The organism is Streptomyces sp. NPDC018029, assembly GCF_044327655.1.
Classification (GTDB): Bacteria; Actinomycetota; Actinomycetes; order Streptomycetales; family Streptomycetaceae; genus Streptomyces.
Window position 1 is genome coordinate 1 of record NZ_JBIRFV010000011.1, and the last position, 57671, is coordinate 57671.

At 70.2% G+C, this 57671-nt stretch carries 42 protein-coding genes (1 of these 42 running past the window's edge); 18 read left to right on the forward strand and 24 right to left on the reverse strand.

The genetic code is table 11. The features are described 5' to 3' along the window. Positions 1–263: 263 nt before the first annotated feature. Complete coding sequence (locus ACH4D5_RS30130) at positions 264–1949, reverse strand: ribonuclease J (protein ID WP_398308491.1); 1686 nt, start codon at positions 1947–1949, stop codon at positions 264–266. A gap of 150 nt (positions 1950–2099) precedes the next feature. Beyond that, complete coding sequence (gene dapA / locus ACH4D5_RS30135; RefSeq protein ID WP_362994031.1) at positions 2100–2999, reverse strand: 4-hydroxy-tetrahydrodipicolinate synthase; 900 nt, start codon at positions 2997–2999, stop codon at positions 2100–2102. 355 nt (positions 3000–3354) lie between these two features. Here dapA and ACH4D5_RS30140 point away from each other — a divergent pair, with 355 nt between their 5' ends. Next, positions 3355–3594, forward strand: a complete 240-nt coding sequence (locus ACH4D5_RS30140; RefSeq protein WP_398308493.1) for a hypothetical protein — start codon at positions 3355–3357, stop codon at positions 3592–3594. Positions 3595–3717: 123 nt separating this feature from the next. Continuing rightward, complete coding sequence (locus tag ACH4D5_RS30145; protein WP_398308495.1) at positions 3718–4299, forward strand: hypothetical protein; 582 nt, start codon at positions 3718–3720, stop codon at positions 4297–4299. Between the two features lie 12 nt (positions 4300–4311). Here the strand turns inward: ACH4D5_RS30145 and ACH4D5_RS30150 are convergent, their stop codons facing one another. The 7 genes from ACH4D5_RS30150 to eccD all read right to left on the reverse strand — a co-directional run bounded on the left by ACH4D5_RS30150 (position 4312) and on the right by eccD (position 13186). After that, positions 4312–4764 carry a hypothetical protein gene (locus tag ACH4D5_RS30150; protein ID WP_398308497.1) on the reverse strand — a complete coding sequence of 151 codons (453 nt, stop codon included), beginning with the start codon at positions 4762–4764 and terminating at the stop codon, positions 4312–4314. Between the two features lie 17 nt (positions 4765–4781). Beyond that, a complete protein-coding gene (dapB, locus tag ACH4D5_RS30155) occupies positions 4782–5534 on the reverse strand; it encodes a 4-hydroxy-tetrahydrodipicolinate reductase (protein ID WP_398308499.1) in 753 nt (250 codons plus the stop codon). Positions 5535–5577: 43 nt separating this feature from the next. Next, the gene (locus ACH4D5_RS30160; RefSeq protein WP_398308501.1) at positions 5578–6957 is read right to left on the reverse strand and encodes a M16 family metallopeptidase; all 1380 of its coding nucleotides are present in this window, start codon (positions 6955–6957) and stop codon (positions 5578–5580) included. Next, a complete protein-coding gene (locus tag ACH4D5_RS30165) occupies positions 6954–9170 on the reverse strand; it encodes a polyribonucleotide nucleotidyltransferase (RefSeq protein WP_398308503.1) in 2217 nt (738 codons plus the stop codon). Before ACH4D5_RS30165 ends, ACH4D5_RS30160 begins: the two co-directional genes overlap by 4 nt. A 395-nt stretch (positions 9171–9565) precedes the next feature. Then, positions 9566–9853, reverse strand: a complete 288-nt coding sequence (rpsO, locus tag ACH4D5_RS30170) for a 30S ribosomal protein S15 (RefSeq protein ID WP_362994044.1) — start codon at positions 9851–9853, stop codon at positions 9566–9568. Between the two features lie 282 nt (positions 9854–10135). Then, complete coding sequence (locus ACH4D5_RS30175) at positions 10136–11572, reverse strand: PQQ-binding-like beta-propeller repeat protein (RefSeq protein WP_398308505.1); 1437 nt, start codon at positions 11570–11572, stop codon at positions 10136–10138. 87 nt (positions 11573–11659) lie between these two features. Continuing rightward, the gene (gene eccD, locus ACH4D5_RS30180) at positions 11660–13186 is read right to left on the reverse strand and encodes a type VII secretion integral membrane protein EccD (RefSeq protein ID WP_398308507.1); all 1527 of its coding nucleotides are present in this window, start codon (positions 13184–13186) and stop codon (positions 11660–11662) included. A gap of 328 nt (positions 13187–13514) precedes the next feature. On the opposite strand from eccD, the gene eccCa reads away from it, so the two are divergent. After that, positions 13515–17489 carry a type VII secretion protein EccCa gene (eccCa, locus tag ACH4D5_RS30185; protein WP_398308509.1) on the forward strand — a complete coding sequence of 1325 codons (3975 nt, stop codon included), beginning with the start codon at positions 13515–13517 and terminating at the stop codon, positions 17487–17489. A gap of 83 nt (positions 17490–17572) precedes the next feature. Next, positions 17573–17878 carry a DUF397 domain-containing protein gene (locus tag ACH4D5_RS30190; RefSeq protein WP_398308511.1) on the forward strand — a complete coding sequence of 102 codons (306 nt, stop codon included), beginning with the start codon at positions 17573–17575 and terminating at the stop codon, positions 17876–17878. Positions 17879–17970: 92 nt separating this feature from the next. Here ACH4D5_RS30190 and ACH4D5_RS30195 read toward each other — a convergent pair whose 3' ends face one another. The 4 genes from ACH4D5_RS30195 to ACH4D5_RS30210 form a co-directional block, all read right to left on the reverse strand. Then, complete coding sequence (locus tag ACH4D5_RS30195) at positions 17971–18273, reverse strand: WXG100 family type VII secretion target (RefSeq protein WP_398308513.1); 303 nt, start codon at positions 18271–18273, stop codon at positions 17971–17973. 57 nt (positions 18274–18330) lie between these two features. Continuing rightward, positions 18331–18669, reverse strand: coding sequence for a WXG100 family type VII secretion target (locus ACH4D5_RS30200; protein WP_398308515.1), 339 nt, complete (start codon positions 18667–18669; stop codon positions 18331–18333). A 66-nt stretch (positions 18670–18735) separates the two neighbouring features. Then, the gene (locus tag ACH4D5_RS30205) at positions 18736–20007 is read right to left on the reverse strand and encodes a S8 family serine peptidase (RefSeq protein WP_398308517.1); all 1272 of its coding nucleotides are present in this window, start codon (positions 20005–20007) and stop codon (positions 18736–18738) included. Positions 20008–21586: 1579 nt separating this feature from the next. Continuing rightward, entirely contained in the window at positions 21587–21988 is a 402-nt protein-coding gene (locus ACH4D5_RS30210) for a hypothetical protein (protein WP_398308519.1), read from the reverse strand. Positions 21989–22337: 349 nt separating this feature from the next. Between ACH4D5_RS30210 and ACH4D5_RS30215 the strand changes: the two genes are divergently transcribed. Both ACH4D5_RS30215 and ACH4D5_RS30220 read left to right on the forward strand, forming a co-directional pair. After that, the gene (locus ACH4D5_RS30215; RefSeq protein WP_398308521.1) at positions 22338–22850 is read left to right on the forward strand and encodes a hypothetical protein; all 513 of its coding nucleotides are present in this window, start codon (positions 22338–22340) and stop codon (positions 22848–22850) included. Then, positions 22850–25111 carry a hypothetical protein gene (locus tag ACH4D5_RS30220; protein ID WP_398308523.1) on the forward strand — a complete coding sequence of 754 codons (2262 nt, stop codon included), beginning with the start codon at positions 22850–22852 and terminating at the stop codon, positions 25109–25111. The genes ACH4D5_RS30215 and ACH4D5_RS30220 overlap by 1 nt, the downstream gene beginning before the upstream one ends. Before the next feature lie 604 nt (positions 25112–25715). On the opposite strand, the gene mycP is transcribed toward ACH4D5_RS30220, so the two are convergent. Both mycP and eccB read right to left on the reverse strand, forming a co-directional pair. Beyond that, positions 25716–26975: a type VII secretion-associated serine protease mycosin gene (gene mycP, locus ACH4D5_RS30225; RefSeq protein ID WP_398308525.1), complete on the reverse strand. Its 1260-nt coding sequence runs from the start codon at positions 26973–26975 to the stop codon at positions 25716–25718. An 18-nt stretch (positions 26976–26993) separates the two neighbouring features. After that, positions 26994–28526, reverse strand: a complete 1533-nt coding sequence (gene eccB, locus ACH4D5_RS30230) for a type VII secretion protein EccB (protein WP_398308527.1) — start codon at positions 28524–28526, stop codon at positions 26994–26996. A gap of 205 nt (positions 28527–28731) precedes the next feature. On the opposite strand from eccB, the gene eccE reads away from it, so the two are divergent. The 10 genes from eccE (at position 28732) to ACH4D5_RS30280 (ending at position 44879) form a co-directional block, all read left to right on the forward strand. Continuing rightward, the gene (eccE, locus tag ACH4D5_RS30235) at positions 28732–30063 is read left to right on the forward strand and encodes a type VII secretion protein EccE (RefSeq protein ID WP_398308529.1); all 1332 of its coding nucleotides are present in this window, start codon (positions 28732–28734) and stop codon (positions 30061–30063) included. After that, complete coding sequence (locus ACH4D5_RS30240) at positions 30063–30830, forward strand: hypothetical protein (RefSeq protein ID WP_398308531.1); 768 nt, start codon at positions 30063–30065, stop codon at positions 30828–30830. Before eccE ends, ACH4D5_RS30240 begins: the two co-directional genes overlap by 1 nt. A gap of 296 nt (positions 30831–31126) precedes the next feature. After that, the gene (locus ACH4D5_RS30245) at positions 31127–34345 is read left to right on the forward strand and encodes an SCO5717 family growth-regulating ATPase (protein ID WP_398308532.1); all 3219 of its coding nucleotides are present in this window, start codon (positions 31127–31129) and stop codon (positions 34343–34345) included. 547 nt (positions 34346–34892) lie between these two features. Further along, positions 34893–36818 (forward strand): ABC transporter substrate-binding protein, encoded by a 1926-nt coding sequence (locus tag ACH4D5_RS30250; protein WP_398308534.1) that lies wholly within the window; start codon positions 34893–34895, stop codon positions 36816–36818. Positions 36819–36821: 3 nt separating this feature from the next. Beyond that, entirely contained in the window at positions 36822–37916 is a 1095-nt protein-coding gene (locus ACH4D5_RS30255) for an ABC transporter permease (RefSeq protein ID WP_398308536.1), read from the forward strand. Further along, complete coding sequence (locus tag ACH4D5_RS30260) at positions 37913–38845, forward strand: ABC transporter permease (protein ID WP_398308538.1); 933 nt, start codon at positions 37913–37915, stop codon at positions 38843–38845. Before ACH4D5_RS30255 ends, ACH4D5_RS30260 begins: the two co-directional genes overlap by 4 nt. Then, positions 38842–39870, forward strand: coding sequence for an ABC transporter ATP-binding protein (locus tag ACH4D5_RS30265; RefSeq protein ID WP_398308539.1), 1029 nt, complete (start codon positions 38842–38844; stop codon positions 39868–39870). The genes ACH4D5_RS30260 and ACH4D5_RS30265 overlap by 4 nt, the downstream gene beginning before the upstream one ends. Positions 39871–39931: 61 nt before the next feature. After that, positions 39932–40918 (forward strand): ABC transporter ATP-binding protein, encoded by a 987-nt coding sequence (locus ACH4D5_RS30270; RefSeq protein WP_398308541.1) that lies wholly within the window; start codon positions 39932–39934, stop codon positions 40916–40918. A 207-nt stretch (positions 40919–41125) separates the two neighbouring features. Next, complete coding sequence (locus tag ACH4D5_RS30275) at positions 41126–41464, forward strand: trypco2 family protein (RefSeq protein ID WP_398308543.1); 339 nt, start codon at positions 41126–41128, stop codon at positions 41462–41464. Between the two features lie 16 nt (positions 41465–41480). Next, positions 41481–44879 (forward strand): tetratricopeptide repeat protein, encoded by a 3399-nt coding sequence (locus ACH4D5_RS30280; protein WP_398308545.1) that lies wholly within the window; start codon positions 41481–41483, stop codon positions 44877–44879. Here ACH4D5_RS30280 and ACH4D5_RS30285 read toward each other — a convergent pair. From ACH4D5_RS30285 to rimP, 9 genes are all read right to left on the reverse strand, one after another. Beyond that, positions 44876–45829, reverse strand: coding sequence for a bifunctional riboflavin kinase/FAD synthetase (locus tag ACH4D5_RS30285; protein ID WP_398308547.1), 954 nt, complete (start codon positions 45827–45829; stop codon positions 44876–44878). The two genes, ACH4D5_RS30280 and ACH4D5_RS30285, sit on opposite strands and share 4 nt — an antisense overlap. 141 nt (positions 45830–45970) lie before the next feature. Further along, positions 45971–49492 (reverse strand): trypsin-like peptidase domain-containing protein, encoded by a 3522-nt coding sequence (locus ACH4D5_RS30290; RefSeq protein ID WP_398308549.1) that lies wholly within the window; start codon positions 49490–49492, stop codon positions 45971–45973. Positions 49493–49766: 274 nt separating this feature from the next. Further along, positions 49767–50675 (reverse strand): tRNA pseudouridine(55) synthase TruB, encoded by a 909-nt coding sequence (gene truB / locus ACH4D5_RS30295; RefSeq protein WP_398308551.1) that lies wholly within the window; start codon positions 50673–50675, stop codon positions 49767–49769. Beyond that, complete coding sequence (rbfA, locus tag ACH4D5_RS30300) at positions 50672–51148, reverse strand: 30S ribosome-binding factor RbfA (protein ID WP_398308553.1); 477 nt, start codon at positions 51146–51148, stop codon at positions 50672–50674. The genes truB and rbfA overlap by 4 nt, the downstream gene beginning before the upstream one ends. 50 nt (positions 51149–51198) lie before the next feature. Then, the gene (locus ACH4D5_RS30305; protein WP_398308555.1) at positions 51199–51492 is read right to left on the reverse strand and encodes a DUF503 domain-containing protein; all 294 of its coding nucleotides are present in this window, start codon (positions 51490–51492) and stop codon (positions 51199–51201) included. Between the two features lie 140 nt (positions 51493–51632). After that, entirely contained in the window at positions 51633–54776 is a 3144-nt protein-coding gene (gene infB / locus ACH4D5_RS30310) for a translation initiation factor IF-2 (protein ID WP_398308557.1), read from the reverse strand. 146 nt (positions 54777–54922) lie between these two features. Then, positions 54923–55213 (reverse strand): YlxR family protein, encoded by a 291-nt coding sequence (locus ACH4D5_RS30315; protein WP_398308559.1) that lies wholly within the window; start codon positions 55211–55213, stop codon positions 54923–54925. 133 nt (positions 55214–55346) lie between these two features. After that, on the reverse strand, positions 55347–56345 hold the full coding sequence (nusA, locus tag ACH4D5_RS30320; RefSeq protein ID WP_398308561.1) for a transcription termination factor NusA: 999 nt from the start codon (positions 56343–56345) through the stop codon (positions 55347–55349). Positions 56346–56347: 2 nt separating this feature from the next. Then, the gene (gene rimP / locus ACH4D5_RS30325; RefSeq protein WP_398308563.1) at positions 56348–56845 is read right to left on the reverse strand and encodes a ribosome maturation factor RimP; all 498 of its coding nucleotides are present in this window, start codon (positions 56843–56845) and stop codon (positions 56348–56350) included. 267 nt (positions 56846–57112) lie between these two features. Between rimP and ACH4D5_RS30330 the strand changes: the two genes are divergently transcribed. Both ACH4D5_RS30330 and ACH4D5_RS30335 read left to right on the forward strand, forming a co-directional pair. Next, entirely contained in the window at positions 57113–57667 is a 555-nt protein-coding gene (locus ACH4D5_RS30330; RefSeq protein WP_398308565.1) for a hypothetical protein, read from the forward strand. Then, a protein-coding gene (locus ACH4D5_RS30335; protein ID WP_398308567.1) for a ferritin-like domain-containing protein crosses the window boundary here: on the forward strand, positions 57664–57671 show its 5' portion. 475 nt of this gene lie beyond the right edge of the window; only the first 8 of its 483 coding nucleotides appear in the window; its start codon is at positions 57664–57666; the stop codon falls past the right edge of the window. The genes ACH4D5_RS30330 and ACH4D5_RS30335 overlap by 4 nt, the downstream gene beginning before the upstream one ends.

Genomic DNA, 57671 nt, shown 5'->3' on the forward strand with positions numbered 1-57671 from the left:
TTCCGACTCTATCAGACTCTTTCGTGTCCGATTTCCTCGGTGCCTTTCCGGTTCCCGCTCCGGCCTTTCGGCTTTCGCGTTTCCCTTTCCGGCGGCTCCGACTTTATCAGAGATTCTGAGTCGGATTCCCCGCCCCGCTCGGGTGGTCCCAAGGCACCTGAGTGCTCCGGGTTCCCTCGCTGGCGGAGCCGTAAACCTAACGGAGCGGGGCGCCCCGATGCAAATCGAGGTGCCCCGCTCCGGAGAAGGCGCGGTCAGGAGGGTCAGACCTCCACGACCACCGGCAGGATCATCGGGCGCCGGCGGTAGTTGTCCGAGACCCACTTGCCCAGCGTGCGGCGGATGAGCTGCTGCAGCTGGTGGGGCTCGACGACGCCGTCCTGGGCCGACTTCTCCAGGACTTCCTGGACCTTCGGGACGACGCTGGTGAACACCGAGTCGTCGATGCCGGAGCCGCGCGCCTGGATGTGCGGGCCACCGGTGATCTTCCCGGTGCTGGAGTCCACCACCACGAAGACCGAGATGATGCCCTCGTCGCCCAGGATCTTGCGGTCCTTGAGGGCGGGCTCGCCGACATCGCCCACGGAGAGACCGTCCACGTAGACGTATCCCGCCTGGACCTTGCCGACGATCTTCGCCTTGCCCTCGACGAGGTCGACGACGACGCCGTCCTCGGCGATCACGATGCGGTCGTGCGGGACGCCGGTGAGGGCGCCGAGCTCGGCGTTGGCGCGCAGGTGGCGCCATTCGCCGTGGACCGGCATCAGGTTCTTGGGCTTGCAGATGTTGTAGAAGTACAGGAGCTCGCCGGCCGAGGCGTGGCCGGAGACGTGCACCTTGGCGTTGCCCTTGTGGACGACGTTCGCGCCCCAGCGGGTCAGGCCGTTGATCACGCGGTAGACCGCGTTCTCGTTGCCGGGGATCAGCGACGACGCCAGGATCACCGTGTCGCCCTGGACGATGCGGATCTGGTGGTCGCGGTTGGCCATGCGGGAGAGCGCGGCCATGGGCTCGCCCTGCGAACCCGTGCAGACCAGGACGACCTCGCTGTCCGGCAGGTCGTCGAGGGTCTTGACATCGACGACTAGGCCCGGCGGCACCCGGAGGTACCCGAGGTCGCGGGCGATGCCCATGTTGCGGACCATCGAGCGGCCGACGAAGGCGACCCTGCGGCCGTACTCGTGCGCGGCGTCCAGGATCTGCTGGATGCGGTGCACATGGCTGGCGAAGCTCGCGACGATGATGCGCTTCTGGGCGCCGGCGAAGACACCGCGGATCACGTTCGAGATGTCGCGCTCGGGCGGGACGAAGCCCGGGACCTCGGCGTTCGTCGAGTCGGAGAGGAGGAGGTCGATGCCTTCCTCGCTCAGCCGCGCGAACGCGTGCAGGTCGGTCAGGCGGCCGTCCATCGGCAGCTGGTCCATCTTGAAGTCACCGGTGGCGACGACCATGCCCGCGGGGGTGCGGATGGCGACGGCCAGGGCGTCCGGGATGGAGTGGTTGACGGCGATGAACTCGCAGTCGAACGGGCCGAGGTGCTCGCGGTCGCCCTCGACGACCTCCAGCGTGTACGGCCGGATGCGGTGCTCCTGGAGCTTCGCCTCGATCAGCGCGAGGGTCAGCTTGGAGCCGATCAGCGGGATGTCCGGCTTCTCGCGCAGGAGGTAGGGGACACCGCCGATGTGGTCCTCGTGGCCGTGCGTGAGCACGATGCCCTCGATGTCGTCGAGGCGGTCCCTGATGGACGTGAAGTCCGGCAGGATCAGGTCGATTCCGGGCTGCTCCTCCTCGGGGAAGAGCACTCCGCAGTCGACGATCAGCAGGCGACCGTTGTACTCGAAGACGGTCATGTTGCGGCCGATCTCACCGAGGCCGCCGAGCGGGGTGACCCGCAGGCCGCCCTTCGGGAGCTTCGGCGGGGCGCCGAGTTCAGGATGCGGATGACTCAAAAGACTCTCCTCACCACGCGCGCCACGTACCTCCGAGGCACGTGGCGCGTATGACGTTCGTGCATTAGCAGTTGTTGTGTGGGGTGCGGGCGGCCGTCGGCTGCTGCCGCGCGCCCGCGTGTTCCGCGTATTCAGTTGTGAAGTCTGTGGTTACAGCTGTACCCCGCCGGCGGCGAGATCGATCTTGAGCTGGGCCGTCTCGTCGGGTGACAGCTCCACCAGGGGGAGGCGGAGCGGTCCCGCGGGACGGCCCTGGAGGGCCAGCGCCGCCTTGGTCGTGATCACGCCCTGCGTGCGGAACATGCCGGTGAAGACCGGGAGCAGCTTCTGGTGGATCTCCGTGGCCTTCTGTACGTCACCCGTGAGGTGCGCCTCCAGCATGGCGCGCAGCTCCGGGGTGACGACGTGGCCGACGACGGAGACGAAGCCGCACGCGCCGACGGACAGCAGCGGCAGGTTCAGCATGTCGTCGCCGGAGTACCAGGCGAGGTCCGAGCGGGCGATGGCCCAGCTGGCACGGCCGAGGTCGCCCTTGGCGTCCTTGTTGGCGACGATGCGGGGGTGCTCGGCGAGGCGGACCATCGTCTCGGTGTTGATCGGTACGCCGCTGCGGCCCGGGATGTCGTAGAGCATGACCGGCAGCTCGGTGCTGTCGGCGATGGCCGTGAAGTGCCGGAACAGGCCCTCCTGAGGGGGCTTGTTGTAGTACGGCGTCACGGTCAGGAGGCCGTGGGCGCCCGCCTGCTCGGCGGCGCGGGCCAGCTCGATGCTGTGGCGGGTGTCGTTCGTGCCGACGCCGGCGACGATGTGGGCGCGGTCTCCGACGGCGTCCAGGACGGCTCGTACGAGATCGTTTTTCTCCGCGTCACTGACGGTCGGGGACTCACCGGTGGTGCCGTTGATGACGAGGCCGTCATTGCCTGCGTCCACCAGATGAGTGGCGAGCTGCTGCGCGCCGTCGAGGTCAAGTGCGCCATCCGCCGTGAACGGCGTGACCATGGCGGTGAGGACCCTCCCGAAGGGGGTCTGCGGAGTGGAGGTCGGAGCCATGGGTAACACGCTACTCGCTGCTCAGCGCGGGGTCGCCCCTCGGGGGATGTGTGCGGACCTGACAAGTGTGGAGCCCGGCACTGCCTGCTCGGGGGTTCAAGCAGTGCCGGGTCCGTTTGATCAGGCTAGATGAACTTCACGAAGTGCCGCAATCCGGACACTTCGCTCGGTCCACCCGCACATCAGTGCCTCGCCCGCTCGCGGGTCGGCCCCGACAATCGGCCGTTCGGTGAATCGCCAGCACATTCTTCGACTAATTTGCTGAAACAGGGCACCTTTTGGGCGTTTCACGCGTCTGTCTATACAACAGAGTCCACAGAGCTCCGTTCGAGACCCGTGAGGAGAAGCGCGCCCCATGTTCCGTCGGCGAGAGCCCGTTCCGTTCGCCTTCATCGCCGAAGCCGACAAGTTCCGCAGTAACGTCACTCCCCCACCCCGTGAGCGCGCGTCGGCCAGCCAGATCGTGGGCCGCACGCTCATCGGCCTGACCGTGGTGGCCGGTCTTGTGGGATCCCTGCTCTTCGGGATGCCCGCCATGTCGCCCGACCAGTCACCGGCGCAGACGCAGCAGTCCGAAGCTGCCGACGGCCGCTGACCGGCGCCGACCGCCGTCCGGACCGACTCATACCCGTCCGGACCCCCAAGGGTGGTAGCAGGGGGCACGGCTCGATAGCCTCACCGGGCACAGCCCATGTGTGGATCGAGTGAGGATCAGCCCGTGCCCCTGCCCTTCCTGACCGCGGACCGCACTTTCGACGACGTGGCGGGCGACGCCGCACTGCCCTTCGAGAACCGCGATCACTGGCGCCGGCCCTACCGGCCCGGTCCCTGGCGCGTGGGCACCGCGGCACTTCTGCTGCTGCTCGCCTCGTTCGTTCTCTTCGCCGCCGTGGTCATCGCGTTCGCGGACTCCCTCGCGGGCGCCGCGATCTGCGCCGGGCTCGCCGCCCTCGTCATCGTGAGTGCCCTGCGGATGCTGCGCATGGGCATCTGGGTGAGCGCCCACGGACTGCGCAAGGTCCGCTTCCTGAGGACGCAGACGCTCCCCTGGGGCCGGATCTCCGCGGTGCGGACCGCCCAGCAGCCGGTGCGCTGGCTGGGTCTGCCCCGCACGGTGCAGGGGCAGGCCCTCGTCCTCGTACGGCGTGATCAGCAGGCTGCCGAGGCGCGGCAGCTGCTGCTCACCGACCGGAACGCCGACTTCCTGGCACGGCACGAGGCGTTCAACCGCGCGGCCGACTCCATCGAGGTGTGGGCCGACGAGTACCGGCCCGCCACGGAGTACAGCCCCACCGCCTAGCCACCGCCCGGCTCAGACGTTCACCGGCCTGCCCGCATGCAGGGCGATGGCGCGCTGCATGGCCTTCCGCGCGCGGGGGGTGTCTCTGGCGTCGTGGTAGGCGACGGCCAGCCGGAACCAGCAGCGCCAGTCGTCCGGTGAGTCCTCGGTCTCCGCCTTGCGGCGGGCGAAGACCTCGTCGGCCGAGTCGCGGTCGATGCGGCCGCCCGGCGTGCGCTTCAACTCGTCGACGGGCAGGCCGCCTTCGGCCTCGAGCTCGGCGGCGAGGCGGTTGGCTCGCTGGACGAACTGGGTGTTCTTCCAGAGGAACCAGACGCCGATGACCGGCAGGATCAGCACCGCGACACCGAAGGTGACGGTGAGCGCGGTGCCGTGCTTTATCAGGAGCACGCCGCGGCTGCCGACCAGGACGAAGTAGACGACCAGGACGGCGGCCGTGACGGCGTAGGTGATCTTGGCGCGCATGAGGTCCGCTCCCCGGATCAGCCGAGGTCCAGGAAGTGTTCCAGGCCGAACGTGAGCCCCGGGGTGCCGACCACGCGGCGCGCGCCGAGCAGGATGCCCGGCATGAAGCTGCTGTGGTGCAGCGAGTCGTGGCGCACGGTCAGGGTCTCGCCCTCACCGCCGAGCAGGACCTCCTGGTGGGCGAGGAGGCCGCGCAGGCGCACGGAGTGCACCGGCACGCCGTCCACGTCCGCGCCGCGGGCGCCGTCCAGGGCCGTCGTCGTGGCGTCGGGCTGCGGGGCGCTGCCCGCCGCCCTGCGCGCCTCGGCGATGAGCTGGGCGGTGCGCGTGGCGGTGCCGCTGGGGGCGTCGGCCTTGTTCGGGTGGTGCAGCTCGACGACCTCGACGGACTCGAAGTACGGCGCCGCGAGCTGCGCGAACTTCATCGTGAGCACCGCGCCGATGGAGAAGTTCGGGGCGATGAGCACGCCCGTCTCCGCGGACGCGGCCAGCCACGTCCGCAGCTGCGCGAGGCGCTCGTCGGTCCAGCCCGTCGTACCGACGACGGCGTGGATGCCGTGTCGTACGCAGAAGTCGAGGTTCTCCATCACCGAGTCGGGGTGGGTCAGCTCGACCGCGACCTGGGCGCCGGCCTCCGTCAGCGAGTCCAGCTTGTCGCCCCGGCCGAGGGCGGCGACCAGTTCCATGTCGTCGGCGGCCTCGACGGCCTTGACGGCCTCGGAGCCGATGCGGCCCTTCGCGCCGATGACCGCCACGCGCAGCTTGCTCATGTCCTTCATTCCTTACGTCGATCCCTTGCGGGGACTGCGCTACCTACGCGACCGCTTCGTGAAGGCGGGCCGCCTGCTTGTCCTTGAGCGGGCCGATGGCCGACAGGGACGGGCGGTGGCCGAGCACGTCGCGGGCCACTTCGCGCACCTCGTCGGGGGTGACCGCGGAGATCTTGGCCAGCATGTCGTCGACCGACATGTGCTCGCCCCAGCAGAGCTCGCTCTTGCCGATGCGGTTCATCAGGGCGCCGGTGTCCTCGAGGCCGAGGACGGTGGAGCCCGCGAGCTGGCCGATCGCGCGGGTGATCTCGTCGTCCGTCAGTCCGTGCTCCGCGACCTGGTCGAGCTCGTCGCGGCAGATCTTCAGGACGTCGTGGACCTGGCTGGGGCGGCAGCCCGCGTAGACACCGAAGAGGCCGGTGTCGGCGAAGCCCGACGTGTACGAGTACACGCTGTAGGCCAGGCCGCGCTTCTCCCGGACCTCCTGGAAGAGGCGCGAGGACATGCCGCCGCCCAGGGCGGTGTTCAGGACGCCGAGGGCCCAGCGGCGCTCGTCGGTGCGGGCGAGGCCCGGCATGCCGAGGATGACGTGGGCCTGCTCGGTCTTGCGGTTGATGACCTCGACGCGGCCCGCCGTGCGCAGGGCGCGGGAGCCCTGGCGGGGGCCCATCGGGACCGCGTCGGTGCGCTGGAGCGCGCCGGCCTTCTCGAAGGCGGCACGGACCTGGCGTACGACCTTGTTGTGATCCACGTTGCCCGCGGCGGCGACCACGAGGTGGGTCGGGTCGTAGTGCTTCTTGTAGAAGCGGCGGATGCGGTCCGCGGTGAGGGCGTTGATCGTGTCCTCGGTGCCGAGGACCGGGCGGCCGAGGGGGGTGTCGCCGAGCATCGTGTGCGCGAACAGGTCGTGCACGCAGTCGCCCGGGTCGTCCTCGGTCATCGCGATCTCTTCGAGGATGACGCCGCGCTCGGCGTCGACGTCCTCCTGGCGGATGAGGGAGCCGGTCAGCATGTCGCAGACGACGTCGATGGCGAGCGGCAGGTCGGTGTCGAGCACGCGTGCGTAGTAGCACGTGTACTCCTTGGCCGTGAAGGCGTTCATCTCGCCGCCGACCGCGTCGAGCGCGGCCGAGATGTCCAGGGCGCTGCGCTTCTTGGTGCCCTTGAAGAGGAGGTGCTCGAGGTAGTGCGTGGCGCCGTTCAGCGAGGGGGTCTCGTCGCGTGATCCGACGTTGGCCCAGATTCCGAAGGTGGCCGAGCGCACGGAGGGCAGGGTCTCCGTGACGACGCGCAGGCCGCCGGGGAGGGTCGTCCTGCGGACGGTGCCGATGCCGTGCTCGCCCTTGATGAGGGTTTGGGTACGGGCGACGGCCCGCCCCTCCGAAGAGGGGCGGGCCGTCGTCGTGGTGCTACGCGACGTCACTTGTCGGTGTCGTCCTTCTGGTCTTCGCCCTCTTCGCCGTCGATGACGGGGATGAGGGAGAGCTTGCCGCGGGAGTCGATCTCGGCGATCTCGACCTGGACCTTCTGACCCACGCCGACGACGTCCTCGACGTTCTCCACGCGCTTGCCGCCGGCGAGCTTGCGGATCTGCGAGATGTGCAGCAGACCGTCCTTGCCCGGCATGAGCGAGACGAACGCGCCGAAGGTCGTCGTCTTCACGACGGTGCCCAGGTAGCGCTCGCCGACCTCCGGCATGGTCGGGTTGGCGATGCCGTTGATCGTGGCGCGGGCGGCCTCGGCGGCCGGGCCGTCGGCGGCACCGATGTAGATGGTGCCGTCGTCCTCGATCGTGATGTCGGCGCCGGTGTCCTCCTGGATCTGGTTGATCATCTTGCCCTTGGGGCCGATGACCTCACCGATCTTGTCCACCGGGATCTTGACGGTGATGATGCGCGGCGCGTTCGGGGACATCTCGTCCGGAACGTCGATCGCCTCGTTCATCACGTCGAGGATGTGCAGACGCGCGTCACGGGCCTGCTTCAGCGCGGCGGCCAGGACCGAGGCGGGGATGCCGTCGAGCTTGGTGTCGAGCTGCAGCGCGGTCACGAACTGCTTCGTACCGGCGACCTTGAAGTCCATGTCGCCGAAGGCGTCCTCCGCACCGAGGATGTCGGTGAGGGCGACGTAGTGCGTCTGGCCGTCGATCTCCTCGGAGATCAGACCCATGGCGATGCCGGCGACGGCGGCCTTCAGCGGCACACCGGCGTTCAGCAGCGACATCGTGGAGGCGCAGACCGAGCCCATGGAGGTCGAGCCGTTCGAACCGAGGGCCTCGGAGACCTGACGGATCGCGTACGGGAAGTCCTCGCGGGACGGGAGCACCGGCACGATGGCGCGCTCGGCGAGCGCGCCGTGGCCGATCTCGCGGCGCTTCGGCGAACCGACGCGGCCGGTCTCGCCGACCGAGTACGGCGGGAAGTTGTAGTTGTGCATGTAGCGCTTGCGCGTCACCGGGGAGAGGGTGTCGAGCTGCTGCTCCATGCGGAGCATGTTGAGGGTGGTGACGCCCAGGATCTGGGTCTCGCCACGCTCGAACAGCGCCGAGCCGTGCACGCGCGGGATGGCCTCGACCTCGGCGGCGAGCGTACGGATGTCCGTGAGGCCGCGGCCGTCGATGCGGACCTTGTCCTTGATGATGCGCTCGCGGACCAGCTTCTTGGTCAGCGCGCGGTACGCACCGGAGATCTCCTTCTCGCGGCCCTCGAACTGCGGGAGCAGCTTCTCGCCGGCGAGCTCCTTGACGCGGTCCAGCTCGGCCTCGCGCTCCTGCTTGCCGGCGATGGTGAGCGCCTGGGCGAGCTCGGTCTTGACCGCGGCGGTGAGGGCCTCGAGGACGTCGTCCTCGTAGTCCAGGAAGACCGGGAACTCGCCGGTCGGCTTGGCGGCCTTCGCGGCGAGGTCCGACTGGGCCTTGCAGAGCGCCTTGATGAAGGGCTTCGCGGCCTCGAGACCGGCGGCGACGACCTCCTCCGTGGGGGCCTCCGCGCCGTCCTTGACGAGCTGGATGGTCTTCTCGGTGGCCTCGGCCTCGACCATCATGATCGCGACGTCGCCGTCCTCGAGAACGCGACCGGCGACGACCATGTCGAAGACGGCGTCCTCGAGCTCGGTGTGCGTCGGGAAGGCGACCCACTGGCCCTTGATGAGCGCCACGCGCGTGCCGCCGATCGGGCCCGAGAAGGGCAGGCCGGCCAGCTGCGTGGAGCAGGAGGCGGCGTTGATCGCGACGACGTCGTACAGGTGGTCGGGGTTGAGCGCCATGATCGTCTCGACGATCTGGATCTCGTTGCGCAGGCCCTTCTTGAAGGAAGGACGCAGCGGGCGGTCGATCAGGCGGCAGGTCAGGACCGCGTCCTCGGAGGGGCGGCCCTCACGACGGAAGAACGAACCGGGGATCTTGCCGGCGGCGTACTGCCGCTCCTCGACGTCCACCGTCAGGGGGAAGAAGTCGAGCTGGTCCTTGGGCCGCTTGGAAGCGGAGGTGGCCGACAGCACCATGGTGTCGTCGTCCAGGTACGCCACGGCGGAGCCTGCGGCCTGCTTGGCCAGGCGCCCCGTCTCGAAGCGGATGGTGCGGGTGCCGAACGTGCCGTTGTCGATGACGGCCTCGGCGTAGTGGGTCTCGTTCTCCACTGTTCTCCTACGTGTCTACGTTTCGTCTTCTCGCCCCTGAATCCGTGTGACCCGGGGGCGGCGTCCCATGCGTCCTCTCGCGGACGGGGACTGTGTGGAGAAGCGCGCCGTGGATGCGGGCCGGTCTTCGATCGAAGCACCCGGGATGCTCCCGGGGGCCACTACCGAGGACCGGCGGCGGCTGCGTGCGCCTCTCCCTCGTGGGGGGTTTTCGTTCTTGCGCCCCGGGGCTTTCCTGCCCGCGGGGACGTGCTTGTCTTCGTGCTTGTCTTCGTGGTGCTTGTCTTCGTGCCTGTGTCACCAGACTACAAAGCGTCGGTGACACCGCGCACGTACAGCAAAGGGAGCGGCCCCCTTCGAGTGCTTCGAGTGGGAACCGCTCCCTCCACGGCGTCTTACTTGGCGCCCGCCGCACCGCGGCGGATGCCGAGGCGCTCGACCAGGGCGCGGAAGCGCTGGATGTCCTTCTTGGCCAGGTACTGCAGCAGGCGGCGACGCTGGCCGACCAGGATCAGCAGACCACGACGCGAGTGGTGGTCGTGCTTGTGGGTCTTGAGGTGCTCGGTCAGGTCCGAGATGCGGCGGGAGAGCAGCGCCACCTGAACCTCGGGGGAGCCGGTGTCGCCCTCCTTCTGGGCGAACTCGGTCATGATCTGCTTCTTCGTAGCGGCGTCGAGCGACACGCGTACTCCTCGTGATGTCTTCGAGTGCCTCCGAGTGCCCCTGGTCTACATCTCAGGGGAGCTTCCGTGACTCGGGAGGCCGGAATGGGCCGCCGGGCGCGGTCCTGGGCCCGGAGTCCTTGACGGATCCTGGGGCCGGGCCGGGTCTGTGCAGGCCGGGGTCGGATCCGTGGGGATTCGCGGGTGCGCAGACAGGCGGTTGTTTCACAGGGTACCAGTCGGCTTGTGGGGGGTTTGGACGGGGGCGCGGCCCGGGAGCACCCGGCCCGCCGGCGCCGTCGGTCAGCCGCTGCTCTCGAATCCTCTCATCACCCACTGGTTGGGGCCGTCGCCCTCACTCCGCGTGACGCTTGTGGTGGCGAGGAAGATGCGGCCGCGTTCGTACACGACAAGCGGCGGCTCCAGACCGTCCATCGCGGGCGCCTCATCCTCCCCGAAGAGCAACAGGAGGGTCTCCTTCCCGGTGTCCGGGTCCAGGCTGACGGCGGCGGAGGGCGCGCTCGCCGCTTCCCGGTAGGCGATCACCTTGTCGCCGCTCATCCGCAGCGGGAACATCGGGCGGCCGGGCCTCGCGTCGAATTTACGCACGGTGTTCCCGGTCGCGAGGTCGAAGGAGACGACTTCGTTGGCCACCCGTCCGCGTGCCGTCTCCGGGGAGAAGTCTCGCGGCTTTGTCGCCATGTAGAGCTGTCGCTTGCCGACGACCACCCCGGTGCAGCGCTCCACCTCGGCGCTGAAGACCTCGTCGCAGCCGTGGACGTAGCGGTCACCCTCCAGCGGGATCGTGCCGCGCTGTCTGCCCTTGTCACCGCTGAGGGCGATCAGATGGGTGGACCCCATGTCCCCGGACGCGACGGCGATGACGGGCGGTGACGAAGAGGCCAGGTGGACTCCATCGATCCCCTCGGCGACGGTGTACGTCCACAGGGACTTGCCCGTACGCGGGGCGATCTTCTGGATCCGGAACTCGGGCTCCGCCGAATCGCCGCACTGGACGAGGGCGATCAGGCCCTTGCCCCCGGCGTACCCCATGTCCGTGCACTTCGAGGCGTCGGTGTCCGTCCAGAGCCGGCTGCCACTGGTCATGTCGTACGCCACCGATGCCTGCCCGGTGGCGGCAAGGACGGTCCCCCGTGTCATCGTCACGTTGACGCTCATCGCGAGGGCGCTCTCGCCGGGGAGTTTCTTGTCCCAGAGCTTTCTGCCCGTGTCGACGTCGAACACCGCGACCCGGTCGCACGGGGCGGTGACGTCCTCGCCGTCGCTGCCCTTCTCGGGCCGTTCCCCCGAGAAGGCGACCGCTGTCCGGCCGTCCACGCTGACGTGCCGGGTCACCGCACAGATGGGACCGGGGAAGTCGAGCTGCCAGACCTTCTCGGAGTCACCGATCCTGAAGCCTTTGACGACGTTCGCGATGCCCTTCGCGACGATCTTCTCCGTCGCCCAGGCGCCCTTCGCCGGGGCGGTCTCGCCATCCTTGAGGGTCTTGTGTATGTATTCGGCGACGGTGCCGCCCTCGGGGGTCCTGGGAGGCGTCTCCACGGTCTCCCTGATGGCGTCGGGGGGCAGCGGTGCCGAGGCCGTGCGCTGCTTCGACGCGCTGTCGCCGTCCGGGCCCCAGAGGACCCAGCCACCTGCGCACAGCGCGGCGGTGAGCGTGAGCAGCACGCCGATGACCATCGCTGTGCGGCGCTTCTTTCCCTCGGGAGCCGTCGGCACGGGCCGGGTCAAGGGCGGGGGCGGGCCGAAGCTCACGCTGGTCGAGCCTTTCTACGCGGGTACGAATGAGTCGGGGCGCCGCGGGGCTCAGCTGGTCATGGCCCTGGCCTTGGCGTACACGTCGAAGACCGCGAGGGTCAGCGGCACCAGGGTCAGCAGGACGAAGGTCTCGGCGATCTCCAGGAACCGGCCCCAGAAAGGCGTCACACCGGTACGTGAGGCGACCAGGCCGATGCCGGTCACCAGGGTCGCCACCACCGCGATCACTGCGGCGAGCCAGATGGTCCGCAGCTCCAGCGCCCCGCTGTCACCGGCCGAGCCGGAGGGCAGGTCGAGGCAGAGGCCGATGCCGAGCAGGACGAGGGCCACCAGGCCGGCGAACAGCACGGCGGCGACCTGCGCGGTGTAGCGGAAGAGGTGCGCTCGCATCAGCATCGCGACACCCGTGGCCAGGGCCAGCACCTGTCCCCACGTCTCCTCGGAGAAGCCGAGTACCGCGGTGGAGCCGATCGCCACCAGGGCGCAACCGCCGACGAGCCCTACGAGGAGTTCCTGGCCCCGGCGGGCCTGGGCGGTGATGCGATCGGCGTCGACGGGCTCTTGCGGCGCGGGGTCCGTCCCGTAACTGCCGCGCGTGCCGTGCGGAGGTTCGAAGCCGATGGGCAGCCGGGCGAACCGCATGGACAGTCCAGGCAGGAAGGCGAGCGCCCCCACAGCCAGCGGGGCACACAGGGCGGCTGTCTCAACAGGTTCAAGTTGCCACAGCGCCGCAAGGAACGTGGCGAGCAGACCGACCGCGGAGGCGAAGACGAAGGCGACGAACGGGCCGTCGCCGCGGGGCGAGATCATGCCGAGGATCACGGATGCCGTCAGGACGGCGGCGCAGGCCAGCAGGAGCTGGAGCCTGCCCACGCCCTGCCCGTCGGCCACGGGGAGCAGCCCGGAGCCCGCCACCGCCACGTTCGGCAGCGCGCCGAGGCCGAGGGCGAGGGCCGATGCCCGGTCGTCGTACACCCGCGCGCGGACCGCCGCGAGGGTGAGCAGCAGAACTCCCGCGACGGCGGCGAGGATGCCCGACAGTCCGTGCATGTCATGGCGTGGGGCAGCCGCCCAGGTCACGTAGGCGAGGAGGGCCGACAGCACGGTCCCGCCGACGAGCCCGGCGCCTCGTGTCAGGTCGCCGGTCCACAGCACGCGGTCGCGGGTCACCGCTGACGCCACGACCTCGGACACATCGTCGAAGACCGCGGGTGGCAGAGACTCGGAGAAGGGACGCAGCGTGAGGAGTTCGCCGTCGAGGATGCGCTGGGCGGCGAAGGTGCGGCCGCTGTCCAGGACGGTGCCGTCGCGTCGTACGAGGTGATAGCCGACCGGTGCGCCTTCGGCCGGACTCTGCCGGGAGAGCCGCAGGATCTCGGGGTAGATGTCGGCGACAGGGACGTCGTCGGGCAGTGCCACGTCGATGCGGCTGTCGGGCGCGACGATGGTGACTCGGCAGAAGCCGAAGGCCGTGCCGGGGCCGGCGCCCGAGCTGCGTCCGGATGCGCTCTCAGGGGGCATTCCGCTGCCCTGCCGCCCGAATCCGGTGGCCCTCGTGGAGGCCGTCGTGCTCACCTGCTGCTCCCCCCTCTACTGATGCTGGTGTCACTGGTACTGATGTCACTGGTGCTGACGTCGCTGGTCTCGGCGTCCCCACCGGTCGCGGTCAGTACCGGTGCCGGTGTTGCTGCTGTGGCGCCCACGTCATGCACCACAAAACGCCACGCCATGCAGCCAGTTGACCCTCCTGGTCCCGGTCCGGATCAACCGCCACTCGCATGCACATCTGGCACCCTATCCCCGAGTGGTGACTACCGGTGTCAGTAGGATCACACGGCGATCGCATCGCCCGGTGACCGGGCGGCGGACGGAACGCCCGCCCCGACAAGGGAATTGGTGCACAGTGAGCCACATCATCGTGAAGCGCCCTCCTCGAACGCTGCCCTCCGCGGTCCCCACCGACGAGGTCGTGCTGCAGCCCCCGCCCGAGCTGCCGCGCGGGCAGCAGGAGGGGGCGATGATGCAGCTGTTGCCCATGCTCGGCATGGGCGGCTCCGTCGTGTTCTTCTTCATGCCGAGCGCCCATCCGTTCATGAAGGTCATGGGCATGGTGATGGTGGCGTCGACAGTGGCCATGTCCGTGGCCATGCTGATCCGCTACCGCCGCGGAAACCAGGGGCAGTTGGCCGACATGCGGCGCGACTACCTCAGCTATCTGAAGCAGACCCGACGTGCCGCCGTCGACACGGCACGGGCACAGCGCGACGCGCAGTACTACCTCCACCCCTCCCCCGAGCAGTTGTGGGCCCTGGTCGCCGAGGGCAGCCGGGTATGGGAGCGTCGCGCGGGCGACGCGGACTTCGGACAGGTGCGCATCGGTCTGGGCCCGCAGGCGCTCGCCACTCCCCTCGTGCCACCGCAGACCGGGCCGGTGGACGAGCTGGAGCCGCTCACCGCGGGCGCGATGCAGCGCTTCCTCGCCGCACACAGCACGCTGGAAGACCTGCCCATGGCCATCTCACTGCGCGCCTTCTATCACGTGACGGTCAGCGGGGACCCCGAGACGGTGCGGGGCACGGCGCGTGCGCTCACCGCCTCCCTCGCCTCGCTGCACTCCCCGCAGGACCTGGTGATCGCTGTCGGGGCGGGCACGGCCGCCGCACCCGCCTGGGAGTGGACCAAGTGGCTGCCGCACAGCCAGGTCCCGGGTGCCGCGGACGGAGCAGGCAGCCGTCGGCTCATCACCGGTGACGCGGTCGAACTTGAGGCCATGCTCACCGCCCGGCTGCAGGGGCGGCCGCGATTCCACCCGGAGGGGTCCCCGCTGCCGGACGAGCCGCACATCGTCGTCGTACTCGATGGCCTGTCGCTGCCTCCGACGGCGGCGCTCGCCTCACCCGAAGGGCTGCAGGGGGTGACGGTCGTGGAAGTCGTGCCGGGCGAACTCGCGCACGGGCGTGGCGGTTTGTCGCTCTCGGTGCGTCCCGGGGCGTTGCGGATCGAGTCGGACCACGGCCTGGTGTACGAGGGAACTCCGGATGTCCTTTCGTACGAGGGGGCCGAGGCGTTGGCCCGGCAGCTCGCCCCGCTGCGCGTGCCGTCCGGAGGCGATGACGACCAGCCGCTGCTGGCCAATCTGGAGTTCACCGACCTGCTCAACCTCGGTGACGCCGATTCGGTCGACACGAGGCGGACGTGGCGCGCCCGCTCGCTCGCGGAACGGCTGCGCGTCCCCATCGGCGTCGGCGAGGACGGCCGCCCCGTGATGCTCGACCTGAAGGAGGCGGCCCAGGAGGGCATGGGCCCGCACGGGCTGTGCGTGGGAGCCACCGGCTCCGGCAAGTCGGAGCTGCTGCGCACGCTGGTGCTCGGCCTCGCCGTGACGCACTCCTCGGAGACCCTCAACTTCGTCCTCGCCGACTTCAAGGGCGGTGCGACCTTCGCGGGCATGGCGCAGATGCCGCACGTCGCCGCGGTCATCACCAACCTGGCGGACGACCTCACCCTCGTCGACCGCATGGGCGACTCCATCCGGGGCGAGCTGAACCGCCGGCAGGAACTGCTGCGGGACGCGGGCAACTACGCGAACATCCACGACTACGAGAAGGCGCGGGTGGCGGGTTCGCCGCTCCAGTCCATTCCTTCACTCGTCCTGGTCATCGACGAGTTCAGCGAACTGCTCACCGCCAAGCCCGATTTCATCGACATGTTCGTGCAGATCGGCCGCATCGGCCGTTCGCTCGGCGTGCATCTGCTGCTGGCCTCGCAACGCCTGGAGGAAGGGCGGCTCCGGGGTCTGGAGACGTACCTCTCGTACCGCGTCGGGCTTCGCACCTTCTCGGCCGCCGAGTCGCGCGCGGCGCTGGGGGTGCCGGACGCGTACCACCTGCCGAACGTGCCCGGGTCCGGCTATCTGAAGTTCGGCACGGACGAAATGGTGCGCTTCAAGGCGGCGTACGTCTCCGGGGTGTACCGGTCGGGATCGGGGCAGGCCGCGCCTTCAGGCGGCTCACGCCTCGTGGACCGCCGACCGGTGCTGTTCACCGCGGCCGAAGTGCCGGTGCACTACGCGGCCGTGACCGCGCCCGAACCACGTGCCGCCACGGGGCCGGAGACGGACGACGCGCTCGCCGACACCGTCCTCGATGTGATCGTGCGCCGCTTGGAGGCACAGGGCCCGGCCGCCCACCAGGTCTGGCTGCCGCCGCTGGACAGCCCGCCGTCTCTGGACACGCTGCTCCCGGGGCTCACGGCGGTGCGCGGGCGCGGCCTCAGCCAGCCCGGCTACGAGGGAGCGGGACGGCTCGTCATCCCACTGGGCCTGGTCGACAAGCCGTACGAACAGCGCCGCGACACCCTGTGGTGCGACTTCGCCGGGGCGGCCGGCCACATGCAGATCGTCGGCGGACCGCAGTCCGGTAAGTCGACCCTGCTGCGCTCGCTGATCGCGGCCTTCTCCCTCACCCACACCCCGTACGAGGTCCAGTTGTACGGCCTCGACTTCGGCGGTGGCGGGATGGCCTCCGTCGCCGGGCTCCCCCATGTCGGTGGCGTCGCCTCGCGCCTCGACCCCGAACGGGTGCGGCGCACGCTCGCCGAGGTGTACGGCGTGCTGACCCGACGCGAGGAGTACTTCCGTACGGCGGGCATCGCGTCGATCGGCGACTTCCGGGCACGCCGAGCCCGGGGCGAGATCTCGGTGACGGACCAGCCCTGGGGCGACGTCTTCCTGATCATCGACGGATGGGGCAACTTCCGTTCCGAGTACGAGGGTCTCGAGCCCGCCGTTCTCGACATCGCGGCGCGCGGCCTCGGCTACGGCGTCCACCTGATCCTCACCGCGTCACGGTCCATGGAGGTCCGAGCGAACCTCAAGGACCACCTCATGAACCGTCTCGAACTGCGGCTCGGCGACACCATGGACTCCGAGTTCGACCGGAAGGTCGCCGCCAACGTCCCCGCCGGCGTGCCCGGTCGCGGCCAGACGCCGCAGAAGCAGCACTTCATGGCGGCCGTTCCCCGCATCGACGGGCTGTCCTCCGACGCGGATCTCGCCGGGGCCACGGCAGCCATGGCCACCGAGGTCGCCCGCCACTGGACGGCTCCAGGTGCTCCCGCGGTCCGTCTGCTGCCGCGAGAACTGCCGGCCGGCGAGCTGCCCCCGGGCAACGTCTTCCCGGACCGGGGCCTGTCCTTCGCCCTCGACGAGAACAACCTCGAGCCGGTCTTCGTGGACTTCGAGCAGGACCCGTTCTTCCTCGTCTTCGGAGAGAGCGAGTCCGGCAAGTCCAACCTCCTGCGGCTGCTCATCAAGCGGCTGACGGAGCGCTACAGCGGCGATGTCTGCAAGCTCTTCGTGGTCGACAACCGCCGCTCCCTCCTCGACGCCACCCCGGCCTCCCACCTTGCCGAGTACATCCCGATGTCCAACGCCATGGACCACCACATGGCGGCGCTCGCCGACCTGATCCAGCGACGCACCCCGCCCGCGGACGTCACCGCGCGCCAGCTCCGCGACCGCAGCTGGTGGCAGGGCCCGACGGTGTACGTGATCGTCGACGACTACGACCTGGTGTCCACGTCCAGCGGCAACCCGCTGGGCGGCCTTACCGAACTGCTCCCGTTCGCCCGTGACGTGGGGGTGCGCTTCATCATCGCCCGGTCGACGGCAGGCGCGGGCCGGGCGTCGTACGAACCGTTCATGCAGCGGGTGAAGGAGCTCGGGGCCCAGGGAGTGGTTCTGGCTGGTGATCCGGACGAGGGCGACATCCTGGGCGGGGTACGGCCCAGGCCCATGCCGGTCGGCCGGGGGATCTTCGTGTCGCGGAAGCGGGGGAAGCCGATGGTACAGACAGGGCTGGTGGCCGGGGAGTTCTGAGCGCAACCTCTGAACAGCGCGGGAACACCCCAAGTAGGGTGGGCGCACAGCTCTTTCGTACGTTGTGAAGGGACCTCTCCGCCATGACAGACGCATCCGAATCCGCGGCTCAGGACAAGGCCCGTAAGGAACGCGAGAAGGAAGAGCTCTACGCCCTCGATATCTCAGACGTCGAGTGGCACAGCGCACCGGGCACCGAAGAGCACGAGGAGCGGGTCGAGATCGCCTATCTCCCCGACGGTGCCGTGGCCATGCGCTCGTCCCTGGAACCGGAGACGGTGCTGCGGTACACGGAGGCGGAGTGGCGGGCGTTCGTCCTGGGTGCGCGGGACGGGGAGTTCGATCTGGAGCCTTCGGTGCGCAATGGAGGTGTCGCGGCGGCGGAGTGACGCGTGGTGTCACTCCGCCGGGCCCACGGATAAGAGGGTGGACGCCTCCCGCGCGCGTCCACCCTCTCCGCTGTTCAAGCGACTCCCCAGCTTCACTGGAAGTAGCTGGCACCCTTCAGGTCGCCGCCCCGGTAGTCACCGCCGGCCTGGCCGACCTTCTGGCCGATGTCGACGAGCGCGCGGTGGATCGCCTGGGCGTGCTTGTCCCACGCCTCCTGCTTCACGAGGTACGCCTTGTGCGCCTCGCCCTCCCAGCCCTCGGCCACCTTGGCCACGGCGCGCTTGATGTCCGCGAGGTCGGCTTCCAGCTGCTTGGCCTGGATGCCGAGTTCGGTGGCGATCGCGTCAAGTCCGCTGTATTTGACGGCGAGTTCGTTCAAGTGGACGTTTGCCATGCCCTGCCCCGTTTCTCAGTGGATGTGCAAAATCGAATGGCCGATCGGCCCACCGATTCAGTAACTGCTGATGGCCGATTGCTTGGCGCCGTACTCGACGTCAATACCGGTCATCGTCGACCGGATCTGGTCCTCGAGTCCCTCGGTGAGCTTCTCGTTGCCACTGATGCCGTCGAGGAAGTCCACCAGGATGTTGCCGATCGCCCTCATCTGCTCATTGATTTCCCTCTGCTTCCCGTCGAAAGCGTGTGCGCCGATGCCCTTCCAGTGGGTCTCCATCATGTCCAGGGTCCCCTGGAGGCGCTTGAGCTGCTTCTGGACCGAGTCGTACTTTCCCACGATCTCCTTCTTCAGAAGCGCCACTTGCTCGTTGTTCAACTTCCGGCCGTCAGACATGGCTGGACTCCCTTCGTGAAATCTCGCTGAGATGTATCGGGTCTTGTCGAACCTGCCGTACCGAGATCAGGCGCGGTGCCGAGCGCGCTTCGCCGCGAAAGCGCCGCCGCCGATCACCACAAGTGCGGCGAGGCCGCCCAAGGCCGGCCACAGCCAGTCGCTGCTGTCCTCATCCGATGACTGCTCGGCGGCGGAGGTCTCCTTGCCGTCCGAGGCCGCCTCCTTCGCGGGCTGCGACGACGCGTCGGGCTTCGAGCCGCCGCCGCCATCGGAACCGGCACCGTCCACGGCGGTTTTCTTGTTGGTGATGGGATCGACGTCCGCGGGCCCGGGCTTCCCCTCGCCCTTGACGACATTGCGAGCAGGGCGAATCAGTCCGTAACCGAGGTAGTCACTGGGCTCGTCCTTGGGCCAGTCGCGGCCGGCGGTGTCGATGAGGACGCGGAGGACCTGGTTGGCGGTCCAGTCGGGGTGCTTGGACCAGACAAGGGCGGCGGAGGCGGAGGCGATGGCAGTGGCGGCGCTGGTACCGCCGCCTCCTTCATCGCAATAGGAGCGGAAGGTCTTGTCGCACCAGCGGGGGATGTCGAGGCCGGGGGCGGCGAGATCGACATACTCTCCGAATTCGGAATACCGGGCCACCTTTCCGGAGCGGTCAGCCGCCGAGATCCCTGTGACCCCCGGATATGCAGCGGGGTAGCCGATGAAGTTCTCCTGCCGCGCATCGTTTCCTACGGAGGCGAACAGCAGTTTTCCCTTTGACGAGGCGTACTTGACTGCGGCCTTTTCGGCTTGGGACATGAAGTCACTGCCGAAGGACATGCTGATGATGTGCGCGTCGCTGTCGGCCGCGGCTCTGATGGCGTCAGGGCTGTCGCCATCCCGCTTGCCCAGCTTTTTGTCCAGGGCGGTGCGAATAGGGATGATCCCAGCATCAGGAGCGAGCCCCCTCAGCCCGCCTCCCTTACCCGAACCCGCGATGAGTTCAGCCATCGTCGTGCCGTGCCCGGAATAGTCATCGGTGGCGCCACCTTCACTATCTGTGATGTCCTTTCCGGGCAGGACACGGCCTTCCAGAGAGGGAGTCACCCTGACACCGGAGTCGACTACGGCGACTTTGATGCCCTCCCCCGTACTGACCTTCCACAGTTCATCAGCGCTCATGGCGTCCAGATACCACTGCTTCGAGTGGACATCAGCGCCCGCCGCTGCGGGAGCCATCCCAGTCCCGAGCAGGGTCAGCACGCCGACCACCGAGCATGTGGCGGCGATGCGCCGCCCGGCGCCCTTCAACGGAGACGCCCCGCGTCCGCCACGTCGACCGACCTCTGCCTTCATGCCCCGCCCGCCCTCGTCCACAACTAGTCGCTCGTCGGCCGCACATGGCGCCGCTCGCCGGACAGCCGCATCTCTTCGTCTTCGGCCACGTCGTCGGGCCGCTGCGCCCGCTCACTCTCTTGTTGGTCACGACGACTACTCGCGGGACCACGGACCAGCCCGGAACCACCAGCGCTGAAGCCGCTCTTCCGACTCGCTGCCGCAGACCTGCGCTCGCCAGGAGCTCCCACAACCCCACCAGGGGTTGGGGCCGCCCCACGCCGCACCTGCCGACTGCCCGCTGCACTCTGCGGCGCCGCTCCGGCGCCGATAACGGGGATTCGCGACGTCCTGGAGCCACCTGACCCGTACACGGGATTCGGCATGGCACGGCCTCCGATCACCCCCTGTGCCCGCTGGGCGCCCGTGGTGTCCGGTACACCCGGGCGCTGGCCGGGTCCACCGAGCGTTCGTGGCGTGCCGCCGGAGATGCTGCGACCGGCGGGCGGCTGCCCGGACGTCACCGGTCCTGTGGTGCTGCTCCGCCCCTGGGCGGTCGGATCCGTACGTGCCATCGGCACCGCGGGACCACGCCCGGGTGTCTCGTGCGCCCCCCTGGGGCCGCCCGTTCCCGGGCGGCCCAAAGCCGGCATCGGCTGCTTCGTGCCACCGGCAGGACCAGGTGCACGCCCAGTGGGGCCGTTCCCTGTCGTAGGGAAGCGGCGGCCGGCCTGCGGAGGAACAGGGGCCATATCAGTGGGCGTGGGCACCGGGCCGGGCGCTTGGGCCTGTGGGCCAGGTGCCGGATTCACCGTTTGTGGGGGCAGAGTGTGGACACTGTCGATCTCTGTGCCGACGGGGTACTCAGGGACACTGATCGCGCTGGGCGCCGAACTGCTGGGCACTGCGATACGCGATGACGTCGGGTCGCCGGAGGCCGTACCCCCGGCATCGCCCGATGCCGCAATCGCCGTGTCCGCCGGGAGGCGAGTGGCTGCTGTCTGAGCATGGCCGGCTCCCGCATCGGGCGAAGCAGTTGCGCCGGGCGCCGCTCCCGGAGCGTCGGATTGAGCCGACGGCATCCCGACGTCGGGCATCGCAGAGAACCTGGGTGGCTCCTGCTCGGCCATCCCGTTCTGCGCCACCACATAGAACGACGCCAGCCGATTCATCTGGTTGATCGCTTCTTGACGATGCTTCTCCGCCTTGACGGCGGCGGCGTACTCCTCGTTGCCGTCGACCCTCTTCGGAGCGGGGAGGTCCTCCACGGCCTTCGGATCGGCACGATGGTCGCGCGGCGGCATCGAGCTGCGTACTGATGCCAAACCGGCCGCCGCGGCAGCCATTTGCCCGCACGCGGCATCAGCGAAGTCGGAGAGCTTGTGCGTGTCCTTGACGAGGTTCTTCCCCCACTTGCGGAACGCCTGTCCGGCCTCGCCCTCCCAGTCGACCCGGTCGATGTGCTCGCCCAGCTCCTTGGCCGCCGCAGCGATCGCGTTCCGCGCCTCCTTGAGCGCCTCGCCCGCACTCTCCAGATCGGCGGGTTTCGCCTGCTCCACCAGGTCGATCATGTCGTTGAGCCGGTGCCCTTCGAAGCCCACTACGACCACCCGGCATCGGACTCGTCACTTCCGTGACCGCCTCGCTGGTCGGGCCGGCCGCTCTGTGCACGCCCGGTCGGCACCTGCTCACGGTCGACCTTGGTCTGGATGGCCCAGAAGCGCTGACGCAGATCGTCTTCGATGTTGTCGAAGCCGACGTCCGCGCCGTGCACGGCGATCCCCATGGCCTCGATCTGATCACCGAGCATCTTCGAGAGCGAGGTCAGCCTCTCGTGGACCTGGTCGTACTGCGAGTACAGTCCGTCGGCCTCGGGAAAGGGGCTGCCCGTGCCGCTGAAGGACGCCCGGGAGACCTTCTGTGCGCCGACCTTTGCCGCACTGCCTGCCGAGCCTTCGAACTCCGTGAGAATCGTGTTGATGCGGCGCCGGAACGTCTTCAACGCCTCCAGCCCGCGCTTGACATCAGCGCCTGAAGACGGCGCAGTACCCCCGTGCCCGTCCGTAGGAAGCACCAGGCCTTCCCTCCCCGTTACCCCACCCTGCCCAGCCCTCGCGTATCCGCGGCGTGACTGGGTGGTCACCTGTCACGCCCGTGTCACTCTAGTCACACGCTGTGTGCCGACCAACTGCGGCACGCGCTGGGCGGGTTGGGTATCGGCCATGTGGGTTCGGGGCGGGCCCGTCGATCTTCGGTCGAACAACGCCGTTTGCGGACACGGCAATTGCTAGGTTGCTTCGGGCGCTGCCGTCCGGGGGAAGCACATACAGCCACGGGGAAGGGACTCGCGCATGGCGTGGGACGAGTGGGAACAGCTGAAGTCGCAGGCGGCCGACCGACAGTCGACGCATATGCAGCTGAACCAAGTCGAGCCGGGTACAGGGGGCAGCACCGCACCCGACCCGGCCTCGTACGGCGACCTGCGCGTCGCCCAAGCTGATCTGGCGAAGATCGGCGATCACGCTTTCAAGCTCTACGACCGCCTGTGGAAAGAAGCCCGGGTGGCCGTCCCCAGCAGCGACAAGGCGGCGGGCGATCTCACCGGGCAGGGCTTTGCCCTGGGCGCCGGGCTCCAGCATGTGTCGACCCGCTGGGAAGAGCAGCTCAAGTCCCTCCGGGACGCGTGTGCGCACATCGCCAACCACATGCAGGTCACCAAGAAGTTGCATGCCGGTGACGAGCACTACATCCGGCGCCAGATGAGCAGTATCGACATGCTCGACGCGGGCTTCGACGAACGGATCGGCGGACCCGGGAAAGACAATCCGGTTTACGGCCCGCCGAGCAAGAAGAAGGACGACTGATGGACCTCGACGCGCTCCGCTTCGCGAACTTCAAGCTGCTCGATGAGGCAGTCAGCGACTGGTCGAGGATGGTCGACAACCTCGACGAGCTGAAGGAAGCCGCCGGCAAAGGGCTTTCGGGTGCGGCCAAGAAGGCCAACTGGGCGGGATACAACGCCACCGTCTCACGAGAGTTCATCGGCAAGACGGCCGCGGAGTTCGACGACGCCCTCACCCAGGCCAGGACCATCTGGAAGATCCTCAGGGATACGCGCGACGAGCTGCGGAAGCACAGCGAAGAGCTCGTCCGGGTGATCGCGGCCGGTTCGAAGAAGAACCTGACGGTGAAGCCGACCGGTGGCGGCGGCTTCACCGTTTCCATGAACGTCCATCCCGATCGCGCCGCGAAGGGAACTTCGGTACCGGACCACGGTCAGCGTGACGTCGATGCCCTGCGCGACGATGTCCAGAGGATCCTGGACAAGGCCACGGAGAGCGACACCTCCGCAAGCATGGTGCTGCAGGCGATCGCGGACCAGAGCACCATGGGGTTCTCGGATGCCAGTTACAGCGACAGGGACGGTGCGGTGGCGGCCGTCAAGGAAGCCGATGCGCTGTCCAAGTTGGCGAAGAAGAACCCCTCCGACCTGAGCGTCGCGGAGTTCGACCGGCTCAATGCCGGCCTCAAGAAGTACGCGGATGACGAGCTCTTCTCGGAGCGGTTCGCCACCAATCTCGGCGCGAAGGGAACGTTGGAGTTCTGGGCCGACATCAACGACCCGAGCGCGAATCCTCAGCTGAACCACGCGAGGCACGAGAAGTTCGACGACCTTCAGAAGAATCTGAGCCTGACGTTGGCCACGGCGACCCAGAGCGACTCACTCGGCATGACCGAGTGGACGAGCAAGGTGGTGGACCTCGGGAACCGTCCTGTCGGGAACAGCGGGCCCATGGGGTTCCAGGTCATGAGCAACCTCATGCGGTGGGGGAACTTCGATGACCAGTTTCTGACCGATTACGGCTCCAGGCTGATGGCAGCTGAGAAGGAACGGACAGCGAACGGTGAAGGAAGGGCGTGGCAGCGTACACCCACAGATTTCCATCTGAACCGAACGAAGAGCGACACCGGCTGGGACCCTTTGACCGGCTACCTGAAGAGCTTGTCGAACAGCCCTGACGCCGCGACGGGGTTCTTCAACGACAAATTTGTTTCGGCGGGAAGCGAGGACAACCCCTTCGGAGGCAAGGAAAAGACCAACTTCCAGTACCTGTTCGAGGAGCGAAATTGGCCGATCGATGTCAACCCTGAAGGCGAAAGGAGCTACACGGGACGCAATAACCTGGCGCTCGCCCTTGAGGCTGCCACCACTGGCCATCCGGCAGGTGAACTGCTACTACTGCAGGATCGAATGCCACACAATGCAGAACAGACCAAGCTCATGGAGAATTTGGTGTCATCTATTTCCGAGGACTCGCAGCGACTAACCGACCACCCTTACCTGGCGGACAGTGTCGGCCAGATCGCTTCGGAATACCTGCCGGACATCAATCGAGCCATAACTGACGACCACGACCGAGACACGGACAGACTGTTCCCCCTGGCCGGCTCCGAAGCGACCCTCAGCCACAGAGATGTCACACGGTTCCTGTTTATCCTCGGCCAGAGCAGCGAAGGATACGCGGCGGTAGAAGTGGGCCAGAAGTCCTACATGGCCAACCTAATGGACTATCACATGAATCCGGACTTGCCTGACGAGCTTCGCTACAACAGCAATCCCGAAAAGAGCGTCGAGCAAATCGCGCGTGGATCTGGCGAGATCTCTGGGACCCTGGCAATGGGGCGACAGGAAGCCGTAGCGGGACCTGCAGAAGCCAGCGACAAGGCGTATGGGGAGTCCGTTTCTCAGTGGAAGAATGCCGTGTCCGGAGGAATCGGCACCGGGATCGGGGTGGGCACCGCGTACATTGCCAGCCCCATCACGGGGGCAGCAGTCGGGGGTGCGGCCAGCACCGCCAGCAGCATGGTCCTGGAATCCCTGTTCAAGGATGCCGAAGGGCAAGCGAAACCGAAGGCGGGCCCCGTCATGGGGGAACGGTGGGAAAATGGATTGGAATTGAATAACAAGTACAGCGAAGAGGCCGCAGAAAATGCGCGCAGAGCGCACCATAGAAGCGACTTGGGCTACATCGGGGAGACGGCGCGAATTGGCGCAATGGGCGGGTATCAGGCAGCCGGGGGACTTGTCGAACGCATGGCAGCTGACCTCCACACAGTAATCTGACATACACTCGTACTGCCGGAAAGGAATGAAGTGCTGCCCCTGCGATTCCGTGAACCGCGGTCACGAAAACGCGCCGGCCAGGCGCTACTCATGGTTTCCCTTGTCGCTATCTCGATGTCAGCCTGCTCCGAAAAGGGGGGCGGAAGGGAATACACGCTTCCCCGTTCCTTGTGTGGAGTCGGCACCCGCCCTGCTCTGCTCGAGCCATTTCTGCCGGACGGTAAGAAGGTTTCCTCCCGTCAAGAACATCCTTCCGGTGGAACCGACCGATGCGACATCCTGGTCGACGGAAAAGTCTCCCTTCGAGTCAGCCAAGTGTGGTGGGACGAACGGGGCGGCGTCACAGACGTTGCATCCGTTCATGCGTACGTCGACTCGCCCCCGGTGGAGGTCGGCGATAAGTACCTGTACTCAGGAACCGGTGCTGTAGGGAGAGTGGATTCCTGCAGAGACCCGGAGCACCCTCGGCAAGCTTTGTTCACCGTGGTCCAGGTTTTCGTTTCCGACCGTAGTGACGCTCACGCGATGAAAAAGCTGGTTACAAACTACACTCGTGCAGTAAAGAGTTCAGAGGTGTGCACCTGAAAGGGAAGTAAGCACCCGTTCAGGCCACTGTGCGTCCACGGCGACGCGTACGCCGCCGCGCGTCCCGCAGCGCCACACCCACTCCTCCCAACCCTGCTACCAGGACAACGGCACCCACAACAACGTACGTGGCAAGCCGAGCTGTGCGTTCCTCCGACGTCTCACCCAAACGGAGCTTCGCGGGTGTCGGGGCGTCCGCGCGGGTCACGCCTTCTCGTGGCGTCGGGGACTCAAGGGGGTGCTCGTCCTCCGTCAGGGCGCGGGTCGGGTCCGCTATGCCCCAGCCAACCAAGCGGTCGTGGCCGGGTACCGAGCGTTCCGCTGTCTGTTGGATCTGGGCCGTGATCTGACGTGGAGACCAGGTGGGGTGCTTGGATTTGATGAGGGCCGCGAGGCCGGCGACGTACGGGGCCGCGAAGCTCGTGCCGCTGTCGGCGCAGTGGCCGCCGCCCGGGACCGTGGAGATCATGTCGACACCAGGGGCCGCCACGTCGACGAAGTCGCCGGACTGGGAGAAGGCGGCTCGTTCGTTGTTGCGGTCCGAGGCCGCCACCGCGAGCACGCCGTCGTAGGACGCGGGGTAGGTCTTCTTGATGTTGCCGCCCAGGCCGTCGTTGCCCGCCGAGGCGACCACCACCCGCCGCTGGCCGAGCGCCCTGTCCACTGCCCGCTTCAGCTCCGGTGCGGGCTTCGCCGCGTTGGCGGTGTCCTGGGAGATGTTGATGACGTCCGCGCCGGCGTCGACCGCGTGGTCTATGGCTTTCGCGAGTGTCGTCGCGGTGCCGTGGCCCTCCGCGTCGTTCTGCGTGATCGGGATGATCGTCGCGTCCGGTGCGAGGCCCACGAAGCCGGTGCCCTTGGCGGGGCGTGCCGCGATGATGCCCGCGACGCGCGTGCCGTGACCGACCGCGTCCGTCGTGCCGTTTGCCTTGCCGCGCTCGATCTTCTCTCCCTTGTCGTCCTTGGTGGGGAGGAAGTTGCGGCCACGGGACGCGTCCACGGCGGGCTTCAACTGCGGGTTCTTGGTGTCCACACCGGTGTCGATCACCGCTACGCGCACCCCCTTGCCCGTCGACTGGAGCCACAGTTCGTCCAGGAGCACGCGTTGCAGGGACCAGGGGCGCCCCTCGTAGGGCTTGGAGGGGAACGTGCACTGTCCGGACGACGACGGATCGGCGTCGGCCGGCGTCGGCGTCGCCACTGCGAGGGTCAGAGCAGCCGTGACTGCCCCGGCCGCCCTTCTCGTGCCGCGCGAGAACGCAACGGAACCGTTCGTCATGCAACGTCCCCTCATGCCTCAGGAGCCCTGCGGCTGTCGTGCCGCGGCCGTCGACAGACGCGGCCCGGTGGGCAGGAACTTGGACCAGGCCGCTGGGATCGGGGTCACGTCCGTGTCCCCGTACCCGAGGCGTGTCTGGGCTTGTTGTGCCTCCTGCTGTTGCTGCTTGCGCTGCTTCGCGGAGGTGCCGATGCCCGCGTCGTCGGTCGCGCTGTCGCTGTTGGACTGCATCGCGTACCGGAGGCCCGTGTCGGTGACCAGGAAGACACCGCCGGCCTTCGTCTCGGAGCCGAGGAACTGCCGGTAGAGCTGGCCTGAGCCCGGCGTGACGTACGCGCTGGACGAGCCGGTCGGAAGCGGGGCCGGGAAGTCGGTGCCTGCCCAGGTGCTGAGAGTCGTCGCGCCGTCGTCGGCGTCGACGTCGCGCAGGACGTTGCACACGGTGTTGCGGCTGCCGCGCGTGGTGGACGCTTCGTTGGCGGTCCTCGGCTTCTCACGCGGCCATCTGTACTCCGCCCCGAACTCCTTCGTCCCGGGGCTGAAGGCCGCGGCGCTCAGTTGCCGGGCCCGGCCGTTCTGTCCGAGGGTGACCAGGTCGGGGCTGCTGAGGAGGAGTTTCGCGGTGAAGTCGGAGACCGGGGCGATCCGCCCGGGGAGAACCACGTAGTGCTGGGGCCCTTCGCCGTCCGTCGCTTTGAGGATCATGCCGACCTTGTCAGCCGCGTGGTCCTGCAGGCCCGGCACCTTCGCGTCCGCACCTGGGGGGCCGTCGATCTCGGGGAAGGCGATCGCGTCTCGGGGAAGCAGAGTGTCGAGCCACTGTTTGGAGACCCGCTGCGGTTCACGCCCGGACCCCACGAGGATGCGCAGCAGGAGCCCACGCTCCTCCCTCTCCGAAATCCGGTACGCCCTGCCGTGGGCGTCGACCACGTAGCGTGTCTTGTCCGGTCCCATGACGTACAACAGCTCGCCGCCCCGCAGACGTTCACGGCCCTCGGTCCTGTTCCGGTCACGCTCCCCGAGTACGAACGCCGCTTTCTGAATGCTGCTGCCACCCTCGACCGGGCGTTCACAGACCGCCCAGCGTTTGGCGGAGCCGGCCTCCGACGCCGAGGGCAGCCGGTCGGGGGCGTACGGGATGCCGATGGTGGCGCCGTGCGGGATCGTGCCCTTGTCGAGCACGGACTCGTCGACGTTGATGACCTCGCCCTTGCCCGAGTCGAGAAGGAGCTTCGCCGACGCCATGTTGAGGACCGGGTGCAGTTGGGATTTGCCATGGGTTTTCAGGACGACGTAACGGGTCGTCGAGTCGCTCGCGATGATGACGTGTTCCTTGGGCTTGTCCCAGCCGGGTTTGGCCGCCGGCCGGAACATCCCCCACGCGCCGAAGACCGCCAGGACGATCACCGCGACGATGAGGCCGGGCACCACCGCGCGCAGGGGGCGAGGCGCTCCTTCCTCGGAGCCCGAGGGTGAGGGCTGGATGAACGCGGCCAGCGTGCGGCGCTTCGCGAAGATGTACGCGTTGAGTTCGTCCCGTCGTGATGCCATGCGTGTCTGGTTCTCCCCGTGAGCGACCTGAGTGGCTGCTGCTCCTCGTGCGGTGGCGGGTCACGCCCATGCCCGCGCTCTCCGTTGTCGGGCCGGGCCCCTACTATGCCTGTTGAGTAATCGCACGTGCGGGCTGGGTGAGGTTATTGAGGTCCAAGCACCTTGCTCAAGAAGGCGGTTCGGGAGAGTTACGGGGGTGGGGCTGGTGGCTTCGACGTCGCGCAGGCGGAGGGGAGGACGTACGGAGTCCGCCACACGGACGCCGCCCCGGGTTGGCAGCGGCTTGCCGGATACGTCAGGGGTTCCCGGCCCCGCCGCCACGCTCCACCTGCGGCCGGTCGCAGACCAGTTGGGTTCATTCCGCTTACTACGACTCGTTCTGCTGGAGCTCGCCGCCGCTCTGCTCGTCGCGGCTTGGATCATCGGTCCACTGGCTCTCGCCCTGGCATCCGTGGTCGCCGCGGTGTTGGTGCTGTTGGCCGTCGTACGTCGCCGTGGGCGCCCCGTGCATGAATGGCTGGGCACTGCACGGGCGTTGAAGTCCCGGCAACGCAGCGCCGCGGAGAGATCGGTACCGCCGGGCACCGACCCCGCCTTCGCCCCGGCGGTCGAGTGTGACCCTGCCCTCCGTACGTACGCCTACAGCGGCCGCGACCGTCGCGAGGTCGGAATGATCGGCGACGGGACGTTCGTGACCGCGATGCTGCAGGTGGAATCGGACGTGACCGCCTTGCGGGCCGACCGCGGAAGGCAGCCGCTGCCGGTGAACCTGGTGCGGGACGCGCTGGAAGTGGACGGCATCCGGCTCGAGTCCGCCCAGATCGTTCTGCACACCCAGCCCGCCCCCGCGCTGCACCTTCCGCAGCAGTCCCTGGCCGTCAGCAACTACGCACCGCTGCAGGCCCTCACGGGGGCACCCGCGGTGCGGATCACCTGGATCGCCCTCAAACTCGATCCGGAACTCTGCCCCGAGGCCGTGGCGGCGCGCGGGGGCGGTCTGACCGGTGCACAGAAGTGCGTGGTGCGTGTCGCGGACCAACTCGCGAGTCGACTCACAGGAGCGGGTTTTCACGTGACCGTCCTGAACCAGGAAGAGGTGGCATCCGCCATCGCAACCTCCGCCTGTGCCAATCCCCTGGTGACGGCTCAGGCCGGCCGGGCCGGGGTTCCGGAGCGCAGGACCGAGGAGTCCCCGCGTGCTTGGCGGTGTGACAACCGGCGCCACACCACCTATTGGGTGGCGCGCTGGCCGCAGTTGGGAGGGGCCGGGGGACCCGCGCTGCCGCAGGTCGTAGCCCTTCTCACTGCAGTTCCAGCGCTGACCACGACCTTCAGCCTCACGCTCGGACGCGGCGCACGGCAGGAGATCGCCTTGCGCGGTCATCTGCGGGTGACGGGCCGCGGGGACGCCGAACTGGTGGCCGCGCGGCGGGCTTTGGAGCAGGCTGCCCGTCAGGCCGGGACGGGTCTGGTACGGCTTGACCGCGAACAGTTGCCGGGGATGCTGGCGACGCTGCCGCTCGGGGGTGCTCGCTGATGGCTGTCTCGACTCCACCGGTCACGGGTTCTCCGGGTGACCCGGCCAGGGGATCGTTCACCGCTGCTCTGCGGGGTGGATTCGGGCTGATCGGTCCTCGACACGGCAGACACTCGCTCTCCGCGGAGCAGGTGGACGCGCTGGCACTGCCGATCGGGGACGACGGGGTCGTGATCGGCGTGGACGCACAGGGCAGCCCCGCGACGCTCGGCGTCAATCGCCCCACTCCGTACGACATCCTCTTCATCGGCGGGCTGTGGACGGCGCAGGTCATCGCGTTGCGGGCGGCCGCGACCGGGGCGCGGGTGGCGGTGGAGACCGGGCGGGGCGGGGCCTGGGAGCCGTTGGTGCGGGCGCTTGGGGTGGGGCCTAGTGGGATGGGTGTGCATGACGTGGGGCGGGTGCCGCCTCAGGGGGCTTCCGCGGGGAGTCCGGTGCTTGTTGTGCGGGACTGCGGGATGCGGCCGCCTCGGGGGCGGGTCGTGTCCGCGCCCTGGCAGTCCGTGCTGACGGTGCTGCCCTATCTGAGTCCCGTCGCGCCTCGGCTGGTGCGGCAGGCGCGGCTGGTGGGGGTGCAGCGAGTGTCGCCGGATGAAGCGGTGCAGATCGGGCGGTTGCTGGGGCTGCCGGGTGGGGACGTCGAGTCGCTGCCGACGTTGGCCGACGGGGTGACGTTGTGGTGTGCCGACCGTGACCGGCAGTACGTGATGACGCAGGCCACCGATGCCGAGACCGGATTGTTGGGTACCGCTCGGCGGATGGACTGAGTCGGCCCTGCCTCTGGTAATTCGGGGTGAGGTGTCGGCCGTTGAGGGATTTGTCCGTCACGGTTTGATGTACGTGGATCGCTCCTGGGTGGGGCGTGACGCAATGGACAGCATGGGTGGGGCGGACTGCCCTGCCGTACTGGTGGTTTTGATGATTAGGCTGGGACAGGGCGCATCGCCGGAACCCTCGAACGGGTGGTGCGCGTCCGGCAACGGGGAGAGCCAGGCGGATCGGACGACAGGAACGGTCGCCCCCCACCACGGCACGAGGGTGCTCGACCACACCAGGAGGCATTGTGAACAGCGATCGGGACGAGATCCGCGGGGGCTGGGACTCACCCGTCGATGATCAGTCCGACGCGGAGTCCGCTGCCGAGACGACGGGCGAGTTCACCATCGACTACGCGCCGCCCGCCTGGTACACGCAGAACGCTTCGGGCAGTGCGGGGGAGACGCCTTCGGCGCCGCCTGTTTCCACGCCGTCCGCCTCCGTTCCGGCCGCGCCTGCTCCGCCCGTGTCCGCCCCTGTTCCGCCTGTGTCGGCTCCGGCTGAATCCGCGTCTTCTGGTTCGGGTGCTGGGGCTTCGGATGCTTCGACTGGTTCGGATGAGTCGGGTGCTCCGGCTGGTGCGGAGGCTTCGGTTGGTTCGGGTGGTGGGGCTTCGGGTGCCTCCACGCCGCCGCCCGCCATGCCGTCCTTCTCCGCTCCCCCGCCTCCGCCGGCCCCTGTGGGCCCGCCCTCGGGGAGCGTGCCCAGTGTCGTGCCCAAGTTGCCCCTCGGTAGTGGGTTCCAGCCTGCCGAGCCGGAACCGGCCCCGGAACCGGATCCGGTCGAGGAGGTGGCGGGTGTCGAGGAGCCGAATGACAAGGGTGTGAAGCCGTCCGTCGTGCCGCCCGTGGCTTCCGGTGGCGGTGCCGCCGACTGGAGCGGGGCCGTTGCCGGGCCTGCCGCCTCGGTCCATGTGACCGGTGTCGTCCCGAAGAGTGAGGTCGATGCCCTGGCCGAGGCCAAGGGTGCTGATGGTGTCGACGACGATGATGTCGACGAGGTTGAGGCCGCGGGTTCGGATAAGGGTGCCGGTGCCAGTGCCGGTGCCGGTGCCGGTGTCGGGGCGTCTGAGGGTGCTGCTGTCTCTGAGCGTGCCGCTGTTGAGCCTGTCGCGGAGAGCCTTGGCAGTGGTGACCTCGAGAGTGGCGCCACCATGCGGTTCTCCGCTCGCGCCCTCAAGCAGGAGATCGAGGAGCGGGCTGCCGCTGCTGAGGTCGTGGCCGAGGCCGCAGAGGCTCCGCAGGGCCCGCAGGTCGAAGCTCACGTGGGTGCGGGGGGCTCCGATGGTGATGAGTCCGATGTGCAGGATGAGGGGTCGGATTCTCGCCCCAATGCGGGTGCTGACGGTGACTCCGGTCCCGTAACGGAGGATGTCGTTCCGCAGGACGCCGTGCCTGGCTCTGCCGACGATGCCGTGCAGGACGCCGTGCCTTCCGCTTGGCCTCCGCCGCCCTCGCCGCAGGACGTGCTTCCGCCGTTGCCGCCTGCCTTCCAGCCCGCGGCTCCGACGTCCGCGCCGCAGTGGCCCGCGCCCACGACGACTCCGCCGGCCCCGCAGGCCGCTCCCTCTCCCGCGCCGGCTCAGCTGCAGGCCCCGCAGCCCGCGCCGGGGGCCTGGCCCACATCCACGCCCGCCCCTGCGCCCGCGCCCACACCGGCACCTGCGCCCGCGCCCGACGCTCCGCAGGCCGGGTACGGGTTCCCGCAGGCCGCTCCGGTTGCCCCGGCCGCCCCCGAGGCTCAGGCGCCCCCGGCGCCTCCGACGGGTTACGGCTTCCCGCAGGCCGCCCCCGCGCCCGCACCGGCCCCCGCTCCTGCTCCCGAGCCGCAGGCTCCCCCGGCGCCCCAGGCCGGTCCCGGTTACGGCTTCCCGCAGCCGCCCGCGCCGCAGGGGCAGCAGCCCGTTCAGCCTGGGCAGCCCTTCCCGGGGCAGCCGTTCCCCGCCCAGCCGCAGGCGCCGGGGCAGCAGCACCTTCCCCCGCAGCAGCCGCAGCAGCCGCAGGCATTTCCGGCCCAGGCCCAGCCTCAGCCTCCGGTTCAGCCCCAGCCGCAGGCTCCCCAGCCGCCGCAGGCTCAGCAGCCTCAGGCCCCGCACCAGGAACAGCCGGTGCAGCCCGGGCAGCCGCCCGTCGACCCCCGTACCGGTGCCGCCTGGCCGCAAGCCGTGCGGCACGATCAGCGGGAGCGCACCAACCCGGGTGCCCCGCTCGGTTACACCGCCGCCGTCGAGCTGTCCTCCGACCGGCTGCTGCGCAACACCAAGACCAAGGCCAAGAGCAGTCGGCCCACGGGCGGCGGTTCGCGGTTCAAGCTGGGCGGCAAGAAGGAAGAGGCCGAGCGGCAGCGCAAGCTGGAGCTGATCCGGACGCCCGTGCTGTCCTGCTACCGGATCGCCGTCATCAGCCTCAAGGGTGGTGTCGGCAAGACGACCACGACCACCGCCCTGGGGTCCACGCTCGCCACCGAGCGGCAGGACAAGATCCTCGCGATCGACGCCAACCCCGACGCCGGTACGCTCGGCCGGCGCGTGCGGCGCGAGACCGGGGCCACGATCCGCGACCTCGTCCAGGCGATCCCGTACATCAACTCGTACATGGACATCCGGCGCTTCACCTCGCAGGCGCCGTCCGGGCTCGAGATCATCGCCAACGACGTCGACCCGGCCGTGTCGACCACGTTCAACGACGAGGACTACCGGCGCGCGATCGACGTACTGGGGAAGCAGTACCCGATCATCCTGACCGACTCCGGTACGGGCCTGCTCTACAGCGCCATGCGCGGGGTCCTTGACCTCGCCGATCAGCTGATCATCATCTCCACGCCATCCGTGGACGGCGCGAGCAGTGCCTCGACGACGCTCGACTGGCTGTCCGCGCACGGGTACGCCGATCTCGTCTCGCGGTCCCTCACCGTCATCTCCGGTGTGCGCGAGACCGGCAAGATGATCAAGGTCGACGACATCGTGTCGCACTTCGAGACGCGGTGCCGGGGCGTTGTCGTCATCCCCTTCGACGAGCACCTCGCCGCCGGCGCCGAGGTCGACCTCGACATGATGCGGCCGAAGGTGCGGGAGGCGTACTTCAATCTCTCGGCGATGGTGGCCGAGGACTTCGTGCGGGCTCAGCAGCAGCAGGGACTGTGGACGTCGGACGGGAATCCGCCGCCGCACGTGGCTCCGCCGATGCCGGGGCAGCAGGTGGCTCAGCCGCAGGGGCAGCCGTACGCGCCTCAGCAGCCGCAGCAGCAGCCGCAGCCGCCCCAACAGCCGTACGTTCCTCAGCAGCCGCAGCAGCACCAGCAGCCGTACGCACCTCAGCAGCCGCAGCCCTACCCGCCGCAGCAGCAGGGGCAGCCGCCCCAGCCGCAGCCCCAGCCCCAGGACGGGCAGGTGCCGCCCCCCGTGCAGCCGGGTGCGCCGTTCCAGCCCGGAGCGCCGTTCCAGCAGGCGCCGCCTCCGCAGCAGTAGCAGTAGAACCGCCGTCAGTTCCTCAGTGGGCCCGTACCGTTCCCCCGGTGCGGGCCCACCGGCGTTCCCGCCTCCCTTCCCCGCACCCGGCACCGGGGGCTGTGCCCACCCGTTCCGCCGTGCGGAACGCCTGCCCACAGCGGGAACAGCGGCCCAGCCCCGAGCGCACCGCCAGGCAAGTCACCCCTGCCAACAGCAGCAGGAACAGCCGGCCCCGCCCCGAACAGACCACCAGCACCTGCCCACAGCAGAAACAGCCGGCCCCACCCCACCCCAGCCCACCCCCACACCCCCGCCCGAACGGACCACCAGGTCAAGTCCCCCCTCCCCCCGTCGCCACCCCCTCACCAGCCATGCGTCAGTGGTCTTGACCAATGCGGATGAAATCCCGGTCAACTCGTTATTTCCGCAGGCCACATGGGGTTCACCCGCCGTTGACGCGTGCAGACTGGCGCTGGTAAACACACAGCAACCAGCTGACCCTTCTTGATCCACCAGCGTGTAACCAGCCATCCCTGCGCGAGCGATGACGCGAGGTCACCGACCCATGGACACACAAGATCAGCACGGCAGACCAGCAGTTCCGAAGGCAGCAGCACCGCACCGTCCCAGCGATCGCGATCGCGACCGCGACCGCAACCACCACCGTCACCGCCGCCTCACCCTCCTGCTCGCCGGTGGCGCCGCCGCGTTCACCCTGACGGCCGGTCTCGCCACGCCGCTCAACCCGGGCCCGCAGCAGGCGCACGCCGAGGACGGCGGCAAGAAGGTGCTCACCGTCGCCGTGGCGCAGAGCGTCGACTCGCTCAGTCCGTTCCTCGCCCAGCGGCTGCTCAGCACCAGCCTGCACCGGCTGACGTACGAATACCTGACGAACTACGACGCCGAGAACAACAAGGCGATCGACGGGTTCGCCACCGACTGGAAGCCGTCCGCGGACAAGCTGACCTGGACGTACACCATCCGGGACGACTCCAAGTGGTCGGACGGGAAGCCGGCGACCGCCGAGGACGCGGCCTGGACGTTCAACAAAGTGATGTCCAAGGAGGGCACCGCCACCGCGAACTCCAACTTCGTCACCAACTTCAAGAAGGTGACCGCGCCCAGCCCGACCAAGCTGGTCATCGAGCTGAAGAAGCCGCAGGCCACGATGGCCGCGCTCGACGTGCCGATCGTCCCCAAGCACGTCTGGGAGAAGGTCGACGACATCTCGAAGTTCAACAACGACAAGGACTTCCCCGTCGTCGGCAACGGCCCGTTCATCCTGACGGACTACAAGGTCGACCAGTACGTGAAGCTGAAGGCCAACAAGAATTTCTGGCGCGGGCCCGCCAAGTTCGACGAGCTGGTCTTCAAGACGTACAAGGACCAGGACGCCGCCGTCTCCGCCCTCAGGAAGGGCGAGGTGTCCTTCGTCGCCGGGCAGCCCGCGCTCACCCCGGCGCAGGCGAAGTCGCTGGAGAACGTCGAGAACATCAAGGTCAACGAAGGGCCCGGGCGGCGCTTCTTCGCCATCGCCACCAACCCCGGCGCGAAGACGAAGGACGGCGAGAAGTTCGGTGACGGGCATCCGGCGCTGCTGGACAAGAAGGTCCGGCAGGCGCTGTTCCTCTCCGTCGACCGCGATGCCCTCGTCGACAAGGTCTTCCAGGGCAACGCCGTCGCGGGCGCGGGGTACATCCCGCCCCGCTTCTCCGAGTACGCCTGGAAGCCGTCCGCCGGCCAGGAGCTGACGTACGACCCGAAGCGGGCCGCCCGGCTCCTCGACGAGGCGGGGTACAAGAAGAACAGCGACGGCAAGCGCGTCGGCAAGGACGGCAAGCCCCTCGACTTCCGCATCCTGTGCCATGCCACGGACCCCAATGACAAGGCCGTGGGCAAGTACCTGAAGGAGTGGTGGGGGGACCTCGGCATCGGGCTGAAGGTCAACTGTCTCGACGACGTGTCCGTGCCCTGGTACGCCGGTGAGTACGACCTCGCCTTCGACGGCTGGTCCGTCAACCCCGACCCGGACTTCGTGCTCGGCATCCACACCTGCGCCGCGCTGCCGGAGAAGGCGAAGGAGAGCGCCGCCACCGACAACTTCATCTGCGACAAGAAGTACGACGAGCTGTACGCCAAGCAGCTCGCCGAGTACGACCCCGCCAAGCGCGCCGAGATCGTCAAGCAGATGCAGTCGTGGCTCTACGACTCCGGGTACATGAACGTCCTCGCGTACCCGAACGCCGTCGAGGCCTACCGCACCGACCAGATCAAGTCCATCACCACCATGCCGAAGGCCGCGGGCAACATCTACGGCCAGGATGGATATTGGAGCTGGTGGTCGGCCGTCCCCGCGGATGGGAAGAGTTCCTCCAAGGACGGCAGCTCGACCGGTGTCATCATCGGTATCGCCGCTGCCGCGGTGGTGCTCGTGGGCGGCGGAGTCCTGTTCGCCCTGCGCCGCCGTTCTACCGCAGAGGACCGCGAGTAACGCATGACCGCTGACAGCAACCCCGCCCTGCTCGACACCGAGGGCCCGCTGGGCCCAGGGGCCGACGGCGACCCGGCATCGGCCGGGCCGGCGTCGGCCCGCGGGCCGCGCGCCCGCAACACCCGCGCCTACCTCCTCTATGTGGCGGGCAAGCTCGGCGGCGCGGCCGTGTCGCTGTTCGCCGTGCTCGTCACCAGCTTCTTCCTCTTCCGGCTCATCCCCGGCGACCCCGTCAAGCAGATGACCGGCGGCAAGCGCGTCTCCGCCGAGCAACTCGCCGCGATGCGCAAGGAGTTCGGCCTCGACAAGCCGGTCATGGCCCAGTTCTGGGACTACACCGGCAATGTCCTGAGCGGCGACTTCGGCACGTCGTACCAGTTCCACGCCCCCGTGATGGAGAAGATCACGGAGGCGCTGCCCGCGACGCTGCTCCTCACCGGAACGGCGTACGTCCTCTACACCCTCATCGGCATCTGGCTGGGTACGCGCACCGCCTGGCGCAACGGCAGGCTCGGCGACCGCTTCAACACCGGGCTCGCGCTGACGCTGTACTCCGTGCCGTCGTTCTGGCTCGGCCTGCTGCTGATCATCACCTTCGCGGTGGGGATCGGGCCGATTCCCGGGATGTTCCCGACCGGCGGTCTGGAGTCGGGGGGCGAGACCGGCTTCGCGTACGTCGTCGATGTCGCGCACCACATGGTGCTCCCCGTGATCACGCTGGTCGCCGTCGGGTACGCGCAGACGCTGCTCGTCATGCGGTCCTCGCTCCTCGACGAGATGGGCAGCGACTATCTGACGACCGCCCGCGCCAAGGGGCTCCGCGACGACCTCGTGCGGCGCCGGCACGCCGTCCCGAACGCGATGCTGCCGACCGTCACGCTGATGTTCGTCAACCTCGGCACGGTGGTCGCGGGCGCGATCCTCGTCGAGACCGTCTTCTCCTGGCCGGGGCTCGGCGGGCTCTTCTACGCGGCGCTGAGCGTGCCCGACCTGCCGCTGGTGCAGGGGCTGTTCTTCGTCTTCTCGGCCGCGGTGATCCTGATGAACACCCTGGCCGACGTGATCTATCCGCTGCTCGATCCCCGGGTGGGCCGATGACGACCGAATCCGCACCGACCACACCCGCCGCGCCGGTCAAGAGCGCGCGGTCGCTCGCCCGGACCCGGCGCAGGCACTCCGCGGCCCGCTTCTGGCGGGAGTACCGCACGCACAAGGCCGGGCTCTTCGGCCTCGCCGCGCTCGTCCTGATCGCCCTCGCCGCGGTCTTCGCGCCGCTGCTCGTCGGCTCCGACGCGCAGAGCGTGACCGACGCGCCGGGCGCGCCGATGGAGTCGCCGAGCGGCTCGTACCCGCTGGGCACCGACCAGTTCGGGCGCGATCTGCTGGGCCTGCTGGTGTGGGGCGCGCGCATCTCGCTGTCCGTGGGGCTGCTCGCCGCCGTGCTCTCGGTGGCCATCGGCACGCTCGTCGGGATCACCGCCGGGCACTTCAAGGGCTGGTACGCCACCGTCATCATGCGCGTCACCGACTGGTTCCTGGTGATGCCGACGCTGGTGCTCGCGATCGCCCTCGCCTCCGTGATGTCCCGCTCCATCTGGACGATCATCCTGGCGATCGGCGTGACGACCTGGCCGACCACGGCACGCCTGGTCCGCGCACAGACGCTGGCGGTCGAGTCGCGCCCGTACATCGAACGCGCCCAGGCGCTCGGCGGCGGCCACGGCCACATCATGGCCCGGCACGTGCTGCCCAACGTGATGCCGCTCGTCCTCGCGCAGACCACCCTCGTCATCTCCGGCGCCATCCTCACCGAGGCGACGCTCGCGTTCCTCGGCCTCGGCGACCCGACGAGCGTGTCGTGGGGCGGGCTGCTCCAGGACGCGCGCGAGGCGGGCGCGGTCAGCGCCGGCCACTGGTGGTACCTCGCGCCGCCCGGTCTCGCCATCGCCGTCGTCGCGCTGGCGTTCACCTTGTGCGGCCGCGCCGTGGAATCCGTGCTCAACCCCAGGCTGGGGGCCACCCGTTGAACGACGTACAGAAAACCGATGGGCACCGGCTCCTCGACGTGCGCGACCTCGAAGTGACGTACGCGAACGGCGCCGCCGCCGTCCGCGGCGTCAACCTCCACGTCGACGCGGGCCAGAAGCTCGGCGTGGCCGGCGAGTCGGGCTGCGGCAAGTCCACGCTCGCGCTCGCCCTGCTCCGGCTGCTGCCCGCGGGCACGAAGGTGTCCGGCGAGATCCTGCTCGACGGCGAGGACGTCCTCACCATGAAGTGGGGGCGGGTCCGCGCGGTGCGCTGGGCCGGTGCCTCGATCGTCTTCCAGGGCGCGATGCACTCGCTGAACGCCGTGCACCGCATCGGCGACCAGATCGCCGAGCCGATCATGCTGCACAGGAAGGCGACACAGGCGGGCGCGAAGAAGAAGGCGGGCGAGCTCCTCGAACACGTGGGGCTGCCCGCCGCGCGCGCGGACGCGTACCCGCACGAGCTGTCCGGCGGCCAGCGTCAGCGCGTGATGATCGCGATGGCGCTCGCCTGCGACCCCCGGCTGATCATCGCCGACGAGCCGACCACCGCGCTGGACGTGATGATCCAGGCTCAGATCCTGCGCCTGATCGAGCAGTTGGTGGCCGAGCAGGACCTCGGCCTGATGATGATCAGCCACGACCTGGCGGTGCTCTCCGACACCTGCGACCGGCTCGCCGTGATGTACGCGGGCCGCGTCGTCGAGGAGGGCCCCGCGACACAGGTGTACGAGAACGCGCGGCACCCCTACGGCAAGGCCCTGTCGGCCGCCTTCCCGCGCATCGGCGACACGGCGTCGCGGTTCGCCCCGCGCGGCCTGCCGGGCGACCCGCCCGACCCGTCGGCGCTGCCCACGGGCTGTACGTTCCACCCGCGGTGCGCGGTCGCGCTCGAATCCTGCGCCACGGAGGACCAGGCCCTGCGGGACGCGGGCCCGCACCACCGCGCGGCCTGCGTCCACGCGGGCGCGCCGCTCCCGGCCCAGCCCACGTCGGCGCCGGCGACGGCGGAGCGCACGTCGTGACCGCCCGCCCCCGTGACCATCGGCCCTCGGGACCGACCGCCCTCGCGACCAGGAGCCGCACATGACCACCGAAGCCGCCGGTCCGCTGCTGTCGGCCGCCGACCTGCACATCGCCTTCCCCGGCCGCCGCGGCGCGCCGACCGCCCGTGCCGTGGACGGCGTCGACCTCGACATCAGGGGCGGCGAGATCGTCGCGCTGGTCGGCGAGTCGGGGTGCGGCAAGACGACCCTGGCCCGCTCACTGCTCGGCCTGGTGCCGCCGACCTCCGGCAGGGTGACGTTCGGCGGCAAGCCGCTGGACTACTCGGGCCGCGCCCTCAAGGCGTACCGCAAGCGGGTCCAGCTGGTCCTCCAGGACCCCAGCGGCTCGCTCAACCCCCGGCACACGGTGTACGACGCCGTGGCGGAGGGGCTGCGCATCCACAGGTACGGGGGCGACGAGCGGGCCGCGGTCGCCGAGGCGCTGTCCCGGGCCGGGCTGCGCCCGCCGGACCGCTTCTTCCTGCGCTACCCGCACGAGCTCTCCGGCGGCCAGCGCCAGCGCGTCGTCATCGCGGGCGCGCTGGTCCTCGAACCCGAACTGATCGTCGCCGACGAGCCGGTGGCATCCCTCGACGCGTCCGTGCGCGGCGAGATCCTGGCGTTGCTGCTCCGGCTGCGGGACGAACTCGGCCTCTCCGCACTGGTGGTGACGCACGATCTGGGGCTCGCGTGGAACATCGCGGACCGGGTCGCGGTGATGTATCTGGGCCGGATCGTCGAGACGGGGACAGTGGAGGAGGTGCTGACGGCACCTCAACACCCCTACACGCAGGCCTTGTTGTCCGTGCTCCCCGAGGCACCCGGCGACCCGGTGGTCCTCACGGGTGAGCCGCCGGATCCGTCGCGGATTCCCGGGGGGTGCCGGTTCCATGCGCGGTGCCAGGTGCTGGCCTCGGGCGAGGCGGAGCGGGCCGGCGTCGCGGACCGCTGCCGAGGGGAGGACCTGACGGTCCTGTCCGGCGGCGGCGAGACACAGGTCGCCTGCCACTGGGCGCGGGCACGCTAGCGCGCCACGCCCCGGAGCCCACGGGACCGGTCGCCAGGACAGGGGGCCGGTCGCCAGGACAGGGGAGTTCTTCGGGCGGCAGGCCGGTCCACCGCTCGCCCCAGCCGGCGAAGTAGCGGTACAGACCTCCTCGCCGCCCACGCACGAGCGACTCCCACGCCGTAAAGTGTGCCGACTGCACGTGCACGGCGAGGAGTTGAGGGTCGGATGAGTGAGCCCATCGGGGTCGGCGAGGCCGTCCAGGCGCTCCGGGACGAGCTGCTGGAAGCGGCTGTCGCAGGCGCCGGCAGCAATGTGCAGTTCGAGGTCGGGCCCATCGAGCTGGAGTTCGCGGTCACCCTCACCAGGGAGGCCACCGCCAAGGCGGGCCTCGGGCGGGTGCTGAGCACGGTGGTGTCGGCGGGCGCCTCCGGTAGGCTCGCGAAGGAGGACGTGCACCACGTGAAGCTCGTCCTCACGCCGAGGGACCGTACCGGAAACCCGCTCCTGATCAGCAACGAGGATCCGCCGGAGACCAACTCCCTGGAACCCTCCTTCGGGCGCTGAGAAGCGGCCGCCCGACGTGCAGGAGACACACCGGACCGCTGTGGTGCGTGCGGCGGGGCAGGGGTCGGGCCACCTGCTCGCGCCACGCCTCGTCCTCACCGCGCAGCACGTCCTGGGGGACCGCACGGAGGCGACGGTGCAGGTGCCCGGCAGCGGACCCGTCCCCTGCCGAGTGGTCTGGTCGCGCTCCGACGGGCCTTACGACACGGCCCTGTTGCTGGCCGGTCAGGATCTGGCGCACGGCCTCGCACCCGTGCGCTGGGGCCGGTTGGTGACGCGGGACCCGACGGACACGTCGGTCCGGGGGTACACGGGTCATTCGGGGCGTGCGGGGAACGTGGGGTCCACGTCGTTCATCGGCGTGCTCGACCCCATGGAGGCCGTCGAGTCCGACCGCTACGTACTGAACCTGACCGGCACTCCCCCGCTGGGGTCCGCGCAGGCCTCCCCCTGGGCCGGCCTGTCGGGCGGCGCCGTGTGGTGTGCGGGCACGCTGGTGGGCGTCGCCGTCGCCGACCTGCCGGGCTGGCCGCACAGCAGGATCGAGGCAGTCCCCAGCTATGTGCTCTTCGCGGACGAGGCGTTCCGCGAACTGGTGCGCCGGCACACGGGCGCGACCGTCCACCTCGAACCCGCCGAGTTCGCCGACCACGCCGAATCCGTCGAACCGCTCGTACCGCGATCCGTCGCCACACTGCTCCACCCCAGGGCGGAGACCGTTCGGTTCACCGGCCGCCGTGAACTCCTCGACGAGATGGTGGCGTGGAGCACCGCACCCGACGACCTGTCGATGGCGCTGCTCACCGGGGCCGGCGGCGCCGGAAAGACACGCCTCGCCCGCGAGCTCGGCCACCGGCTCGCCGCGTCCCGGTACGCGGTGGTGCACCTGAGGCGGGGCAGTGGAGTCGACCAGCACCGCCTGCTCGCCGCGACGACGGCCCCCGTCCTGCTCGTGATCGACTACGCCGAGAGCCGGGTGGAGGAGGTGGGAAAGCTCCTCCACCACCTCGGCCGACGCATGAGCGGGGTTCCGTTCAGGGTCCTGCTCGTCGCACGAGCCGTCGGCCAGTGGTGGGAAGAACTGCGCTCTCTCGGCGGGGCGGAAGCGGCCGACATGACGGCACAGATCCGGCGCTGGTCGATCCTGGACACGGTGTCGCTGGGCGTGGCGGAGGACGAGATCTTCCGTACGGCGGTGGAGGACCTGACCAGGGGAGCGGCGGCGCTGGGCCTCGCCGTGTCGGCGGAGGCACCGGGCGACGCGTCCCCCGAGCTGCCCGGCATGCCCCCGCGCCCGCACCGGACCGTCCTCGACATCCACATGGCGGCGCTCGCGAGCGTGCTGGCGCCGAGCGCCCGGGTCCCGGTACGGAGCGCCCAAGAGGCGCTCCTCGGCCACGAGTCGGCGTACTGGCGGGAGACCTCGCGGCGCGCCCCGCTCGCCGCCCTCGGCGACGCCGCGCTGCGCAACGCGGTGGTCACGGCCACGCTCGTGGGCCCGGTGCCGGGTCCGCGCGCCCACGCGATGCTCGCCCGGGTGCCGCGCGTCGGCGACCAGCCGGAGTCGGTGCGACGGGCGGTGGCGGACTGGCTCCACGAGCTCTACCCCCGCCCCGACTCCGCCGACGGCGGCACGTCGTGGCAGTGGGGCCCCCTCCAACCCGACCCCCTGGGCGAGTTCCTCGTGGGCAGGCGGGTGGCCGCCGAGCCGGAGATCCTGCTGCGCCTGCTGCCGGTGCTCGACGCCTGGGAGACGGTGAACGCACTCCTCGTCATGAGCCGGGCCGCGGCGCAGACCGAGTCGGAGCCCCTGGCGGACGTCCTGCGCACCGCCGTCCGCTCCGACCCGGCACGCTTGGCGCCCCTGCTGGTGGCGGCGGGGACGCGCAGCGCGGAACCAGGGATCCTGATCGCGGCGCTCGACCAGATCCTCGTCGAGGAACTGCTGCCGCCGGACCGGCTGCTCGACCTGGCGGCGAGGATCCCGCCCCTCACACGGGCGCTGTCGTCATGGAGCGTCCGCCTGCACGAGAAGCTCCTGCAGGTCGAGCCCGAGCCGACGGCCGCCCACCCGCACCGGGTACGGGCGGGCTCCCTGCACAATCTGGCCGGGCGGCAACTCGCGGCGCACCGCTTCGAGGAGGCACTGGAGGCCGCGACGTCCGGGCTGCGGCTGCTCGACACCGAAGACGCCGGAGGCGTGGGGGGCGTCGACGAAGCTCTGCTCCGGGGACTGCTGCTGTACGACCGGGCGGCAGCACTGGGCAGGCTCGGGCGGGTGGAAGAAGCCGTGCGCGACGGACGGCAGAGCGTCGCCCGGCTCGTGACGTTTCAGGTGGCGGGAGGCAAGGACCAGTGGGCCGTGCGGCCCGCGCTGGGGGCGGTGCTGAACAACCTCTCCCAGCACCTCGCCGAAACGGGCGACGACGAGGCGGCGCTCGCGGCCGCCCACAGGTCGGTCGACATGCGACGCGAACTCGCCGCCGCCGACGCCACTTTGCTGCCCGATCTGGCCAGGTCGCTCAATACGCTCACGCTGCGCCTCCAGGAAGCCGGTGACCTCGCGGCAGCGATGGAGACCGCCGACGAATCCCTGCGCGTCCGCCGGACGGCCGCGCAGGACCATCCGGACGCGTACCTGGAGGAACTTTCCTCGACGTTGCGCAACAGGGCGCGGGTCCTCGTCGACCTGGGCGATCTCGTCGGCGCGCTGGAGGACGCACGGGAAGAGGTGTCGATCAGACGGCGGCTCGCCCGCTCGGGGCAGCCGCGGTCGAGGGTGCACCTCGTGCACGCACTGCACGCACTTGCCGACCTCCGTCTCAAGGCCGGTTCGCCGTCGGAGGCCGTCGAGGCGGCGGACGAGGCCACCGGAGTGGCGCGCGGGCTCGTGGCCGAGGACGGGCGAGAGCATCTGTCGCTGCTCGGGGAGTCCTTCCTCGTACAGACCCGGGCCTTGGTCCACGCGTCGTGCGCATCGGTCGCCTACCGGGTGAACATCAAGGCAGCGCGGGTGTTCCGCACCGTCCACCGCGAGAACCGCGCGGACTGCGTGGGCCTGCTGGCCGCCCTGGCCAATCAGGCCCATTTCATGTCACTGGCCGAGCGACCGAAGGACGAGGAACAGGCGGCCGCCGAATCAGTCGCCGTCCTGGCCGGGCTGCCCGAGGAGCTGAGGGACGAACTGAGGGCCGAGCGCGCCGCGGCGCACGAGTATCACGCCGAAACCCTCATCGCCCTGAGCCGTCCGGCAGCGGCCCGAGAGGCGTGCGACGCCGCGCTGGCCCTGTACCGCGAGCTGGACCGCGAGGACCCGGGCTCCTGCACGGAACGTATCAGGGAGGCGGAGGCACTCCGGCAGTCGGCGGGCCGACGGGAGAAACCGGGGCCCGGAACACCGGGCCCGCGCGGCTAGGCGTTCCGTGCCGCCTCGACCAGTTCGCGGCACCGCTTCACGTCGTCCGCGATGGCGACGAGCAGCGAGTCGACCGAGTCGAACTTGGCCTGGCCGCGCACGAAGGCCAGAAACTCCACGGCCACGTGCAACCCGTACAGGTCGAGGCCGACGCGGTCGATCGCGTACGCCTCGACGGTCCGCTCCGTGCCGTCGAACTGCGGATTCGTGCCCACGGAGATCGCCGCGGGCATGGCCTCGCCCTCGACGTGCAGCCATCCGGCGTAGACGCCGTCGGCGGGGATGGCGGTGTGGGGCAGCGTCTCCACGTTGGCGGTGGGGAAGCCCAGCTCGCGGCCGCGCTGGGCGCCGCGCACGACGACGCCCTCGACGCGGTGCGGGCGGCCGAGGATCTCCGCGGCCCCCGTCACGTCCCCCTCGGCGATCAGGCGCCGGGTCAGCGTCGAGGAGAACGGCTCGCCGCCACCCGCCTCGCCGCTCACGTACAGGTCGATGACATCGACTTCGTAGTCGTACGTCCGGCCGAGCTCGGCCAGGAAGTCGACATTGCCCGCGGCCTTGTGGCCGAAGCGGAAGTTGGGGCCCTCGACGACCACGCGCGCGTGCAGCTTGTCGACGAGGACCTTGACCACGAAGTCGGCGGGCGACAGCTTCGAGAACTCGGTGGTGAAGGGGAGGATCAGCAGCGCGTCCACGCCCAGCTCGGCCATCAGCTCGGCGCGCCGGTGGTGCGGGGCGAGCAGCGGCGGGTGGCTGCCGGGGCGCACGACCTCGCTGGGGTGCGGGTCGAAGGTGACGACCACGGCGGGCACGCCGAGCTCACGCGCGTGCTCCACGGCGCGCCCGATGATCAGCTGGTGACCGCGGTGCACGCCGTCGTAGGAACCGATGGTGACGACGCTGCGCCCCCAGTCCTGGGGGATGTCCTCCAAGCCACGCCAGCGCTGCACTTCTTTGCTCCTCGCCGAACCCGTATACGTCACATACATCTGTACGTTCCCATTGCCGATTGCGCAGGTCTAAGACTGCCATGCCGACGGGTCCCGGCTCGCACCGGAGGGAGTGGCGGGGGTCACTCTGTCCGGGCCCTTCTAGGCGAGGACGCGGATGCCGCCCGTGAGGTTCTCGATCGTGCGGTGGGCGCTCGGGCCGACCAGTGCGGCCCACTCCTGCGGGGCGGCCTCGATCCAACCGGCGACCAGCGCGGCGAAACCGGGGCACCCGCGAGCCAGTTCGACCAGGCGCCGGTCGAAGCGGGCCGCGCCCTCCGGGGTGCGCACGAGCAGCAGTCCGACGCGCCGCACGAGCTCGCGGGGGCGGTCCTCGCCGCGCTCCCCTGCGCCACGCGCCACCGACCGCAGGACGCTCTCCAGGACCGCGGCGTCCCGCTCCTGGCTGAGCAGTACGTCGAGCAGCTCGCCGCGCAGTCCGCGTGACGCGGCGGTGCCCGGGGCGGCGAGGACGGGCGCGAGGGCGGCCCGCACCTGCACGGGCTTGCTGTGCAGCAGCCCGGCGACCAGCGGGAAGAGGACGCCGCGCACGGCCGGGCCGTGTTCGAGGCGCCGGTCGATGTACGCGGCGGCGAGCCCGGCCGCCTCGGGGCGGGCCTCCAGGAGGTCGTGGACGAGGGTGGCGACGCGGCGCGCGAGGGCGGGCGTGGTCACGTCGGCGAGGGCGCACAGGACGTCGTCGGCGGCCGGGCCCTGCGCGTGCAGGCGGGCGCGGAAGGCGTCGAGGACGGGGTCGGGGTGGGTGGGCAGGGCGGTGGCCAGGGCGCTCGCGGGCAGCTGCGGGTCCGCGGCGGCGAAGCGCCGCAGGGCCTGGTGCAGGTGCTGGGAGCGGGTCTGCGGGTCGCGGACGAGGAGGGCGAGCGCCGGGCCGTGCAGAGTGTCGTCGGCGGGGCGGGCGAGCAGCGCGGCGGCGGCGTGCCGCAGGAGCGCGCGGTCCGTGTCGGTGGTGGTGTGCGGGGCGGCGCGCAGGCCGTAGGTGGCGGCGGCGACGCGCCGGGCGGGGCGCTCGTCGTGGGCCCAGCGGCCGACCGCGCGGCAGACGGCCGAGGGCTCCTCCTCGGCGAGCGCGGCGAGCAGCTCGTCGGCGCGGGCGTGGGCGCGGTCGACCAGGGTCTCCGTGAGGTCGTCGATGGCGCGGTGCCGGTGGGTGTGGAGCAGCGCCTGTGCGGCGGAGGCGACGGTGGCGTCGGGCGCGGCGGCCAGCGGCCGCTCGTCGGCGAACCACTGGGCGAGCTGCGGCTGTACGCCCACGGGGTCGGCGGTGAGCAGTTCGGCGACGGCGTCGAGGCAGCGGTCCGGGGCCCCCGGTGGTCCGTCGCGCACGACGAGCCGCCGCAGCAGTGCGAACCGGTCGGCCCGGCCCAGCGGCAGCCGCAGCCAGAAGGCGGTCCCGAACTCCCCCCGGTCGGCGAGGGGTTCGAGCACCGCGAGGTACGGGGACGCGTCGCGGACCCGCAGCAGCACCTCCGCGAGCAGTCGGCGGGCCCACCACGCGGCGTCCTCGGACCCGGCCGCCCCGGAGACGTCGAAATCCGCCAGCGCATCCGCCAACTCGACGAGCCGTGAGGCCAGTTCGGCGGCGCCCCGCTGCCGGCCCAGCGACAGCAGCGACTGGATCACCGGGCCGATGCGGTGCCGTGGCACCGGCACGGGCGCCGGGCGGGACGGGTCGCGCCGTCGCTGTTCGGGAACGGACGGGTTCCGTGCCGCGTCCCGGTGCCGGTGGACCAGTGAGGCCAGCGCCCCGTCGACGTCGAGGTGCATTCCCTGGAGCCAGTCGGCCACCTCCTCGTGCGCGAAGCGGTAGCCCGGCCCTGCCGGCACGAGCAGTCCCTCGGTGAGCACCGCCGACGCCCACCCCGTGCAGGCCCCGCTCCCCCGGCCCGGCAGCGCTCCCCACGGGAACACCGCTTCGAAGGAGGCCCTGTCCAGCTGTCCCTGGCCGGGTCCGAGACAGCGCCGTGCCGCCTCGTGGACCTGGCCGGACACCGTCGCCGCGAGGCGCCGCACGGCGGTCCCGCGCAGCCCTTTCGGCGCCGCGAGCCGCACCGCGATCCGCAAGCACACCAGGTCGAGATAGGCGCCGAAGATGTCTTCCCGGTCCGGGGTGCCGGGCGGCGGCGCGTCCGGCCGGGCGGCCCGCACCTCGGCGAGCAGCCGCAGCGCCAGCGGGTGCCGCGCGTCGGCGTCGGCCATCGCGCCGTCGGGGATGCCGTACCGCGCGCGGGCCCGGCGGGCCTGCGGCTCCGGCAGATCGCCGAGGTGTACGCAGCCGGGGAGCCCCGCGCCGTCCCCCGCCGGGTGCGACACCGCACCGAAGTGCGCGCCGGCCTGCTCCCAGTACTCCGCACGGCAGGCGATGACGAGGCGGGCGCCGGTGTCCCGCAGCCACCGGGCCGTGCCGTCGCTCCACTCCGCGAGGCGGTGGGCGAGCACGGGCGGCATCTCCTCGGGGCCGTCGAGCAGCAGGAGCAGCGGCCGTCCCGCGTCCCGCACGAGCCGGGCCACGCGGTGGGCCGAGATGTCTCCGAGGTCCCGGTCCGCGGACTCCTCCTCCGCCGCCGCCAGGATTCGCCCCGCGCGGTCCAGCGCCCGCTCCACCGCGTCGCCCACGGAGGCGTCCATGCCGAGCAGGTCGGCGCCGCGCAGCCACAGCGTGGGGGCGGGCTCGGCGCCCCTGGCCCGGCGCGCCGCGAGCGCGGCCAGCTCCGTGGTGCGTCCCGTGCCGGGGTCGCCGACGAGGCCGAGCACCCGCGCGGGGCCCGCGGTGAAGGCGGTGAACTCCCGTGCGGTGTCGGGCCGTTCGACCGGTTCGAGAGGGGCGGTGTGCGGAAGGGCGGCGTGCGGGCCGTCGGAGCCCGCCGATGTGGCGGTCAGGTGCAGCGCGCCCGCGAGGTTGAGGTCTTCGCCGTACGCGGGCACGGTCGCGGCGTTGCGCGCGAGGAGCTCGGCGAGCGGTCCGCCCGGGTCGGCGGCCGCCGCGTCCCGCAGCGCCACCGCGAAGCCCGCCGGGCGGGGCGTCCAGATGTCCTGGCCGGGCGGCGCGGCGGGCCCTGCGGCCTGGGGCAGCAGGGCGGTCCCGAGGACGGCGAGCACGGCGCCGGACGAGGCGTCCACGACGGGTCCGCCCGCGGCCCCGCCGCCGAGCCGCAGCGCGTCGGCGCCGTCCGTGCCGATCGCGAGCTCCAGGGCGGCGCCGACCAGGTGGAAGCGGTCCGTCGCCGTGTAGGTGACGGCCGAGGTGCCGAGGACGCGTGCCTCGCGCCAGCCGCGCGCGGTGATCCGCACGTATGTTCCGCTCGGCACGCGGTTCCGCGTGGTGACCGGGAGGGGCCGCAGCCCGAGCCCTTCCGTGCGGATGAGTGCGAGGTCGGCTTCGGGCAGGGCCACCACGGCCTCGGCGGGGACCACGCAGGTCCGCTCGTCCGGCCCGTGCAGGACGATCCGGGCGAGTCCGTCGACCGCCTCGTGGCTGGTGACGACCGTGCCGTGCTCGTCGGCCGCGAAGCCCATGCCGCGCGGGCGCCCGGCGAGATCGCACACCCGCACCACGGACCGGTCCGGCGCCGGAGCCGAGAGCCCTCCTCCGCCGCGTCCCGCCATGCTCCAACCTCCCCACCGTGCCCCGTTCTCCCGACCGTAGGTCGGGAGTGATCAGCGGGACAGAAGGCCGCGCGAACGCGCCCCCTTCCGACCCCCCGGTTCACTCCGAGCGCCTGCCCGAAGGGGTGAATCGGCGGGTGGTGATGGAAACACCACTAGTGGGGGGAATGGTGGAGCGGCGGACCAGGGTCCGCCGCTCCACAATGTCGTCGGGCGGGAAGGCCACCGGACGAGGAGGCCGTCAGGGTCGCACGCCCACCGGACGAGAAGGCTGTCAGGCGAAGACGGCCAGGCTCTTGGCCTTGCCCCGCGACTCCTCCGCAAGGACCAGGAAGCGGCCCTCCGGGTCGAAGACGGCGACGGCGCCCACCCCCGCGTACTCCTCGGGCATGTCGATGCGGACGCCGTTGAGCAGCAGCCGGCCGCGCTTCTCGTCCACGTCCCAGCGCGGGAAGGCCCGCCCCGCGGCCTCGGCCACGGGCATCACGGTCAGCTCCTCCTGGAGCTGGTCGAGGGTCTTGGCCGCGTCCAGCTTGTAGGGGCCGACGCGGGTGCGGCGCAGCGCGGTCAGGTGGCCGCCGACGCCGAGGTCGGCGCCGAGGTCGCGGGCGATCGCCCTGATGTACGTCCCCGAGGAGCAGACGACCGAGACGACCAGGTCGAGGACGGGCGTGCCGTCCTCGGCGACGGCGTCACGGATGTCGTAGACCGTGAAGGCGGAGATCGTCACGGGCCTGGCCGGGATCTCGAAGTCCTCGCCCTTGCGGGCACGGGCGTACGACCGCTTGCCGTCGATCTTGATGGCGCTGACCTTCGACGGCACCTGCATGATGTCGCCGGACAGCTTGGCGACACCCTCGTCGATGGCCGCACGGGTGACCTTCGAGGCGTCGGCGGACGAGGTGATCTCGCCCTCGGCGTCGTCGGTGATCGTGTTCTGCCCGAGGCGGATGGTGCCCAGGTACTCCTTCTCGGTCAGCGCCAGGTGGCCGAGGAGCTTGGTGGCGCGCTCCACGCCGAGCACGAGCACACCCGTCGCCATCGGGTCGAGGGTGCCCGCGTGTCCGACGCGGCGGGTCTTGGCGATCCCGCGCATCTTGGCCACCACGTCGTGCGAAGTGAAGCCGGACGGCTTGTCGACGATGACAAGGCCGTCCGGCGTTGTGGTGCTGCTCTTGCTCATGCGCGGGCGTCGCCGTCCGTCTCGTCTGCGGTGCCGTCCGTGTCCTCGTCGGACTCGGGCTTCTTGTACGGGTCGGCGTCGCCCGCGAACTCGGCGCCCGCGGAGACCTCCCGCACCTTCTCGTCCGACATGCGCGCCTTGTCGAGGAGGTCCTCGATGGCTCGCGCGTTGTCCGGCAGGGCGTCGGCGACAAAGGACAGGGTCGGCGTGAACTTCACGCCGGCGGCCTGTCCGACCGCCGACCGGAGCACGCCCTTGGCGCTCTCCAGGCCCGCGGCGGCCGCCGCACGGTCCTCGTCGTCCCCGTAGACCGTGTAGAAGACCGTAGCCTCCCGCAGGTCGCCGGTCACCCGGGTGTCCGTGATCGTCACGTGCGTTCCGAGCCGCGGGTCCTTGATCCCGCGCTGCAGCTTCTGAGCAACCACCTCTCGAATGAGGTCCGCCAGCCTTTTCGCCCGCGCGTTGTCGGCCACTGCTCCGTCTCCCTTATCCCCGGGCATTCCCTGGGCTTGTCTTGCTGTGTTCAATCGTCGTCGCCGTGCAGCCGCCGCCGGACCGACAGCAGCTCCACTTCGGGCCGGGCGGCGACGAGGCGTTCGCACCGGTCCAGTACGTCCGTGAGATGAGCCCAGTCGCCCGACACCACAGCGAGGCCGATCTCGGCCCGCCGGTGCAGATTCTGACCGCCGACCTCCGCCGCGCTCACCGCGTACTTGCGCTGGAGTTCGGCGACGATCGGACGGACGACGGAGCGTTTCTCCTTCAGCGAATGTACGTCGCCGAGGAGCAGGTCGAAGGACAGAGTCCCCACATACATGTGTGTCCGGATGTCCCGCCGGTACGGGTTCGGCGCCCCGCCAACCGCTTGGCAGGGACACAAGAACCGTACACGGAACGGCCGGGGCCGATCGACGGGATTTACCTCCCCTCGACCGGCCCCGGTTCGAGCTGTCGTGATCAGCCGCGCGGCTTCTCGCGCATCTCGTACGTCGCGATGACGTCGTCGATCTTGATGTCGTTGAAGTTTCCGAGGTTGATACCGCCCTCGAAGCCTTCGCGGATCTCGGTGACGTCGTCCTTGAAGCGGCGCAGGCCCTCGATGTTGAGGTTCTCCGCGATGACCTTGCCATCGCGCAGCAGGCGGGCCTTGGTGTTGCGCTTGACCTCGCCGGAGCGGATGAGAACACCCGCGATGTTGCCGAGCTTGGACGAGCGGAAGACCTCGCGGATCTCCGCGGTGCCGAGCTCGACCTCCTCGTACTCCGGCTTGAGCATGCCCTTGAGGGCCGCCTCGATCTCCTCGATGGCCTGGTAGATCACCGAGTAGTAGCGGACGTCGACGCCCTCGCGCTCCGCCATCTGCGCGGCACGGCCTGCCGCACGGACGTTGAAGCCGATGACGATGGCGTCGGAGCCCATCGCCAGGTCGATGTCCGACTCGGTGACCGCACCCACACCGCGGTGCAGGACCCGGATGTCGACCTCTTCGCCGACGTCCAGCTGGAGCAGGGAGGACTCGAGAGCCTCGACGGAACCGGAAGCGTCACCCTTGATGATGAGGTTGAGCTGCTGGATCTCGCCGGCCTTGAGCACCTTGTCCAGGTCCTCGAGCGAGACACGGCGCACGCGCTTGGCGAACGCGGCGTTGCGCTCACGGGCGGCACGCTTCTCGGCGATCTGACGGGCCGTACGGTCCTCGTCGACGACCAGGAAGTTGTCGCCGGCGCCCGGGACGTTGGTGAGACCGAGGACGAGGACCGGGGTCGACGGACCCGCCTCTTCCACGTTCTCGCCCTTGTCGTCGAGCATCGCGCGGACTCGGCCGTAGGCGTCACCGGCGACCATCGTGTCGCCGACGCGGAGGGTACCGCGCTGGACGAGGACGGTCGCGACGGCGCCGCGGCCCTTGTCGAGGTGGGCCTCGATGGCAATACCCTGCGCGTCCTGCTCCGGGTTGGCCCGCAGGTCGAGCGAGGCGTCCGCGGTCAGGACCACGGCCTCGAGCAGCTGCTCGATGTTGAGGCCCTGGCGCGCGGAGATGTCGACGAACATCGTGTCGCCGCCGTACTCCTCGGCCACCAGACCGAACTCGGTGAGCTGACCGCGCACCTTGGTCGGGTCGGCACCCTCGACGTCGATCTTGTTGACCGCGACCACGATCGGCACGTCGGCCGCCTTGGCGTGGTTCAGCGCCTCGATCGTCTGCGGCATCACACCGTCGTTCGCCGCGACCACGAGGATCGCGATGTCGGTGGACTTCGCACCACGGGCACGCATGGCGGTGAACGCCTCGTGACCGGGGGTGTCGATGAAGGTGATGGCGCGCTCTTCGCCGTTGACCTCGGTCGCGACCTGGTAGGCACCGATGTGCTGGGTGATGCCACCGGCCTCGCCCGCGACGACGTTCGTCTTGCGGATGGCGTCGAGGAGGCGGGTCTTTCCGTGGTCGACGTGACCCATGACGGTCACTACCGGCGGACGGGCGATGAGGGCCTCTTCGCCGCCCTCGTCCTCGCCGAACTCGATGTCGAACGACTCGAGCAGCTCGCGGTCCTCCTCCTCGGGGCTGACGATCTGAACCGTGTAGTTCATCTCGTCGCCGAGGAGCTGCAGCGTCTCGTCAGAGACGGACTGCGTGGCCGTGACCATCTCGCCGAGGTTCATCATCACCGCGACGAGCGACGCCGGGTTGGCGTTGATCTTCTCGGCGAAGTCGGTGAGGGAGGCACCGCGCGACAGGCGAACGGTCTCGCCGTTGCCGCGAGGCAGCATCACGCCGCCGACCGACGGGGCCTGCATGGCCTCGTACTCCTGGCGCCTCTGCCGCTTCGACTTGCGACCGCGACGCGCGGGACCGCCGGGACGGCCGAAGGCGCCCTGCGTGCCACCGCGGCCACCCGGACCACCGGGACGGCCACCGAAGCCGGGACGGCCGCCGAAGCCGCCGCCGCCACCGGGACGACCGGCACCGCCGCCACCGGGACCGCCGGGACGACCGGCGAAACCGCCGCCGCCACCACCGGGACCGGCCGGACGGCCCGCGAAGCCGCCGCCACCGGGACGACCGCCGCCGCCCGGACGACCGCCGCCGCCGGGACCACGACCGCCGCCGGGGCCACCGCCGGGGCGCGGGCCGGCAGCGGGACGCTGCGGCATCATGCCCGGGTTCGGACGGTTACCGGCGGGACCGCCGCCGGGGGCGCCGCCGGGACGCGGAGCCTGCGGACGGGGCATGCCGCCCGGAGTCGGACGGGCACCGCCCTGACCCTGCGGACGGGGAGCGCCACCGGGGCCGCCCTGGCCCTGCGGGCGCGGGGCGCCGCCGGGGCCGCCCTGGCCGCCGGGACGCGGGGCGCCGCCGGGACGGGGCGCCTGCGGGCGCGCCATGCCGGTGGAGCCGCCGGAGGTGAAGGGGTTGTTGCCCGGACGCGGACCCGCGGGACGGGCACCACCGGGACGCGGGGCACCGCCCTGGCCGCCGGGACGCGGGGCGCCCTGACGGTCACCGCGGTCGCCGCGCTCAGTGCGGTCGCCACGGCCCTGACCCTGACCCTGGCCCTGACCGGGGGCCGGACGGCCACCGGGCTTCGGGGCACCCGGGCGGGCGGCCGGACGGGGGCTCTGCGGGGCCGCGGGGGCGGCCGGAGCAGCCGGGGCGGCCGGCGGAGCGGTGAACTCCGGGGCGGCCGGAGCCGGCGAGGCCGGCGCGGGCTTGGGGGCCGGCGGCTTCGGTCCCGGCGTCGGGCGCGGGCCCGGGGTCGCCGGCGAAGCCGCGGGCTTCTCGGCCGCGGCGGGCTTGGGCGCCGGCGGCTTGGGCGCGGCCGGACCCGGACGGGCGGCCTGCGCGGGAGAGGGGGTCGCCGGGCCCGAGGGGGCCGGCGGCTTGGGGGCGGCCTGCTTGCGCGGCGCGCCGGGCTTGGCGGCGGACTTGCCGTTGCCGCCGCCCTGCTGGAATGCGTCAGTCAGTTTGCGTACTACGGGCGCCTCGATCGTCGAGGACGCCGAACGTACGAATTCACCGAGTTCTGTGAGCTTGGCCATGACGACCTTGCTCTCTACCCCGAACTCCTTGGCGAGTTCGTATACCCGGACCTTAGCCACTTCGCTCCTTTTAGGTCCGGGTTACGCCGGACCGTCGCTACTTCATGGGCGTACTCATCGCGTGCTCATCGAGTGCTCATCGCAATCTCGACCTACTTCCAACTCGCGGAATACCAAGGCCGCACGGGGTTCCGTGCGACCACGTCTTACGGTGTTGCCTGCTCGGCAACTGCCTCGACAGCCCGGCGCAAGGCCTCCGTGTCGAGCGGTCCCTGGGCTCGAAAGGCCCTCGGAAGCGCCCGGCGGCGGACCGCCAGGTCCAGACAGACCAGGGCGGGGTGTACATACGCACCCCGGCCGGGCAGCGTACCGCGAGGATCGGGGGCGCAGACGCCCTCTTTCGCCACGATGCGCAGCAGATCGCTCTTGGCCGCTCGCTCCCGGCACCCCACACAGGTGCGCTCAGGGCGTGCGCGGGCATGCGTCCGGCCAGACACGCTTAAGTCTACCTCCCCGCACCGACCTCACCCCTTCGGGGCAAGAATCGAACGGCTACTCGCCACATACTGTCGTGATCGAAGCGGTGGCCGCCCGGAATTTATTCCCGCGACGGCTTCCGCCGCTGGTCCGCTACCGGTCGTCCCGGTCGTCGGGCTGCTCCGTGTCCGGCCTGATGTCGATGCGCCAGCCCGTGAGGCGGGCGGCCAGGCGGGCGTTCTGCCCCTCCTTGCCGATCGCGAGCGACAGCTGGTAGTCCGGCACGGTCACCCGGGCCGAGCGGGCGCCGAGGTCGACGACCTCGACCTTGCTGACGCGGGCCGGGGAGAGCGCGTGGGCGACCATCTCCGCCGGGTCGTCGGACCAGTCGACGATGTCGATCTTCTCGCCGTTGAGCTCGCCCATCACGTTGCGCACGCGGCTGCCCATGGGGCCGATGCAGGCACCCTTGGCGTTGAGCCCCGAGCGCGTCGAGCGGACCGCGATCTTGGTGCGGTGACCGGCCTCGCGGGCGATGGCGGTGATCTCGACGGAACCGTCGGCGATCTCCGGGACCTCCAGCGCGAAGAGCTTCTTCACCAGGTTCGGGTGGGTGCGCGACAGCGTCACGGACGGGCCGCGGACGCCCTTCGCCACCCGGACGACGTAGCTCCGCAGGCGCATCCCGTGGGGGTACTCCTCGCCGGGCACCTGCTCCTGCACCGGCAGGATGGCCTCCAGCTTGCCGATGTCCACAAGGACGTTCTTCGGGTCGCGGCCCTGCTGGACGACACCGGTGACGATGTCGCCCTCACGGCCCGCGTACTCACCGAGGGTCACGTCGTCCTGGGCGTCGCGCAGGCGCTGCAGGATGACCTGCTTCGCCGTGGTCGCGGCGATGCGGCCGAAGTCGGACGGGGTGTCGTCGAACTCCTTGGGCTCCTGGCCCTCTTCGAGGTCCGCCGGGTCCTCCGTCGCCCACACCGTCACGTGGCCGGTCTCCCGGTCCAGCTTCACCCGTGCGCGGCGGAAACTGCCTTCGGTGCGGTGGTAGGCGATGAGGAGGGCCGACTCGATCGCCTCGACGAGGAGGTCGAAGGAGATCTCCTTCTCCCGGACCAGACCCCGCAGGGCACTCATGTCGATGTCCACGGCTACGCCTCCTCTTCCTTCTTGTCCTTGCGGTTGAACTCGACCTGCACACGCGCCTTGTCGATCTCGTCGAAGGCGATCCGGCGCGACGTGGGCTTGCGGCCCTTCACGCCGGGCACTTCGAGGTCGAGGCCCTCGTCGTCCACGGTGAGGATGCGGGCGGTCAGCTCGCCGCCCTCGGTCAGCTGGAACTTCACCAGGCGGTCCACGGCGCGCACATAGTGACGGTGCTCGGTCAGGGCCCGCTCGGCGCCGGGGGAACCGACCTCCAGGTCGTACTCCCCCTCGCCCATGGCGTCGCTCTCGTCGAGCTTCGCGGAGAGCAGGCGGCTCACTTCCGCGATCTGGTCCAGGTCCACGCCGCTCTCGGAGTCGATGACGACTCTCAGCACCCGCTTGCGTCCGACGGAGGCCACTTCGATCTCTTCGAGATCCAGGTCCTGCGAGGTGACGAGCGGTTCCAGTAGTTGCCGCAGCCTCTCGCTCTGGGTGGTGCTCATCCGGGTGACTCCTCGGCCGCGTGTGCTGTTGTGGGTGCGTTGCAAGTCTGCGTGTCAGGTCAAAGGGTATCCGGTCCCGAGGGGTGTTGCGGCCCACGGAGCGGACGATGCGCCGCTCCGTCCCGAGCCGCTCGCGGGCGCGGGGCCGGTCCGAAGGTACGGTGATCACAAAGTCCGTGCCCGTCGCTCCGCCCTCTGTTCCCTTCCTGTTCCCTTCTCTCCCCCTCTCGCTCGCGCCTTTTGGCCTTCCTTCCGAGGACGTCTGCCGTGCCGTCGTATCTCACCGCCCCGCGGTCCCGCCCGGGCCCGCGCCGAAGGAGTCTGCTCACCGGGGCCGCCGGCGTCGCTTCCGCGGCGCTGCTCGCGGGCTGCACGGACTCCGCAGGCTCCGACACCGAGGAGTCGTCCGCCGCCCGGCGGCTGCGCGCCGCGGCCGCGAAGGACAGCAGGGAGCTCCTCGGGCGGTACGACGCCGTGCTCGCGGCGCATCCCTCGCTCGCCGGACGGCTCGCGCCGCTGCGGTCCGAGGTGAAGCAGCACGCCGACGCCTTCGCGGCCGGCCGCGCCCCGTCCACCCCGGCCGCCACGGCCTCCGGGTCCGCGGCCCCGTCGCCGTCCGCCCCCGCCGGTCCTTCGCCGTCCGTGCCCGCCGACCCCGGGGACGCCGTACGCGCTCTCGCCAAGGCCGAGCGCGAGCTGGCCGACCGCCGGGGCCAGGCTCTGCTGGACGCCCCGGCCGAGGAGGGCAGGCTGCTCGCCTCGGTGGCGGCCGCCGGCGCGGCCCACGCGTATCTGCTGACCGAGCGGGAGGGCGACAAGTGAGCGA

Excerpts from the sequence above, each read along its gene's own strand:
- dapA (WP_362994031.1), bottom strand. The coding sequence starts at position 2,999 with ATGGCTCCGACCTCCACTCCGCAGACCCCCTTCGGGAGGGTCCTCACC.
- ACH4D5_RS30140 (WP_398308493.1), top strand. The coding sequence starts at position 3,355 with ATGTTCCGTCGGCGAGAGCCCGTTCCGTTCGCCTTCATCGCCGAAGCC.
- ACH4D5_RS30150 (WP_398308497.1), bottom strand. The coding sequence starts at position 4,764 with ATGCGCGCCAAGATCACCTACGCCGTCACGGCCGCCGTCCTGGTCGTC.
- dapB (WP_398308499.1), bottom strand. The coding sequence starts at position 5,534 with ATGAGCAAGCTGCGCGTGGCGGTCATCGGCGCGAAGGGCCGCATCGGC.
- ACH4D5_RS30190 (WP_398308511.1), top strand. The coding sequence starts at position 17,573 with ATGACAGACGCATCCGAATCCGCGGCTCAGGACAAGGCCCGTAAGGAA.
- ACH4D5_RS30195 (WP_398308513.1), bottom strand. The coding sequence starts at position 18,273 with ATGGCAAACGTCCACTTGAACGAACTCGCCGTCAAATACAGCGGACTT.
- ACH4D5_RS30200 (WP_398308515.1), bottom strand. The coding sequence starts at position 18,669 with ATGTCTGACGGCCGGAAGTTGAACAACGAGCAAGTGGCGCTTCTGAAG.
- ACH4D5_RS30205 (WP_398308517.1), bottom strand. The coding sequence starts at position 20,007 with ATGAAGGCAGAGGTCGGTCGACGTGGCGGACGCGGGGCGTCTCCGTTG.
- ACH4D5_RS30215 (WP_398308521.1), top strand. The coding sequence starts at position 22,338 with ATGGCGTGGGACGAGTGGGAACAGCTGAAGTCGCAGGCGGCCGACCGA.
- ACH4D5_RS30220 (WP_398308523.1), top strand. The coding sequence starts at position 22,850 with ATGGACCTCGACGCGCTCCGCTTCGCGAACTTCAAGCTGCTCGATGAG.
- mycP (WP_398308525.1), bottom strand. The coding sequence starts at position 26,975 with ATGACGAACGGTTCCGTTGCGTTCTCGCGCGGCACGAGAAGGGCGGCC.
- eccB (WP_398308527.1), bottom strand. The coding sequence starts at position 28,526 with ATGGCATCACGACGGGACGAACTCAACGCGTACATCTTCGCGAAGCGC.
- ACH4D5_RS30240 (WP_398308531.1), top strand. The coding sequence starts at position 30,063 with ATGGCTGTCTCGACTCCACCGGTCACGGGTTCTCCGGGTGACCCGGCC.
- ACH4D5_RS30250 (WP_398308534.1), top strand. The coding sequence starts at position 34,893 with ATGGACACACAAGATCAGCACGGCAGACCAGCAGTTCCGAAGGCAGCA.
- ACH4D5_RS30255 (WP_398308536.1), top strand. The coding sequence starts at position 36,822 with ATGACCGCTGACAGCAACCCCGCCCTGCTCGACACCGAGGGCCCGCTG.
- ACH4D5_RS30260 (WP_398308538.1), top strand. The coding sequence starts at position 37,913 with ATGACGACCGAATCCGCACCGACCACACCCGCCGCGCCGGTCAAGAGC.
- ACH4D5_RS30270 (WP_398308541.1), top strand. The coding sequence starts at position 39,932 with ATGACCACCGAAGCCGCCGGTCCGCTGCTGTCGGCCGCCGACCTGCAC.
- ACH4D5_RS30275 (WP_398308543.1), top strand. The coding sequence starts at position 41,126 with ATGAGTGAGCCCATCGGGGTCGGCGAGGCCGTCCAGGCGCTCCGGGAC.
- ACH4D5_RS30290 (WP_398308549.1), bottom strand. The coding sequence starts at position 49,492 with ATGGCGGGACGCGGCGGAGGAGGGCTCTCGGCTCCGGCGCCGGACCGG.
- truB (WP_398308551.1), bottom strand. The coding sequence starts at position 50,675 with ATGAGCAAGAGCAGCACCACAACGCCGGACGGCCTTGTCATCGTCGAC.
- ACH4D5_RS30305 (WP_398308555.1), bottom strand. The coding sequence starts at position 51,492 with ATGTATGTGGGGACTCTGTCCTTCGACCTGCTCCTCGGCGACGTACAT.
- rimP (WP_398308563.1), bottom strand. The coding sequence starts at position 56,845 with ATGAGCACCACCCAGAGCGAGAGGCTGCGGCAACTACTGGAACCGCTC.